Below are 57,671 nucleotides of genomic sequence, written 5' to 3' on the forward strand. Positions count from 1 at the left end.
CCGCCCCGCACAGGGGCGACGCGTGAAGCGAGCTAACGCATCGCGGATGCCAGCGAAAACGCAAAAACACCGAAGGGCGTAGCCCGCGCCACGAAGGCACAACCCGGCTGCCAGCGCAAAATCCGAAACACCAAACGGCATACCCCGCGCCACGAAGGCCAAAACCGCTAAAAGCCAGAGAACGAAAAAGACCACCAGCAATGAAACCCACCTCAATCCTCCGGGCACTGCTAGCGCTAGCAGCAACACTTCTAACATCAGCCTGCACCCCGACCATCATCCACCACACCACGTACTACACAGACACGTCGCGCACAGCGCAATTCCAGGACACCCGCATCCGTTTCCTCGTGATGCACTACACCGAGATCGACGAAAAGCAATCGCTAGACGTCCTGACCCACGAACAGGTCAGCGCGCACTACGTAATCCCCGATCATCCACAAGAAAAAAACGGTGAACCCATCATCTGGCAACTGGTGCCGGAATCACAACGCGCCTGGCACGCAGGCCTCAGTTCCTGGCAAGGCACCACAGAACTGAACGCCGCCTCGATCGGCATCGAAAACGTCAACCTCGGACCCGTCGACACCCCGCAGGGCCGCACCTGGCAACCCTATCCGCCGGAACAGGTGAACGCGATGATCCGCCTGGCAAAAGACATCGTCACGCGATACAACATTCCGCCGACGCGCATCGTCGGCCACAGCGACATCGCGCCCCAACGCAAGATCGATCCAGGCCCGCTGTTCCCGTGGAAGCAACTCTACGATGCAGGCGTCGGCGCATGGCCCGACGATGCCACCGTCGCAAAAGAACTCGCAGGCCGCGATCCGCATGCGCCCACGGACGTCCGCGCGCTCCAGCAAAAGCTCGCACGCTATGGCTATGAAGTCGCGACGGACGGCGTGCTCGACGACCGGACGCGCCGCGTGTTCGCCGCGTTCCAGATGCATTTCCGTCCCGCCGATTACTCCGGGAACCCCGATGCTCAAACCGATGCGATCGCGCAGGCACTACTCGACAAGTACACGCAGACCGCCGCCCCAGAACCGGCGCGGCCCGCGCCATGAAAGTACGGCTCAGGTGCACGCATCCAGATGCGCAATAAATCCGGCTGCGCGCCGCGACTCCGGTAAACTTGCAGTTTTCCGCCTGCCCTGGCATTTCCCATCATGACTCAAGACGAACTCAAGCAACTGGTCGGCCAAGCCGCCGCCGACTACGTGATCGCAAACGTGCCCGAAGGCGCCATCATCGGCGTCGGCACCGGCTCGACGGCGAACTGCTTCATCGACGCGCTCGCCGCGCACAAGTCGCGCTATCGCGGCGCGGTGTCCAGCTCGGTCGCGACGACGGCGCGCCTGCAATCGCACGGCATCCAGGTGTTCGATCTGAACGACATCGAATCGCTGCCCGTCTACGTCGACGGCGCCGATGAAATCGATCACAGCGGCGCGATGATCAAGGGCGGCGGCGGCGCGCTCACGCGCGAGAAAATCGTCGCGTCGGTGTCGGAGAAGTTCGTCTGCATCGCGGACGCGAGCAAGGTCGTCGACGTGCTCGGCCAGTTTCCGCTCCCCATCGAAGTCGTGCCGATGGCGCGCACGGCGATCGGCCGCCGCGTGACGGCGATGGGCGGCGTGCCCGTCGTGCGCGTGACGAAGGACGGCTCGCCGTACATCACCGACAACGGCAACGAAATCCTCGACGTCAAGGGCCTGCGCATCAGCGATCCGCGCACGGTCGAAGCGCATATCAACGCATGGCCGGGTGTCGTGACCGTGGGCCTGTTCGCCACGCGCGGCGCGGATCTCTGCCTGCTCGGCACGGCCAACGGCGTCGAGACGATCGACTACCCGAATCGCTGACACCGGCAGCCCTCGCGTCGTGCCGTCGTGCTGACGGCGCGGCGCGACGCCAGGACGGCCCGCAGGGCTGCTCCGTACTCTCCCTTCCAATGCAAGCGGTCCACGCCCGACAGCTGGGCCGCGTCCATCCCGTCACGCTTGCGTCGCACTGAATCGGCAGCGGTATTCCAGACGCGCGGCGAGGTGAGCGACGACAGCATGGCGCGAAACGTATCTCGCCACATTCCCCATCCGGGTATACGCGCGCATGCTTCGACGTGCGTCGGATCTCGCGCAAGTCGTTAAGATTGCCAATCGAAAGCGTCGCGGACGCGTCGGCCAAAGAGCGCGCGCGTTCCTGGGTGCATCGCGAATGGATCGTAGTGAGCCTGAACGCAAGCATATGTACGCTCGCGCACACTGCGTGCGTGCGCCCCGGCTGACTGACGATCAATAGACGTGGCTTGCGCCTTCGCGCGGCGCTCTGCGAGTGCTTTTCGAACACGGCGAAGCACCGCAGCCGCGTGAACTGTCTGGCAAAACGGCGACGTCGGACACACCACTCGCGCTCGCCGCGTGTCTCGTCGAATCGCAGAGTCGCAGAACATTTTTCTCGATCTCGACAATCACCCCGCAGCGATTTCAACCCTTCACACACGCGTTGCGTGCGCTCTCGCACGCAACGCGCAATGTTGTTGCCGCATCCAATCGGGTTGCAGAAGGCGCATCCGACGATCGCGAATCGTTGGTGGGATTGCGCACGGAATCACTTTTTCCATCCCCGTACCTTATCGATGTGATTTACGCATTGCCTGCCTGCTTCGACGGCGGACGGCGATATCACAGGGGACCGCGCAAAGTGGGCGGCACGCGAAAGCAAAAGCGGGTACGTGCGGCGGCAAACGGGCATAGCAAGGTTGCTGCCGGATACGACGGCTTTCGCAGTGCGAGCGACGACTGGGCGAACAGCGGCGGCTAAACATCAACCATTGAACACGCGACGCAGTGGGGTAGGAATATGTCCGAGCTGGTGCATCGTGCGATCGATATCGCGCTAATCGTGCTGGGCGCTTTCGGCGCACTGCACTTGAACCTGAACTTCAACGTGGCGGCAGTGGGTCCTGCACATCAGCTCGACCCCACGCTCGTCGCGTTCGTCGCGGCACTCGCGTTATCGGTGTTTCCAGCGTGTGGAACCTATCCGCCGCGAGGGCGGCATCCCGTCGCGAGCGTCGCCGGCCGCACGGCATTTGCATGGCTCGCCGTGCAACTCTGCGGGCTTGCCTTGCTCTACGCCATTCATCGCGACAACCTGATTTCCATGCCGTGGTTCATCTACTGGACGCTCACCACGGGCATTTCGCTGCTCGCCTCGCATACGCTCTTCTTTGCGGAATTCAGCGTGGCCCGTCAGGCCACCGCATGGCTCAGGCGCGAGGACGCCGACCACGATCCCGTCGAAACCGAGCCGCATAAGGGCTCGGTCAGGCATGCCGTCAAGCGGGTCTTCGACGTCACGGTCGGCCTGACGATGATCCTGGCGCTGCTGCCCTTGCTCGTGCTGATTGCGCTGGTCGTGAAGCTGGACGGCGGCCCGTCGATATACGGCCATACCCGCGTGGGCCGCAACGGCGAAAAGTTTCGCTGCCTCAAGTTCCGCTCGATGGTGGTCAATTCGCAGCAGGTGCTCGAAGAGCTGCTCGCGAACGATCCCGTGGCGCGCGCCGAGTGGGAGCGCGAGTTCAAGCTGAAGAACGACGTGCGCGTGACGCGCATCGGCCACTTCCTGCGCCGCTCCAGCCTCGACGAACTGCCGCAGCTATGGAACGTCGTGCGCGGCGAAATGAGCCTGGTCGGCCCGCGTCCGATCGTTGCCCAGGAACTGGAGCGCTACGGCGCCAACAGCAAGTACTACCTGATGGCGACGCCGGGCATCACGGGTCTCTGGCAGGTGAGCGGGCGCTGCGAAACCGACTACGCCACGCGCGTGTCGCTCGACGTCACCTACGTGAAGAACTGGTCGCTGCATAGCGACATCGGCATTCTCTTCAAGACGATCCTGGTCGTCATCAAGGGGAATGGCGCTTACTGACTTTGCAGTCTGAACGCCGCCCGCGGCAACACGGGCAGGGCATGTGCGAGAGGGCATCGCCAAGGCATCGTGGAACGAGTAGCACCGGGCCCGTATCTGCTGCGCACGGTACGCAGCGGGACAGCCAACACGCAACAGGGGGTTAGACCATGCAACTCAAGCGAGTTTGCGAAAACTGGAAGACACAGGCGCGCACCGCGCGCCTGTGCTCGTGGTGGCGAACGGTTCGCGCGCGTGCGAGGCTCGACCTTGCACGCGCAATCCGTCTGGTCGCATCCGGATGGGCAGCGCCCGCAGCCGCGGCTGTGCTGCTGTCGGGATGCGCGCTGTCGCCGGGGATGACATTCAGAGGTATGCCTTCGGGCAACGCCGTTGGGGCGGCGGGTGCCGCGCAGGCCGCGGCAGGCCGCGCAGGTTCGCAGGATGCGACGGGCAGTGATGGCGCACCCGCGGGCTCGCTCGTCGAAATCACCGATGACCTGGTCGCGAAGCAGCAAGAGGAACGGCCAACAGGCGTGTCGGCCGATGTGCGTAACCTGTTCGCAAAGGCGGAGCCTTATGTGATCGGGCCGGGCGACGTCCTCAGCATCGTCGTGTGGGACCACCCGGAACTCAGCATGCCGGCGGCAACGACGGGAGGCGGACCGAGCACGTCGGGCGCCCCTGCCGTCGCGCCGGGCTATACGGTCGATACGAATGGCTTCATCCAGTATGCCTATATCGGGCCCATCAAGGTGCAGGGGCTCTCGGAAATGGGTGTGAGGGACATGCTCACCGCCAGGCTGGCCCGCTACGTCAGGCAGCCGCAGATGACGGTGCGCGTCGAGACTTACCGTAGCAAGCGTGTCTATCTCGACGGCGAAGTGAAAACGCCGGGCGTGCAGGTGCTCAACGACGTGGCGATGACGCTTCCCGAAGCGATCAACCGGGCAGGCGGTTTTACCGACAAGTCGGATCGATCGAAAGTGTCGCTGACGCGCGGCGACGAGACGGTGCTCGTCGATATGCCGGACATGATCCGCAACAACGTGAACCCGGACCGGATCATCCTGCGCGATGGCGACCTGGTCCGTGTTTACGCGCAGAACGACAGCAAGGTCTTTGTGATTGGTGAAGTCCAGCGTCCCGGCGGGCTGCCGTTCAACAACGGGCGCATGACGTTGAACCAGGCGCTGGGCGACGCGGGCGGCATCAGCCAGACTTCCGGCGACGCGTCGCAGGTATACGTCGTGCGTGGCCGCGAGGTGAGCAAGCGCGTGGTCTACCACCTCGACGCGACCTCGGCATCCGCGATGGCAACGGCCGATTCGTTTGAACTCAAGCCGAACGATGTCGTGTTCGTCGACGCTTCCTCGCTCGTGAAGTGGAGCCGCGTCATTGGTCTGATCCTGCCGGCCACCCAGGCGGCGTCGGCGACCCGGGCACTCGGCTACTGATAGTTGTATATCCATGCACGTGCCCGGCGCGCTCGCGGGCACCGACGGAGAGATAGATTGAAACAACGTGAATATCTGCTAGAGGGGTCGGTCGACGACGGCGTACTGCCGCCGGAGGGCGGGTATGTCGGCAAGCTTCTCGACACCCTGTATGAAGGCCGCAAGACCATTGTCATCATCGCGTCGCTCTTTACGCTCGTGGGCCTCGTCTACGCGATGCTCGCGCGCCCTGTCTATCAGGCCGACATGCTCATCCACGTGGAGGATAGCGATGGCGCCGCGAAAAACGCACTAGCCGATGTGTCGTCGATGTTCGCGGTGAAGACCGCGGCCTCGGCGGAGATCGAAGTGCTGCGCTCGCGGATGGTCGTCTCGCGTGCTGTCGAAGCCACGCAGCTTTATATCAACGCGTCGCCGCGCTATTTCCCGGTGGTGGGCCGATGGATCGCGACGCATCTGAACGTGTCGAGCTGGTCGGGCCGTGGCGGCTACGCTTGGGGCGACGAGGCGATCACCGTGGCGCGCTTCGACGTGCCCGACCGGATGCACGGGGCGAAATTCATCGTCACGCTGAAAGGCAACGGCGAGTACGCGCTTGTGCACAATGGCATGGACCTGCCAGGCCGGGTCGGCGAGACGCTGCACGTCGAGGTGCCGGGCGGCGCGATCGACCTGCTGGTGAGCGCAATCGACGGACGCCCCGGCGTCACCTTCGAGCTGTCACGCTCGTCCTCGCTTGCAGCGACCCTCGGTCTGCAAAGCAGGCTGATGATCTCCGAGAAGGGCAAGGAGTCGTCGGTGATCGGCGCGGCACTGGAAGGCGACGACCCGGTGAAGACGAGCGTGATCCTGAATGCGATCGGCAACGAGTACATGCGGCAGAAAGTGCAGCGCACGCAGGAAGAAGCCGAGAAGTCGATCGCGTTCCTCAACCAGCAATTGCCGGAGTTGAAGGCGAAGCTGGAGCAGGCCGAAGAAGAATACAACCAGTTCCGTTCGGAGCACGGTGCGGTCGATCTGGGCGCGGAAGCCTCTGCCTTGCTGCAGAGCTCGGCGCAGGCGCAAAACCGCATCGCCGAGTTGCGGCAGCAGCGCGCCCAGCTCGACGCGCGCTACATGCCCGACAACCCCGCACTGATTGCGACGAACGGGCAACTGGAGGAGGCCGAGAAGGCGCTGGCCGAGCTGGCCGCGCAGACCAAGCGGCTGCCGCCCCTCGAGCAGAGCGTGCTGCGGCTGCAACGCGAAGTCCAGGTCGACACGAACATCTACACGAACCTGTTGAACACCAAGGAGCAGTTGCGTCTGGCCAAGGCGGGCAAAATCTCGAATGCACGTCTGATCGACAGTGCTGCCGTGCCGGAGGGCCCGATCCGGCCCAAGCGCGCGCTGATCGTGGTGGCGGGTTCGCTCACGGGTCTGTTCGTCGGCGCGGGGCTCGTGCTGTTCAAGCGCAGGATGAATAGCGGCATCGCAATGGTCGACGAAATCGAGGCAGGCGCAGGTCTGCACGTCTATGCTTCCGTGCCGCGCAGCCGCGTGCAGCAAACGCTCACGCGCCGCCTGCCGGAGGGCGTGCCGGGCACATGCAGCGTGCTGGCGTGCACGGCGTCGTTCGACGCCGCCGTCGAGAGCCTGCGCAGCTTCCGCGGCGCGCTGGAGTTCGCGTTGCGCGATGCGCCCAATCATGTCGTCCTGCTCGCCGGTCCGACGCCGATGGTCGGCAAGTCGTTCGTGTCGGTCAATCTGGCGGCGCTGCTGGGCGCGTCGGGCCAGCGTGTGCTGCTGATCGACACGGATCTGCGGCGCGGCACGCTGAACGCGAGTGTAGGCGTGCGTTCGAGCCCGGGCATCACGGACATCATGCAGGGCATGCACTACGAGAGCGCGGTGCATCGGCAGATCATGCCCGGCGTCGACTTCGTCGCGAACGGCGGCTACGTGGCCAATGCGAGCGAGCTGCTTCGGCATAGCCGCTTCAGGCGCTTTGTCGAATGGGCGGACAGGGAGTACGACGTCGTGCTGATGGACGCGCCGCCCATCCTGCCCGTCGCCGATTCAGGCATCGTCGCGAATCTCGCGGGCATGGTGTTCCTGGTCGCGCGCCAGGGGGTGACAAGCGTGTCGGAACTGCGCGAATCGGTGCGCCGCTTCGAACAGATCGGCGTGCCCGTGCGCGGTGTCGTCTTTAACGACATGACCTCGCGGCCCGGCAAGTACGGCAGCGAATATGCCGCCTATGGCTACGCGAGCTACAGCAATGCGGGTGGCGACGCGGGTAACGCGAGCAACGCTAGCTGAACGCATGACGGCCGTCACGGCTGTCATGCGCGATTACGACGATGATCGATGCCTGCGCGTTCGTGAAGGCATCGACTCGATAACGATCGACGACAGATCGATATAGCCCGCACGTCAGATCATCACGAGCTTGCGCGAGCGCATCGCGCGGGTGTCAAAGAAGAACCTCGAAGCACTTCCGTTTGCAACCAGTCCTGGCCTGTGCCCGTGCGAAACAGCGCACCGGCTGCTTCGTCGGCTGTTTCGTCGGCTGTTTCGTCATTTCCGCGACGTGCGCACGGCGGCCATCGGGTTCTCGCTGACTCGATCGAATCACTCTGCAGCGTCGCATTCCGCACGCCTCGCATTGACTTCACTCGACCAGGGAACGGGCGCTAACGACGTTGCCTTGCATGCTTCGCGCTCCGACGCGCTATCTGAAGATTCTCTCGACGCGCTTCTTCGAAAAGCCGCGGCGTCAATTTTCTCAACCCGCTTCGACAGTCGCAGGAACACCACGCTGGATTGTGCGCAACGATCGGATAGCGCGGGTTTTACGGCTTAGCGCGCGTCGCGGTTGACTGGCACGTTGCGCGCGGGGACGTCGTCGGCGGCGATGAGTTCGTGGTTCAGGCCCGCCAGTCTGGAGCCGCGCAACCGTACCGCCGGCACGGATTGCAGCAGCCGGCGCGCGCTTCTGTGCAGCGGCCTGTCGACGAACCAGTAGAGCGCGGCGCCTACGGCTGTCGCCATGACGATGATGATGACCACGCCGACGGGCGAAGTGGCGTCGAGACCGTCGGTCCCCAGCAGTTTGCGCAAGGCTTCGACACAGTAGGGATGGCTCAGATAGATGGCATAACTGGCATCGCCTACGAATAGCGCCCCTTTCGTCAACGGGCCTGAACCTATCTTCGATTCGAGACTCAGGCTACTGGCGACCAGCAGGAAAGCCGGAATGCCGAAATAAAGCAGGTGCGCACGCGACAGTTCGTGCCAGTTCACGTACGCCATCCATACATAGGCGGTGATCGCGATGCCGCCGGCAAGCGCAGGCTTGATCCGCACGCCGCGCTTCCACAGCTTGTAGACCACGAAGCCGAGCGGGAACTCGAAGATGCGCTGATAGGAATAGAACTCGGCAAACGCGTCGCGGGAACCCGATGCAGTCGCAGCGCAAAAAATCACGAAGATCAACGCTGACGTGAACAGCAGCCGGTGGCGACGCATCAGGATCAGCGAGATGGCGGCGACCACGTAGAACATCATTTCGTAGTTCAGCGTCCAGCCGACGAACAACATCGGGAAGATCAGGCCGCTTTCCTTGCGATACGGAACGAAAAACAGCGACATCAGCAGGTTGCCGAAGTCGGCTGTCGTCGAGTTGAATAGCCAGGGCGCGATGAGGGTGCCCGCCAGTACCACGAACGTCAGCACCCAGTAGAGCGGTACGATCCGCGCAATGCGATCCGCGAGGAAGCGCTGCGCGGTGAGGTGAGGGCTGTCCAGCACGAGCGCGATGACGAAGCCGCTCAGCACGAAGAAAATGTCGACGCCGAATTCGCCGAGCGTGTGTCCGGTCGGCGCCATGATGTGATAGAAGATGACCGTGATGGCCGCAACGCCGCGCAGCACGGTTAGAGACTGGAGCTTGTTCATGTCTGGGGCGCGATCTGCGCGTTCGCCAATGCGGGCCGGAGCGAATGCTCCGCGTTGCCGCGGTTATTCTGACATTACAAAGCTGCAAGCGAGTGCGCAGTTTTGTGTGTGACCGTACGCAACCCATCAATTGGCACAGCGGATTCGCACACTGACGCCACCCGGTCTATCTGATCCCGACATTCCTGCTCGCGCGCCCGAAACCTTGGCGTGTCCGAACTCCCGGTCGTCGGCTAGCGCTCGGCTTCTCTCCCAGAACTCCACTCGCTTCATGCAGTGTTTCCCGGTAACGCATCAATGCGGGCTCAATAGGCGGGGATGTTAGTCAACGCACGTTTTGCCGACAGGCGGGGTAGTAGCCTGAATGCGTCGTCGCTGCGTGCAATGAGAGCGCATGCATGCATCGAGGAAATTGCCGTCACGCTCACCTGGAAATCTCATGAAGAAAGTGCTGAAAGCCATTCTGATGCATAGCTTCATCGGCGCCTGGCTCGGAAAAATTCCGGGCTTGCCCCGGCTGTACGCGAGGACCATCTGGTGCCAGCAGATGAATAATTTCCTCGGCCTTTACGGCAGCTTCGAGGATGCCGAGCGCGCTGCGACGGATTTCAACAAGGTTGGCTGGAACGACGAAGGCATCGCGAAAATTCTCGTCAACGAGAAGCCGGAAGAAGCCGCACCGCAAGTTTTTCAGACATCGCAGTTTGCCGTATTGCTCTGGTTGACCAAGCTGCTGAAGTCAGGCAATGCGATCCTCGACGTCGGCGGCGCCGGCGGGGTCTTCTATGAAATCTGCATGCGCTACGGCCTTCTGTCTTCGCCCATGCGCTGGCACGTCGTCGACGTCCCGGCGATGGTGAAGCGCGGCATCGCCCGCCATCAACAGCTGAAATCGCCGATGATCAGTTTCGGCACGGAGCTCGTGGAAGCGCCGTCGTCCAACATCATGCTGATGCTGGGCGTCATGCAATACCTGCCCGATCCGCTCGGCGAGAAAGGGCCAGGCATTCTCGAAAACGTGAAGACTCTGCCGTCCCACATCCTCATCAACAAAGTGCCGCTGATGGACGACGGCGAAGTCTGGACGATACAGAATCACGTGACGAGTGCGATGCCGTATCGGCTCTTCAGCCGCCGGAAGTTCATGGACTATTTCGAAGCGCATGGATATCGTCTGCGCGACAGATGGACGGTGCCGGAACTGAGCGTGGATATCCCGTTTCATCCGGAACGAGCCGTGCCGTTTCTCGAAGGCGTCCACTTCGAGCGTTATCCCGTATCGGCAACAGCATAGAAGAGAACAATGGGGAAGAGCGACTGGCGCTCGAACGGACGGCGGCGGTTAGCACAGGCTGCGCGGTGGGAAAGCCAGTATCCCTGTTGTTGTCTCATAGAAGTGCATTCGCATTGTTTCTCTAACCTGTGAAGGTGTTCCATGTCTGTGCCGAGCGATGCCACTGTGTTGACTGAAACAGCACACCAGTTGCCCTTCGACGACAAGATTCTTCAGGTGTCCAGGAGCGAATTCAAAAGCAATTTCAATCTGCATTCGTTCAAATTCGAACATACGTTGCATCAAAGCGGTTTGTTCGAAATTCCTAGAATCGTTGAGCTCGCCAGGCGGGTTATCGACCGCCATTCGAACCGCGATTTCAGTGCCCTCAACTTCAAGCGTGCCTCGATCGATGCAAAGTTCACTGCCATGCCGCAGAGCGAGCGGCTGGCCGAGACGGTTTCCCGTCTGGGTGAAATGGGCACATGGATCAAGCTGAGCCGCGCGCAGGATTACGACCCCGCGTATGCCGAAGTGCTGGACAGCATTACGTCCGAACTTGAGGACTTGTCCGGCTTGCCGCTGCGCCGCGACATCACCTGGGCAACGATGACGCTGTTCCTCGCCTCGCCGAATATATCGACACCGTTCCATATCGATCACGAAACCAACTTCCTCTTCCAGGTGCAGGGCTCGAAGGACGTGTGCCTCTTCCCGGCGAGCGATCGCGAGCTGGTGCCGGATCGCGAGGTCGAACGCTTCTACAACGGTAATGCCGAAGCTGCGCTCTATCGTCAGGAAATGCAGGATCGCGGGACGGTCTACAGGCTCGAGCCGGGACATGTGGTGCATCACCCGCCATTGGCGCCGCACTGGGTCAAGAACGACGACAACATTTCGGTGAGTGTGAGCATCGGCTACTGCATGAAGTCTCTCGAGGAACGCGCCAGGGTTTATCAGGCGAACTACATTCTGCGCAAGATGGGTCTGACGCCGTTGCCGCCCGGGCTTTCATCCTTGCGCGACAGTGTCAAGAGAACGCTCATCGCGACGCTGGAGCACCGCGATCCAAAGACCTATTCGGAAGTCGTCTTCGAGCCGATGAACCGGTTGAAAACACCGCTGAATGCGGTGCGGCGGCTGGTCAAGCGCTGAAGAGGCTTGCAGACTTCGAATCACGAGGACGGCAGGTCCGCCGCACGCAGGTCCGTCATGAGCTGCAAATCGTGGGCACAGCAGGCGAGCCAATGCGCGCGCTGCTCGTGCCCACATTCGCGTTGCTGCCGCGCAAGTCTCCCTAAGGGAAACAGATGCCACGCACGCTCACGTTCCCGGGGTATCCGCGAGCGTGACTTCGAGCAGGATGACGTGGTCGGGTACATCAACGGGGAGTTGGCGCAGGTCGCGCTGGCTTGCGATCGGCTCCGCCGAAACGAGCGGATCGTACACGTCGACACGGCGAGCTGTCGCACCGAAATCGACGTTGACGCGAACTGGCGGCATGATGACGGGTGTTCCCTTCGCGCGGTCCCAGATCTGCGATTCGTTCCATAGCACGAGCACGAAGCGGCCGTCCTTTTTCTGCAGCAGCAGACTGTTTGCCGATGGAGGCATGTCAGACAGCGTGTACGGGAGCGTGCTGCGCGCCGCGTCTTTTGCACGGGGCGTCGTGCTGGCTTTGAGGATCGTCGTGAGATTGCGAACCGCGTGGGCCACCGGCTTGGGGCTGTTATCGAAGCGGAACATCCCGAAGTGCATTTCGCCGCTCTTGTTCTGCGGATCGGACTTTTCGTCGAGCAGTTCGTAGACATAGATCCGCTTTACGCCCGCTGCCGCCGAGTCCATATAGCCGTTGAGAATGGCTTTGGCCTGGGTCGCCTCGTCGACGCCGATCATGTACCAGCCCGATTGAGGCATCGAGAAGTAGCCGAATTCGGTGATGACGATCGGCAGATTGAATTTCTTGACGCTGTAAATGGCCGCCGGTATCCAGCTGCCGCCGGGCGAGTTATAGGTGGGCTGATTGCCGTTCTGCGGGTACGCGTGCTGATTCGCGTAATCGGCGGAACCGGCACGCGTCTCGACTGTTCTGGTGTCGAAGCCGGTGAGATCGTAGACGGGGACGCCCGCGAGTTCCTTCGTGCCGCGTACGCGCGCATAAATCTCGCGCTGCGCGGCGAGTCCGGCCGCCGCGCCCGTCAGGCCGCGGTAGGGGATGGGAAAGTTGTCGATCTCGTTGAAGCCTTCAATGGCCGCGATACTGCCTGGCACTTCGGTATTCAGCTTCGCGGCCAGCTCGATCGACTCCGCAATGTTCGAGCGCACCAGGAAATTGAACCTGACGCCGTGTTGCGCGAGATAGGCATAGGCCCCGAACGGTGCGCTTGGGCCGGGCGTATAGTCGCGCACGTGACGGATGCCGAGCCAAGTCATGTTGTCGGCCACGTTGCGCACATTCGCATACGCGCCATCGGTGTAGTTGACGTGGGTGACGACACCGAGCGTGTCGATGAAGGCGTCGACAGGCATGGCCCGCACGGGATCGGCGGCATACACGGCCGATGCCCATGCAAGCACGCAGAGACTCGTAGCGAGGCTCTCGACGGCGCGCGCGCCGAATCGCCGGTGCGGTTTCGCCCGGCTTGCGCGGCGCGAACCGTGAGAGGCCGACTGGCTGGCAGGCAGGGTAGGGAGGCTTGCTACGGGATGCTTCACGGCGTATTCCTCGCGTGCGACGGTCGCGTGCTCCGGGCGTTTCGCCCCATGCCGGTATCGTCGATGGGCTTGCCTCGGTAGGAGGCGCGTGCAGCGATCATTCTGATGCGTTGCGGCATCCCTGGTGTGTGCGACGGCGAACGGATACCTGTTCGGCGCGACATCGGATTTCGCTTGCATTGCAAAGGGCGCCGTCCGTAGATAAATACGGCACTCGCATTGCGCGCGAATTGGCGTGCCATGAGCGACGGCGAACATTCGCGGCAGGGGACATCGGACACACTTCAAGCCATATAACTAGTAAGGCGTGGCTTGTCGAATCCGGTCGTGTGTCGCGGTGATTTCGCGCACGGATGACGACCGGTCATGAGCGACACCTCGGACCCTGTCGATGACACACGTGCATACCCCCAACCTGTTGATCAATGGCCGCTTCCTTGGCCGACGTGCGACGGGTGTCGATCGTTTTGCATTCGAGACCATCCGGGCGCTCGATCAACTGATCGAGCTGCGCGATCCGCTTGTCGCCGGATTGCAGGTCGAGATCATCGTGCCCGAAGCACTGACCGCCTTGCCGAATCCGTTTCTGCACGTCGGGCTGCGAGCCAGTGGGAAAGGCGGCGGTGTGCGTTGGGAGCAACTCGCGCTACCGCAGGCTGCGCGCGGTCGCCTGCTGCTCAACCTGTGCAACTCGGGACCGCTGATGTACCGCCGTCAGGTGACGGTCCTGCACGACGCGGCGCCCACGCGCGTGCCCGACAGCTACAGCCGGTCGTTTGTCGCCTGGTATCGCCTGATGGCGCCGCGCCTTGGCCGGGTATCGAAACGTGTCATTACCGTTTCGGAATTCTCGCGGCGCGAACTGTGTGACGCTTACCGGATTCCGGTTGGCAAGATCGGCGTGGTGTCGGAGAGCGGCGAGCACATGTTGCGCGTGCAAGAGGACGAAGGGACCGTGGCACCCACGCTGAATGGGCGTCCGTTCGTGCTTGCCGTCGGCAGCCTCAACCGGCACAAGAACTTTCAGCTCGTGGCCGAGGCTGCGCGCCTTATCGACGATGCGCAGTTCGACATCGTGGTGGTGGGCGGCGGCGATCCGCGCGTCTACGGGGCGGGCAAGGACGCGTTGCCCGCCTTTGTGAAGCACCTCGGCTACGTGAGCGATGGCGAACTGGCCGCGCTTTACCGGCGGGCCGCGTGCTTTGTCTATCCATCGCGCTACGAGGGCTTCGGGCTGCCGCCCGTCGAAGCGCTGGCACTGGGCTGTCCCGTCATCGCGTCGAGATTGCCCGCCGTACAGGAAGCCTGCGGCGATGCCGTGCTCTACACGTCGCCTGACGATCCCGCAGAACTGGCGCGCCTGCTCGAACGGATCACCGCCGACGCCGCGTTGCGTGCAAGCCTGCGCGAGCGAGGCCGCACACGGACGGAAGAACTGACCTGGCGCGCGACGGCTGCCAGGTTGATCGAGGAGATTTCGCCGTGGCTAATGTAACGCTTGCCCCAACCCCTGCTAACGACATACGTCGCTTTGGCCGCGTAGCGCTCGTGCATGACTGGCTCGCTGCGTATGCGGGCTCGGAAAAGGTGGTCGAGCAGATTCTTCAACTGTTCCCACACGCCGATCTTTACAGCGTCGTCGATTTTTTTCCTGAGGCGCAGCGCGACGTGCTGGGCGGCAAACGCGCGCATACCTCGTTCATCCAGCATCTGCCGCGCGCGCGCAAATCGTTTCGCCACTATCTGCCGCTGATGCCGCTGGCTATCGAGCAGTTCGACCTGTCCGGCTACGATCTGGTGATTTCGTCGAATCATGCGGTGGCCAAGGGCGTGCTGACGGGCCCGCATCAGGTCCACGTGAGCTACGTGCACTCGCCGATTCGCTACGCGTGGGATCTGCAGCATCAATATCTGGCCGAGGCGGGCATGCAGCGCGGCATGAAGAGCTGGATCGTGCGTCTGCTGCTTCATTACATGCGTATCTGGGATCACCGCACCGCGCATGGCGTGGATGCCTTTGTCGCCAATTCGGCCTTCGTGGGCCGGCGCATTCGCAAGGCCTACGGCAGCGACGCCACGGTGGTCTATCCGCCCGTCGATGTCGAACGCTTCGAACTCAGTACGGAGCGCGAAGACTTTTATCTGATTGCCTCGCGCATGGTCCCGTACAAACGCATCCCGCTGATCATCGAGGCCTTCGCGGCGATGCCTTCGCGGCGCCTCGTGGTGATCGGCGACGGCACGGATTTCGCGCGCGCCAAGGCATGCGCGACGCCCAATGTGACGCTGCTCGGCTATCAGCCCGATGCGGCACTGGTGGACTACATGCAGCGTGCGCGCGCATTCGTCTTTGCCGCGGAAGAAGACTTCGGAATTTCGGTCGTGGAAGCACAGGCCTGCGGTACGCCCGTGATTGCGTTGGGCCGTGGCGGTGTGCGGGAAATCGTCATCGAATCACAGGATCCCGAACGGGCGACGGGGCTCTTTTTCAATGAACAGAGCGTGGCGTCCATCGTCGACGCGGTGGAGCGCTTCGAACAGTCGCCGCCGTTCCACGCGGAAGTGTGCCGCCGCAATGCGCTGCGCTTTACGAAGGAACGGTTCAAGCGCGAGTTCCTGGGTGTGGTGGAGCGCGCCGTCGAAGCCAGCAGAGTCCCCGCCGATCCGGCGCCGGAGATTCGCCGCTGGCGCTCTGCCTGAGCCGCGCAATACAGCAGTCCGCTCGCGTATGCGTGCGTGAATGGAGGGGGGAAGCAGTGCCGTCAATATACGGAGTCCTGGTCATCGTCATTGGGCTGCTGGTGCTCTATTCGTCATTTCGCGGTGCCATTTACGCGATGGCGGCATTTTCGCTGTTCGCCATGACGCTTGCGCTGAATTTGGGCGGCATCGGCATCATGCCGGCGCAGCTCTTTCTCATTTTCTTCGCGCTGAGGGCGTTCAATCTTGTCGGCGGAAAGGGGATCGGCGACGCGCTCTCGATGGAAAAGCCGGGTTTCTGGCTACTCTGTACCTGCGTGTGGGGTGTCGCAGGCGCCGTGATGCTGCCGCGTCTGCTGCAGGGCTCGACGCTCGTGTTCCCGGTCGACCGCAGTCTCACGGGTGCTGCGGTAGTGCAGCCGCTCGGCCCCGTTTCCGGCAATCTGTCGCAGGCGATCTACCTGATTGGCGATCTCGTGGTGTATGCCTGCATGTATGCGTTCCTCAAATATCGCGGTGCATACCGGGCGCTCGCGAACGGCATTTTCCTGCTCACAATTCTCGATGTGTCCGCGGGCGTGATCGATTTCGTCACCCATGCTGTCGGGCTGGATGTGATGTCGGTCATCAAGACGGCTCAATATGCCGATTTGAGCGGGGAAGAGTTGGGCGGCCTGGTGCGTATCACCGGCACGTTCGCAGAGACGTCTGCGTTTTCGAGTTTCACGCTGCCGCTGTTCGTCTTTTGCCTCAATCTCTGGCTGCTCGGCTATCGTCCGAAACTGGCGGGGGCGCTCGCGATTGCGACGGGAACACTGCTGCTGATGTCCACTTCGGGCACGGCCTATGTCGGGCTGGCAGCGTATATGTGCATACAGGTCATCAGTCGGCCCGGTCGCGTCGCGCCCGGCGCCGTCGAGCGCCAGCAGCGCATGTGGATCATCGCCGCCTGCGCGGGCGTGCTTGGCACCCTCTACGTCATCCTCTTCATGCCGAGCGTGGCGAAAGCGCTTGCCGACTTCGTCGACACCACCGTCATGAGCAAGGCGGATAGCTCATCCGGCATCGAGCGGATGAGCTGGAACACGCAGGGCGTGACCAACTTCCTCGAAACATACGGGATAGGCGTGGGTCTGGGCAGCATTCGCGCATCGAGCTTCCTCGTGGTGGTGCTGGCAAACCTGGGCGCCGTGGGCGTGATCTGCTACGGGATGTTCCTTGGCAAAACGCTGCTGTCGCCCGTGTCGACGCATTACCCGCTGACGGAACGGGCCGTCTGCCACGCGGCACGGCATGGCATGTTCGCGACCTTGATCGTTGCTTCTCTGGCGGCTGGGGTGTTCGAACTGGGCGCGACCTTCTACCTGTTTGCGGCCGCAGCGAGCGCGCTCTCGCAGCGTGCGCCCAGACGTGTCCCCAGGCGCGTGCCCAGGCGTCAGGGGTGGGCCGCGCGGCGCATTCAGGAATGAATGCCGGGTGTTGTTTCTTGCAGCCATGAGCCGTAGCGCAGGCAGTAGCGCAGGCTGCACGCGCTTCGGGGTTCAGGATGCGTGCATTTGCGTGGGGTAGGCAGCAGTGCTGCGTTTGCGGCATCGATAGCATGGTCCCCGAGATGCTCGCTGGCATGGCTTGCTCCGTTGGCACGGTTGGGGCGATTGAATCCCGCGCAAGACGGACTGCCGTTTTCCGGCTTCCAGAAAAGCATGCATTGGCCGACGAGGTGAATGTTGAATCCGACTGTCTGTCCGCAAGTAGCCCCGTCCGGGGAAATGAACCTGCCATCGTCAGCAAGGCAGGCAAAGGTCTGTCTGATCTTCGCCACACGCGGGCGCGCTGAAGTGCTTGAGCGTGTCGTCGCCCTCGCCGATTCGCAAACGGTGCAACCGGATCTGATCATCGTCTCCTGTGTATCGGACGAGGATGCCGGCAAGCTCGCAAGCCGGCCCGGATTGCTCGTGATCAAGGGCCAGCCCGGCCTTACCGTGCAACGCAATCATGCGTTGAAGCACGTGCCGGACGACTTCGATGTCGTGGTCCTGCTGGACGATGATTTCCTGATGCACAGCCGATGGATAGCGGAAGTGCTCAAGACCTTGGATAGCGATCCTGCTATTGCCGGCGTCACGGGAACGGTGCTCGCCGATGGCATTCACGGCCCGGGCTATTCCATTGAAGAAGGACAAGCGATCCTGGCACGGGCGACAGACATTCCGGATAGCTTGAGCGTCGTTTCGACGGGCGGCCCTTACGGATGCAACATGGCGTTTCGAGCCAGCAGCATTGCCGGACTCCGGTTCGATGAGCGTCTGGTTCTCTATGGCTGGCAGGAGGATCGCGACTTTGGCGGTCAGATCTGGAATCGCGGCGGTCGTGTCGTGCGCATCAACACTGCACTCGGCGTGCACCTGGGGGTCAAGCGTGGCAGGGTGTCCGGCCGCAAGCTCGGCTATTCGCAGGTGATCAATCCGCTCTATCTGGCAAGAAAGAAGACCATGCCCTTGCGCGCGGCGCTCGATCATGTTCTGCGCAATGTCGCGAGCAATATCGTGCGTAGCTTTGCGCCCGAGCCCTGGGTCGACCGCCGGGGGCGGCTGGGCGGCAATCTGATCGGCCTGTGGGACTTTGTGCGAGGCAGGCTCACGCCTGAGCGGGCGGCAAAACTTTGAACACAGCGAGGCGAAACTGCGTGTCCAGGACAATCGCGTTTAACGGCAAGTTCTTTGGCGCACCGCCAAGCGGTGTGCACAGGGTCGCCGAGCAACTCATTGCAGCAACGGATGACCTGATTGCAGAGCAGTCTGGCCATGCCGCAGACTACGCGCTTGTCGTCAGAAATCGCGTCAAGGTCCCGTCTTACCGAAAGATCATATGCGTTCAGGAGAGCCCGCTGGTTCGCCGGATACACCGGATAGTGTGGGAGCAATGCTATCTTCCCCTGGCTCGCAGAAAGGACTTCATTCTCAATCTCTGCAATCTCGGGCCGTTGTGTCATCGCGATTGCGCGACGCTGATACACGATGCCCAGGTCTATTCGGCGCCGGAGTCTTATTCGCTGGGTTTTCGGCTGTGGTACAAGTTGCTGTTCTTTTTTATCGGCAGACGCCACAAGCTCATCGTCACCGTGTCGGAGTTCTCGCGGAACGAGCTCGTGCGCTATGGCGTTGCCAGTGCCGACAAGATCGTGGTCGTACACAATGGCTGCGATCATGTTCTGCAGGTGCCACCCGACGAGGGGCAGCTCGCGACATTGAAACTCACACCAAGGCGCTTTGTCCTGGCGCTCGCCAACACGCAGAAGCACAAGAACATCGCCATTCTTCTCAAGGCTTTCGCGCAGCCTGAACTGAAGGACGTCACGCTCGTGCTGTTCGGCGGCGCGACGAAAGCCGAGTTCGAGAACCTCGGGCATGTCGTGCCGCCCAATGTGCGATTTGCCGGACGGATCACCGATTCGGAACTGGTGGGGTTGATGGCCAACGCCGGCGCGCTTGCGTTCCCGTCCCTGACGGAAGGGTTTGGTTTGCCGCCCCTGGAGGCGATGGCGCTTGGCTGTCCGGTGGTGGCCGCGCCGTCCGGCGCGCTTCCGGAAGTCTGCGGCAAGGCCGCGCTTTATGCGGACCCTTTAGATCCCAGCGCGTGGAGCCAAACGATTCGAACAGTGCTCGACGATGAAGCGGTGCGTCAATCTCTGGTATCGGCTGGGCGTCAGCAGGCCGACATCTTCACCTGGAAACAGGCGGCGCGAAACCTGTTCGAGGCCGTCAAAACCGTGGCGCCCGCTTGACGAGTCACAAGGCTGTTCCGAGGTGCGAGTGTGTGGTGGTTCGCTTCGCGCGCATAGACGGTGTGTGGCTTTTCGAACGGTCTCCCACACGGCGAGCCCGGTACATTGCGACAGGTGCATAAGTGGTGCGTCCTTTGCTATTTCGACGTCATGCGCGCTTCGCGATGGTGACGGGAATCGAAAGCCGCCCAGTCGAAGCATGGCGAAGCGCATAAAAGAATAGCTTTGTCAGATGTCCACGCCGGCGCGCTGGTTCGCGAACCGGTTTTGGAGGGCAGTGCAATGAAGAGATTGGACTCGGTGCAGGTGCTTCGCGCGGTCGCGGCCTTGCTGGTGGTGTTTTGCCACGCGGCGGCCGAGGTGGGCCACCATAGCCCACCCGCATCGCAACTGTGGCCGCTCATCAATATAAAGGGGTTGTTCGGCGTCGATATCTTCTTCGTCGTCAGCGGCTTCGTGATGATGTATATCATCTCGGGGCAACGCTCCGGAAGCACGACGGCCAGATGGTTCCTCGGCGATCGCATCGTGCGCGTGGTGCCGCTCTACTGGGCGGCAACGTTGATCTCGGTCGGCATCGGTCTCGCGCTACCCGCACTCAAGAACAAGAACTGCTACGAGGTAGCGTACGTCCTGCGCTCGCTATTCTTCGTGCCGTCCACGAACCCCATGACGGGTGCGCCAGAACCGGTGCTGGGGCTTGGCTGGACGCTGAACTTCGAAATGTTCTTCTATGCCGTCATTTCGCTGGTCCTGTTGCTCGGCATCCGGCGCGTTTATCTTGCCGTGGTGGGGATATTCGTGACGCTCGTCACGCTCGGTCTCTTGATGAAGCCCGAGTACCTCATCCTGAGAGGCTGGACTCATACGATCATTCTCGAGTTCGTGTTCGGCGTGATGTTCGCACAGTTGCGTCTGTCGGGATTCCGGATTGGCGCTCTTGCGCAGATCGCGCTGATCGCAGCGGGTGTGACAGGCTGGCTGCTTACGGGGCCATCCGCAGACGGTACATTCGACATGCGCGGCCTCATGTGGGGACCGCCTGCCGCGGCGATATTCGCGGGCGTCGTCATGGGCCGTCGCGATATCCAGTATCCGAAGCTGCTTCTGCTGATCGGCGATGCGTCGTATAGCCTGTATCTGACGCATCTCTTCATCATGCGCGCTTCGTCGCTGCTGGTCAGCCATGTGCCTGTGGGCCCTCTGCCGCGCGTCGTGCTGTTTTTCGCCATCTTCGTACCCTGCGCGGTGGGCTTTGCGATCCTGTCCTACCGCAAGTTCGAAATACCGACCATGCGTGTTGGCCGCCGGTTGCTGCGGGCGCGGCCCGACAAGGGAAGTGCTGCCGAGGGCGTTTCGGCAGGAACCCGGCAGGCGAGAACCTGAGAGAGGTCGGCGCACGAGGGGCGCAATGTTGGCGGGTGTGTTGAGCGGTACGAATGCGCGCGGTTCACCGACCCGCCGACCCGATAGAGCGTCCCTGAACAACCTGGAGAATCGCGCAGTTACGAACGGGGCCGCCAAGGCAGATTCTTCCGAATCGGCCTTTCCGCAATCGCCTGAATTCATTGACGATATCTATGGGACGCCATACCAGACTCTACGGGCTGCAACATCTGCGCTTCCTGGCCGCCTTTGCGGTATTGGCACACCATATCCTCGAAGAGGCTTCGGGAAGTCCGCTGGCGCTCGTTTCTCCTTCTGCGCAGCGCGTGGGAGCATGCGGTGTCGACATCTTTTTCGTCATCAGTGGACTGGTGATGTGGCATACGACGGGGGGCTTCTCCTCTCAAACGTCGGCCAAGGGATTCTTCACCCGTCGCCTCACGCGAATCATGCCGTCGTATTGGGGGTGTCTTGCCGTTGTGGTCGCGCTGTCTTGCAGCGGGATCGCTTACCGGCATGTGCAGTTCGACGCCATTGGCCTCATCGAGTCGGTGCTATTGCTTCCACCCACGACATCGACTGGTCAGGTCATGGGCGTTGCGTGGACGCTCGTCTATGAACTTTACTTTTATCTCATCTGTACCGCCGCACTTTGTCTCCCGTGGCAGCGGTATCGCGCAGCGTTGATTGTTGCGCTGCTCGCTGGTGTGCCTGTCGCGCTCAATATGGTCGGCGCCACTACGCAAGCCCAGTACTACGGGAACCCACTCGTCATCGAATTCGTGTGCGGCATCTTTCTTGGCGCCATCAGCACGCGGCTGCCTGAATTAAGCCCCCGTATCAGGTGGGGGGTGTTGATGACATGTGTTGCGCTTTTCTGGTGGGCTTCTGCGGCCTCGCCCGATGAAACGACATCGGGCCTGTCGCCCTCGTTCAGATGGTGGGCGTGGGGGATTCCCGCGACGCTTCTGGTGGCCGCGTTCGTGCACACGGAGGACACTGGCAGCCGCATCGGGCGTGCCCTGACGGTGCTTGGCAACGCGTCCTATGTGCTTTATCTGACGCATGGATACTGGATGAACGTATTCGCGAAGGCCGTCAAAGCCGGGACGTTTCATAGTCCGTTCAGCCTTTATCTGGCGGCATTCTGTGTAGCCTGCCTCGCGATTGTATTTGCAGCCGGTGTTCACTTGTACCTGGAGAAGCCGTTGCTCGCACGACTCGAGAGCAAGAGATCGCGGATTCGCCAAACGGCACTGACCTGATGAGGCTGCGTTAAGGGAACGGTTACGTGCGTCGGGATTCAGAATCTCCCTGCGGTTGTGAATGTCGTGAAAGAGCAGGGTAGGGTGCTGGCGAAGTTCATCATAAGCAGCTCGCAACGGGAACAGGTGACATCTGCGCGCGCGTCGTCGATCGCAGATACCGACGCGCGCATGCAAGTGTTGCCGGCTGTGTAGTCCGCCACCGAACGGCGGCGTAACCGCGAGCAAGTAATCAGGTAGCGGTGTTGCCCGCTCGATTTCAAGCTGTTACCGAAGGGAAGTGCGATTACCCCCTCACACAAAGGCAGATGGTCATCCAGCCTTCTGATCCGCCGTCATTGTGTTGGGTGTCACCACAGGCGACACGGGCCGCCGTACGAGTCGCTTCGTCAGGAAGGCGCGGATCGGCTCCTCGACATACCTCGTCAATACGATCGCGCTTACCAGCGTCACTGCGCATGCGACGACGATCGGAACTGTCGCCGGCTCGTTCGGCTTGCCGATCAGCATGAACACGGCCCGGCCAATCGGAAAATGCAGGAGATAAACCGGGTACGAAAGCCAACCGAGAAATTGCGCGGTTTTCGCTTCGAAGGTCGAAGCACACGACAGGTTCGCGCCTACCATCACAAGGCACGGTGCAACGCAGAAAATGACGAACGCCGGGTACACGCCGCGAAGCGACATCGGGAACAGAAACATCGCGAGCGCGACGATATACAGACCGTATGAGTTGCGAAGCACCTGTTTCAGGGCTTCCATGATGCGGAGATCGACGCCAGAGCTCTTTAAGTTGTAGAGCAACACGCCGACCACGAAGCCGAATGAAACACGGTAGAACCCGCCATCCATTCTGCTGCCGGACCAGCCTTGCGAGAAATCGACGATTGAGTGCCCATGGCTCTCGAAACTCGTCAGCGCTCCCGTTATCAGAAACATGACGCCGCTGATGGCAATGATCTTGAACATCGTGGACCGGCTCAGCCGGACGATGATCACGAACGCGATGCTTGCCACCATTTCAAAGAATAGCGACCACGCGGGCGGATTCGCGGGGAATATCTCGCCGATCGTGAAATCGGCAGCTGCAACGGCGCCAGCAGTCGCCATGTTCGCATTGCCGAGATGGCCTATATACGGAGTAAAAAACAGATTGTGGATGGTTGCCGAGACGATGCTCGGCATCGGATAGGTCGACAGGCCGAGGACGCTTGCCCCGATCAGCACCGGCAGGCCGATCAGCAGAGAAATAAACAGCATCGGATACAGCCGGATAACGCGCCGTTTTATATATTCGATCGCCGTCATTCCGCCAAGGAGCCGTGTTCCATAAGAGTGGGCAATGACAAAGCCGCTCAGCATGAAAAACAGATCGACGGCCACGTAGGCATTCTTGAATGCCTCTTGCGTGAAATGCGACATCATCACGGCGACGGCCGCGACGCCTCTCAAGCCGTCGAGCGCATCGTATCTACTGTTTTTCGTAGCCATCGCACCCCCACATTTTCTGTCCCGCAACGGCGAGGTCGTCGCCCCGCACTTTGGCCATTGCTGCCAGTGAGTCTAGCGGCCCGGCTGGGACGGCTGTGTGCGTTGGACAACGCAGTGCCGGGGTTGCCGGGCGTGCCCCGCCCGCGTCGCGGCCAGGCCTTTCCCCAGAAATTGTTGGGCAGACCACGGAACGATTCCGGGAAAGAACTTACGCTGGGTCATAGCGTACGCACACCGTGTGCTGAGACGACCACCGGTGCCGACATCCGCGCGCGACGCAACATTTCTAATTTGGGGCCGTAGAGAATATGAAGATCTTCGTCATCAATCTCGACAAGTCTACTGATCGCCTGGGCCACATGACTGCTCAGATTGACAGGCTGGGCTACGCCTGGGAAAGATTCCCTGCCTTAGGGCCGGCACACGTAGAAGCAATGAGTCGAACGCTGGATTTGCCGCTGTTTCGTGGTACGTGTAGTGCGGGCGAAAAGGGGGCTGCGCTCAGTCATTACTCGATCTGGAAAAAAGTGGTAGAGGAAGGAATAGATGACGCGCTCGTGCTCGAGGACGATGTGCATTTTTGCCGGGATGCGAGGAGTCTGATCGATTCGCTAAACGAGAAAATTTCACGGGGATTCCGCTATGACATTATCAAAATGGAAACTTCCCTGGCTGGCATCATCATTGATCGAAAAGGCCTGAACCTGTCGGCTCGCACGGGACTGCACCGGTTACGGAGCAATCACACGGGTGCTGGCGCCTATATGATTTCGAGAGATGGATGCCGCAAGATGATCGAGCGCTTTACATCCTCTGATCGCGCGGTAGATCTTGTCATGTTTAGTGGCGATCTCGAAGAGACGCACATCTATCAATTGCACCCCGCGCCGTGCATCCAGGATGTTTGGCTAAAGAGTGGAAAGAAGGGGATTGCATCCGTGATAGGAGAGGAGAGAGCTGAGTGGAGGCCTGGATCGGTCTGGGTTCAAAGAGCAAAGGTACCTTTCCGTGGCGTGTATGATTTCATTCAAACGCTGCGTGTCTGGAATAGAGGTCTGGTAAAAATCAGATCCAGCTACAAGGACGGAATTTGAGTCGCGGGGTAATTGAACTGCAGAGATCCGTCGGGCGAGATTCTCCCGGATGAGTCGCGCCCGCCATGCATAACCAGTAAAAACCTTCCCCAGCACGCGTGCCTGCGCCATACCTGTGACATCGCAGTAAAAGGCAAAGGGGCGACCGCCGTCACATTCGCAAGTACGCCATTGGCGCCGCTTCGAGCGAATGAACACCTTCAAGTCGAGTACTGGGACAGCAAGACTGTCCCAACTTACGTTCATCAAACATCATCGTACGTCACCCTTTTTCTCCCGGACGCAGGACGAGAACGGGGCTCCCGATCGCAAATATCTCGCTGATCAACCCGGACCGGACCAGAGAGATAAGCAGCGTCGTCAGCAGCGTCAGTTCTCCCAGCAAACGCGAGGCCACCATGCCCATTGCTCCCCAATGGCTGGCGAGCGGAATGGCGGCGACGATACTGACGATCGCGGTCGCCACGCCGGCGCGGGCGAGCAGGCCATCGCGATGCCGGGGAATCAGGAAATAGAGGCCGATTACCTGGTTGACGATACTCAACGGCAAGACCAGCACGAAAAATTTCAGCACGGGGATGGAGGACTGAAAACCTTTGCCGAACACGAGCGGCACCAGCCAGTCGGCGAGGAGCATCGTGCAGGCGACCCCGCCGAGTGCGCCCGTAAGGAAGAACGCCAGTATGCCCCATGCGAGCCGGTTGGCCTTCGCCGGGTCTACGCCCACGAGATACGTGACCTTCGGGATGAGAATCTGGGAGGCGGGGACCGTCAGGCTGAGCGCGACGGCGATCAGGCGCTCCGCCACGCCGAACGCGCTGACCTCGGTGGCGGGCGCGAGCACGGACAGGAGATAGGTCGAGGCGGTGATCAGCAGAACGGACGTGCCCGTGTAGATGAAAATGATCTTCGAGCGGTGGATCAGGTCGATGCCGGCCCGGATCGACGAAAACCAGCCGGAAAACTCCCGTCTGATCGCGCCAAAGCCGAGCAATGTTTGCAAGATGCACGAAGCCAGCAGCAGAAAGAAAACCCGTGAGAGGTCGGAGGGTTCATGGATGAACAGAAAAATGAGGGCGAGCGATGTGACGAAGCCGACGACCTCGATCAGGATGCTTGTCAAGGCGCGCCCCGTGCTCGTGTAATACCAGCCCGGGTTGAACGCCGCGAGCAGGCCGAGCAGTACCGTCGTGCAGCCGAGCATCGGGTGTGCCGACAGCACGGGCGAGAACGCCACGGCTCCGAGCCCGAAAATCGCGGTCGGGATGCATAGCAGCAGCCGGCCCGTCATGTGGCTCGACAGGATGGCCGCGCGTTCGGCATGGTCTTTGGCGTAGACCGTATCGCGGCCGCCGACGGTCGGGAATCCGAAGTTCACGAATCGCCAGAGCGTATTCGACAGCGACATGCCCGCCAGCACGATGCCGTAGCCAGCCGGCCCGAGCGTTCTGCCGTAGAAGGGCAGCAGCAGGAGCGGGTAGACGTAACGGACGACGTACGCGATGTACGTCGCGGCGAGCTCCGTGCGGGTTTTGGAGGGCTTCACCTGATCCATGAACGTACCGTGTAGCCGAGTCTGATCGTTTTCTGCACCAGCCGATGCGAGTGCGGAAAGGCGCGTACCACGGCGCCGCTTGGCCAAAGCGACTGCTTCGCGACGAACAGCCGCGTCCATGCGCTGGCTTGCCTGAGGTTAGGGCCGGTCACCTTGACAGTGTCGTCGCGCCCGTAATCGAGCGACCGGTCCCGTTCGGCGAGCCGGTTGACCAGTTCCGGGTCCGGAAACATGATCACGCGCTCGAGGGTTTTGGCCGCCAGTTCGAATTCGGCAAGTGACGTGTCCGCTGCGGGCCGCTTCGCACTTTGGGCAACATAGTCGGCAATTTCCTCGAATTTCGGGTCCGGCATGCTCACGAGTTTCTGTTGCCAGCCTTCCGATTCAAGGTTCGAGACGAGACTGCCGTCGGCGCGTCTGTCGAAGCGGCGCACGCTTTCGAGATCGGGCTCGACGAGGCTTTCGATCAGATGCCAGAACGCGAGCACTGACGAGATGGAGTCGCCGGGCTTGTAGCCGTTGCGCTCCGTCAACAGTCCGGTTACGGACGGAAAGTGCTCCCGCCCGAGATGCTTGTAGTCGCTGCGGGCGAGCTGGACGCAGTGGCCCCGGTCTATGAGTTTGCTCTGCATGAGCATCTTGAAGGTGGAGCCATAGAGACCGGTATCGCACAACACGATGCCCTGCATGCCGGCCGTGATGGTTTGCCACACTTCGCGGAACCGCCCGGCCTGCTCGACGATCTGTTCGTGCAGGTGAGGTTCGCGTCCGCTGCGCAGCCCTTCGACGAACTCGCGCACGGTTGCGTAGTTGCCGTTGGGCGCCATATCCGCGCCAGTGAGCGCGCGTGCGAGCGCCGAGACATTGCGCACTTCGAAGGAATAGTCGAGTTCGTCGACGACGCCTTCTCCGCCGTACACGAACGCGTCTCTTGCCGCGACGAGCCGCGAAATCATCAGAGGCTGGATGCTGATATCGCCGCGCGCGGGAAACTGCGCGGTATAGCGTTCATAGAGCCTCTCGAGCCCCAGTCCGCCGCGCGCGCAGAATAGCGCGACTATGGGTCCTTCGATGGCCGCCGTCTGTTCGAGGTAGACGTGCAGCCTGCGGCAATATTCTGCGAACACCGGGCCCAGCACGTCGGGGACGAGCGTGTCGCCCGCCGTGCGTGAGCCGCCGCCCTTCGCGCGCTTCTGGGCCTCGCGGTGCCGCCAGCGATGCCATTGCGACTGGCCGCGCGCGAGTACGGCGTTGGCGCGCAGCATGGCGACGTGCAGGCGGGAGCGTGGGCGCAGGATTGCCGTCATCCCGCAACGGCGCGGCATGGTGCAGTCCGCGACGAGGTCGTCGCCGAGGTGCGCCATCTTCGAAAGCGGAACACCGGCTACGTCCGACACAGCGGCGAAGATCGTCCCATCGCGTTTCGTGAGTTGCAGGTCGGCGCTCGTATGGACGGCGTCCCATCGAAGCCCGGGCGGACAGACGGCCGTGATCAGTTGCCGCAGCGCGTCGCCCGACAAGCTCGTATCGCTCACTACGCGCAGCGAAACACCGCTTGCGTGGAGCCGTTCGAGCACGCGTATCAATGGCAGATTCGGCACGAGGCATTCGCGCTCCACCGCGAGTTCGCACGCGATCCATTCAGGCACGTAAGCGGTGTCGATATGGACGAGTTCCAGCAAGCTCGATGCGATGCTTTCGAGGCGCACTTCACCACGTCCGGCGACGTTGCGCGCGCGATAAGCGATTTGCTCGACCTGGCGCCGGCGCCGGGCGAGAGCATAAGGAGCAAGTTCGGACGGACGCAGCGCGAGACGTTCGCAGAACAGCTTCGCCACTTTCAACAGGCGTTGCTCCAGCGACACGGGTTTGCGAAGCAGCAGCGTATCGAATGCATCGACGCAAAGCAGGGCGCTTTGCGCTTCTTGCAGCAAACGTGGGAGAGACTTCACGAAGGGCCATCCTCTCAGCAATCACGCTGTGTTTGATTCACCGGCTCCATGTGCGGCCTGTGTGTCGCGGCGCGGAGCTCTGTATGTCGGTCCAGTCGATGCGCGGCGAGGACGCGCCTGCATTGACTCTGCGGCCCATTGTGAACAATGAAGGATGGCGTGTTTGTGCGTGGGCGTACGCAGGGCGGGGTATTTGCCGGGCTTTGACAGGCGTGGGACCGGACCGCTTTCGGCCAGCTTTCGCGTCACCTGGTCAGGACACGCCGGGTCAGTTCTCCGCGGCAGAGGTCGATCGTTCCGAGGCGGATCGTTGGCTCGCCTTGAAGCTCGGGCGCAGAAAGTCGATCACCTCGGCATCCGTGATCGGTTTCAGATGCAATCCGAATGCGGTGTTGAGCGAAACGACGAGATGCTGCGCCCAAAGGGCATTCCAGACCACGCCCGCATGACCGTCGGATGTAGCGGCGTTGTGCGGATCGTCGCCGGATGTATTGGTGATGGCCCAGCCGGGCGAAAGACGCACGGTCTTGTAAAGCGGACGGCCGTGGTCGTCCCGCGCGCCCCACAGGCTCGCGAACCAGGCGCGATCGCCAAGAAAGGCGACATGGCGATCCGCCGCGGCCAGCTTCTGCAAGCCGTCGTCGAAGCGCTTCAGCCCGGCATCGATATTGGCAATCGCCTTGGCTGATTGCCAGTTGTCGAACTCGCCCGACCAGTCGGCGTTGCTGAGGATGCCGATGAGCAGGACGTGGGTATCCGGGTGGTGCTTGCGGATCAGGGCGACGGCCTTGCCGATTTCCCCAATCGCGGCGTTGATCCTCTCCGTGGGAAACGGGCCATTCGGATCCCGCGCCATGGCGTCGAGGACCTCGTGCGAACCGACATCGTTGATACCGATCCGGATCAGCACGACGCCGCCTTTCCAGGCTTGCGGCTCCGTGTCCATCAGCGCGACGAGACGGATCGCCTGACGCATCGGGTGTCCCATCAACTGGTTGGACCAGGCGCCGCTGATGGCAAAGTTGTAGCGGTAGTCTTCTTTGGCAGGCGCCCGCGCGAGCGCGCCGAACGCTTCGTCGAAGTACGCGCGATACTTGTTGGTGCCCCAGGCGCCCCATTGGCCCTGATCGATCTGGTCGCCGCGCAGCTGGGCGAGGACCTCGGTCCACTGCCAGGTGGTCGTGCGCCAGGGTCCGCCGCGCGCGTTCGGATCTCGAAACATCCGCGGGTCGTGATAGGACTGGCTGTCGGAATCTCCGAGCACGGCAAGCCGTATCCCGTTAGACGGCACCGTCTGACCGCCAGCGACGGCGGCAGCCGGCCGGCGGGACAGGTCGGCCCCGGCCAGCCTGACGTAAATCAGACCGGCACCGGTCAGCACACCGCAAAACACGAGCAGCAACACTCTACGCAAACGAGACATAGCGCAACCACCTCATTCAATCGGCCCGCAAGGTACGGCGTGCATAGCTTATCTCGCGCCGAATCTAGGCTTCGGCATGGCTGAGGACTGCTGCCGGCGCATCGGGTTCGCCCGGGGCTTCAATGGTGCTGGCCTCGATGCCGGCGAGACGCTCACGCAACTGCTTGCCGATGACAGCCGCACCCGCCGGGCGGAAGATCTGGTCGTGCATGCCCGGCACCTCGGTGACGACCAGGTTGTCCGGTTTGCCCGTGACGACTGCCTCCCATCCCAGATCGTGCGCGAACAGGCGTCCATTGAGCACCTGGCCACTGCGGAAGATCTGCACGTCGCCGTCATAGGGGGCAGGACGATACCGCGCCTGCTGCGCGAGCAGATATTCGATGTACCAGCGATTCTCCGAAACCATATGCTCTGAGGCATTGCCCTGAATCAGGCCGAGCTTGAGCGCAAGGTTGGCAATGCCGAGCCAGCGGACGATCCGGTACTGGTTGAGGAACGAGACCATCGAGGTCTCGCCCCGCAGCGCCTTGCGGAAGTCGCGCGGAATGTTGTCGGCGCGCACCTGCATCTTGCGCAGTTGCCGGTCGTACCAGGGCATCGATTCGCGATAACCCGGGCACCAGGAATCGTTGAGAATGACGAGCTCCACCGTTTCGCCTTCGCGCCTGAGCTGATGGGCCGCTTCCAGCGACAGCGCGCCGAGCACGCAGTGTCCCATCAGAATATACGGGCCGTGTGGCCGGGCCAGCCGGATCAGCCGCACGGCGTCCGCGGCGACGTCCTGGAACGCGCGCTGCGGGAACTCGCGCGGGGCGCCTTCCGGGATCATCGGAATATCGATGATGGGACGTTCGTCGCCGATCTGCCGGGCCAGTTCATAGAACACGGCCGTGTTGTTGAGCGCGATGATGGGCGTGCCCGGCGCATTCTCGTTGAAGCGCACGATATTGCGCGCTTTCGCTTCCAGTTCGGCCTGACTCATGAAACCGCTGTTGCCGACGCCCGCCACGAAGGTCGCCGTTGCTTTCGCGGCAGCGGGCGCCACCGGCAGCTTCGCGTTGATCTCGACGGTTTCCAGCATCTCGCGCCACTTCGCCAGATGTCCGTCTATCGTCCCGATGTCATAGAGGTCGGTGTCGCCTTCACAGGAGATGCGCCAGCCATCCGGGCGCCGCACCATGAAGAAGTTCAGGTCGTAGAGCGCGCCGGCGTTGAAGGAGGGCGAGGTCGTCGCAGCGAAAACGCCCCGGCGAACTTCGTCGCCGCCGCCTACGAAGCTTTGCTGCAGGGCGAAATTGACCGAGCACAGCGGCGGGCGATCCCCATCGGCTACCTCGCCCGCCATCTCCATCATCTCTTCGAACGGCAAGTGCAGATGTTCGATGGCGTCGCTGAGCTTGGCGCCGCACTGCGCCGTGACGGCGGCCACGCTACTGCCTTGAGGCACGTCGAGGCGCAGTATCACCGTGTTGATCAGCGGCCCGACCACGCCTTCGAGTTCCTGCTGATCCCGCACCGACATCTGGGTGCCCATGGCGACCTTCGTCTGGCCTGCCGCCTTCTGTAAGGCCATCGCGAGGCTCGCGGCGGCAACGCTGAACAGCGTGACGCCTTGCGCCTTGGCAGCCGCGATCAGCCGGTCGCTGAGCCCGCCGGGCAGGAGAATCGAGCGGATGATGCCCTGGAAGCGTCGCGCCTGCGGCCGCGCACGATCGCCGGGAACATCGAAGCGGCTGAAATCCTGCAGCTCCTGGCGCCAGTGGGCGCGCGCGCGATCGAGCGCACCGCTGGCAAGGAACTCTTCCTTCCACAGCGCGTAGTCGCCGTGGTGAAGATCGACATCGGGATAGGCGGGCTCGAGGCCGGCATGCACGGCCGCCAGGCCTTCGACGAGTTCGCGCACAAGGATCGCGAACGACCAGCCGTCCATCACGAGCGAATGGAAGGTCAGCTGCAGTTCACCCTGTGTGGCCGACCTGGGCAACCACACGGCCCGGAAGAAGGAGGGCGACGTCAGGGCGAACGGCGTGCGGGCCTGCTGACCGCCGACGCGCTCGGCCTCCGCAAGGCCCTCCTTTTCGTCGAAACCGCTGAGGTCGACCACGTCGAGCTGGAAGGGCGCGCGGCTCCAGACCTGTTGACGCAGCCCTGCACCCGTCATCAGGAAGCCGGTACGCAATACCTCGTGCCGCGCAACCAGTTCGCGGAGCACCTGTTCGATGCTCGCGGCGTCCAGCGGTCCCGACAACTGCAGCCGGAACGCGATGTTGAGCGCGGAGGCCTTCGGCGACGCCTTTTGCTCATGCCAGAACCTGACCTGGCAGGCCGTCGCCGGGAACACGGCGTAGCTGGCTTCGACTTCGTCAGCTGGGGCGATCTTAAAGGCTAGTCCGTTCATCGCTCAGACTCCTTCGGCGACTCTGCGCTTGAAATTGAGGATCGACGGACGGGCGACCACAGGCGCCGCCATCAGTTCGTCAGCCGGCGGGCCGTCGAGGCTTGCCGCCAGTTCGGCGATCGTCAGGTTCTTCATGAGCTGACGCGCATCGACACCCAGTCCGCGCTCGTTCATTCGCGCGACGATGCGGAACAGCTGGAGGCTGTCTGCGCCGAGGCTGAAGAACTGCTGGTCGAGGCCGACCTGCTGGAGGCCGAGCACGTCTGCCCAGATCGCTGCGATGGTCGACTGCGTCTGCGTCATGGCGGCGGGTTCTGCCGTCACGGGCTCGATCACGATGGCCTCGGCGGCCACGGGTTCGATCGGCATCGGAGCGGGCGGCACCACCTTGAGCGCCGCGTGCGCAGGACGCACGGGCGTGGCCACCATGTCCGCGGTCGGCACGGGCAGGGCCTTGCGATCGAGCTTGCCGTTGCTGGTCTGCGGCAGGGCGTCGAGCGTCATCCACAGGGTCGGCACCATGTACGCCGGCAATTGCCCGGCCACGTGCGCGGCGACGGCTGCGTGGTCGGTCTTCTCTGAGGCCGTCCCGACGAGGTAACCCACCAGACGCGGACTGTCGCCGACGGTATGCAGCGCGACGGCAGCGGCGGCGACGCCGGGCGCCTTGCGCAACGCAGCCTCGATATCCTCGATCTCGATGCGGAAGCCGCGCAGCTTGATCTGCTGGTCGCGACGGCCGAGGTGCTGCAGCGAGCCATCGGCGAGGCGTTTGGCCAGGTCACCCGTGCGGTAGAGGCGGCACGGCGCTGCGCCTTCGATGGCCACCAGCCTGAACGCGGCATCGGTGAGATCGGGGCGGTTGAAATAGCCCTTTGCGAGGCCATCGCCGCCAATCCACAGTTCGCCGCTCACGCCTTGCGGCGCCAGATGCAGGTCGTCGGTGAGCACATGCAGCTGCGTATTCGCGAGGGGCGCGCCGATCACCACTGCGCCGTTCGCCACGACACGCGAGGCGGACGACCAGATCGTCGTTTCCGTCGGACCGTAGAGGTTCCACACTTCCGCGCCCGTCGCCAGCAGCGCGTCGGCGAGATCGCGCGGCAGCGGCTCGCCGCCACACAGGATCTTGAAGCCTTGCGGGACCTTGAAGCCGGCTTCCAGAAGCATGCGCCAGAGCGACGGCGTCGCCTGGAGCACGGTGGCAGCCTGCTCGTTCAGCCGCGTCACCAGCTCGTAGCCGGTGCGTACCTCGGCATGGCCTGCGATGAAGGTTTGCCCGCCCGCGATCAGCGGCAGGAACAGCTCGAGACCCGAAATATCGAACGAGAACGTCGTGACGGCGACGATCCGGTCGCTGGCCGTGAAGCCCGGCGCTTGCGCCATCGACAGCAGGAAGTTGCTCAGCGCGCGATGCCCGATCTCCACGCCCTTGGGCTGGCCCGTCGAGCCCGACGTGAAGATCACGTAGGCCGAGTCCGCATCCGATACGTCAGGCAACGTCACGGCTGCGTCGTCGTGTTGCGCAAGCAGCGTCTCCAGGTCCAGCACGCGGTGCGCGCCGGGTTCCAGCACGGCCCGGCTTGCGCCATCCGTGAGGACGGCGGCGATGTCGGCACCGTCGAGGATCTGGCGCAGGCGCGCAGGGGGCATCGTCATGTCGAGCGGCACGTAGGCGCAACCGGCGCGCCACACGCCGATCATGGCGGCTACCGTCATCACGCTCCGGTCCATTGCAATGGCGACGCGTCCGCGCGGCGCGATACCTGCCGCCACGAGACTGCGGGCGATCCGGCTGGCGCTTGCATCGAGCTCGCCGTAGCTCAGGCGCAGGACCTCGTCCGAGACGGCCGGCGCATTGGGCGTCTGACGAGCCTGCGCGGCGATCATCGCGGGAGTCGTCTGCGAGAGATCGTAGGCACGCTGCGAGTCGTTCAGTTCATCGCGCAGATAGTGGATCTCGGCATCGTTGAGCAGCGGCAGTGCGGCGATCGTGGTGCCGGCATCGCGGGCAATCGCGCCCAGCAGGTTTTCGTAGTAGCCGAGCCAGCGCTGGATGGTCGCTTCGTCATAGACGTCGGTGTTGAAGTCGCAATCCAGACGCAGACCCTTTGCCGATTCGATGACGTTCAGGAACAGATCGAAGTTGCTATACGCCTTCGCGTTCGGCGTGAAGCGCGTCGTCACGCCCGCCATGTCGAGTTCGCCGTCGACCTTCTCCAGGTTGAACTGCAGATCGGTCAGCGGCAGCCGGTTGAGATCGCGCTTGAGGCCGAGGTCGCGCACCAGCGCGCCATAGGTGTAGTTCTGCCGGTCGCCGGCGTCGTACAGATGATCGCGCACCGCCTTCATGTGCATGGCGAAAGGCTGGTTGCGGTCGAACCTGACCCGCAGCGGCAGGAAGTTGACGCAGTGCCCGACCAGCAGCGCTTCGCCCGCTTGCGACTGGCCAGCCATCGGCGCGGCGATCACGACATCGTCGTTGTTCGACAGCCGGCCGAACAGCACCTGGGCCGCGCCGAACAGCGTGGCGAACAGCGAGCAGCCTTGCTTCGACGAAGCGGTCTTCACCTGCTTCAGAAGGTCGGCTCCCAGATGGCGTGTGGTCGACGCGCCGCTGAAGCTCTTGAGTTCCGGGCGCGGACGATCGCCGGGCAAATCGGGCTGCGGCGCGGGCTCGCGATGGAGGTTCATCCAGAACTCGCGCGTGTCCGCGTCGACGCCGGCTTCATCCTGCGCCTTGGCGAAGGCGAGAAAACTTTGCACCTCGTCGAGTTCCGCCTCGACGCCCGACACTTCCGCCGCGTAGAGAGCGGACAGATCGCGCAGGATGATGTTGATCGACCAGCCGTCGCAGATGATGTGATGGGCGGTAAACACGAAGGCCCACTTCTGGCTTTCCAGCCGCACGAGCCCGGCACGGGCGAGCGGCGCGCGGGTGAGATCGAACGCCTCGCGGGCTTCCGCATCGATGATCGACGCGAGTTGCCCGGCGGGATCGGCGTGGCCGGACAGGTCGATCTTTTCCAGCGGAACGGCCGTCGCCGGGTCCGCGAACATCGTGTCGCCGACGCGCGAGAAGTGCACACGCAGCGCATCGTGGCGGGCCACCGTGGCCGCGAAGGCGCGTTCGAACGCGGCCTCGTTCAGGTTGCCGTTCAGTTCGAGCGTGAACGACTCGTTGAACGCGAGCGAGGCTTCGTTGCCCAGCTGAGCCGACAGCCAGATTTCTTTTTGCGGTTCGGTGAGGGGCGCCTGCGTGAGTTGCAGCGGTTCGGCCTGCGGCACGGCAGCCGGGGCCTCCTGCGCGCTGCCGAGAATGCCGACGCGCTGCAGCGCGGCGATACTTTCGATGAACGCGTCGCCGATCTTGCGGATGTCCTCGTCCGAATGGCTGGTTGTCAGGAAGCAGGGGAAGCCTTCCATGATGTGCACGCCGAGGTAGCGCATATACGGATAGAACAGGCTGCCCAGACGGTCTTCGCCCGCGAAGCTGACGTAGAACCAGCTCGAGAAGGATTCGGCGCGTGCCGCGATGCCGACTTTCTCCAGATGGCCATTGATGCGTTGCACGAGCCCGTCCATGCGGGCGGCGAGCGTTTCCTGCAGCGCCGGGCCGGCTTCCTTCAGATGCAGCAGCACGGCTTTCATCGCTGCCAGCACCACGGGGTGGCGCACGAACGTACCGGCGAAGAAGGTCGGCGGGACTTCGGGAACCGATGCGTCGCCGAATTGCCACTGGCCGCCGTCGAGCGCATCCATGAACTGGGCGCTGCCGGCCAGCACGCCGACGGGCAGGCCGCCGCCGACCACCTTGCCGTAGGTCGCCATGTCGCCCTTGATGCCCCAGTAGCCTTGCATGCCGGCGGGGTGGACGCGGAAGCCCGTCACGACCTCGTCGAAGATCAGCGCGGAGTCATTGGCCGCCGTAATGTCGCGCAGCTGCTGCACGAATTCCTTCGGCCGCAGATTGGGGTGACGCGACTGCACGGGCTCGAACAGCACACCGGCGATATCGTCGATGTTGGCCTTGATCCATTCGAGGCTTTCGGACCTGGCGTAGGGCAGCACGACCATGTTGCCCACCGAGTTCTGCGGGATGCCGGGGGCGAGCGGGAAGGCACGCGGGACGCCCGCCTCGCTGCCCGGCTTGACGAGGACTTCGTCGAACTGGCCGTGATAGTCGCCGTCGAAGCAGACGATCTTGTCCTTGCCCGTCACCGTGCGCGCGAGGCGCATCGCCGCCATCACGGCTTCGGAGCCGGTGTTGCAGAAGGTGACGCGCTGATGCCCCGTCATGTCGGCGAACATCTGCGCGACTTCGCCCGCCAGCGGGGACTGCGGTCCGATCGCGAAGCCTTCCGCCATCTGCGCGTTGACGGCGTCCACCACGAAATCGGGCGTATGGCCGAACGCGGTCTGGCCGTAGCCATTGACTATGTCGATGTATTCATTGCCGTCGACGTCCCAGATCTTCGACCCCTTGGAGCGCTGGGCAACGATCGGATAGACCAGCTCTTTCCATTCCTCGCGGAAGCCGCTCGCCGTACGCGGATCGGCGAGCACGGCACGGTAGGACTGCGTACGCGCTTTGGAGGTCGGTGTTTTCGCCGAGTAGCGCGCCGTCAGATCCGCGATGAACGCGGTCTGCGCATCCGTCATCTGGGCGGAGTTCGTCGCGCCTGGCTTGTAGGCGGTGAAGCGCGTCGGGCGGTTTTCCTCGAACTTAATTTCGGGGCCGGCGGACGGCTTAAGCGCGGCGGCTGCCGCGACGGGCACGGGCGCCTTGGCTTGCACGGGTGCTGCTGCTGCCTGCACGGCGGCGGCAGGCTGCTGGACGGCCAGCGGTGCGCCTTGCAGCACGTCGAGCTGACGCGCCATCAACGACTGCATCGCGGCGATCTGGTCGCGGATCACCGACTGGATATCGCCCGAGGCCGGGGCTGCCGCCATCGCCGGAGCGGCGAAGCCAGGCACGGCCACGATGGGCGCGGCCGCGACGGGCGCCGTAAGGGCAACGGGTGCGGCAACGGGCGCGGCAACGGCAACGGGCGCTGCGGCCGGCTGTTCGGGATCGGGCGGCATGGCGCCGTCGAGGAACTCGGCCAATGCAGGCAGCGTCGGATAGTCGCTCATGATCTGCCGGAAGCTGACCGTGACGTCGTAGCGACGGCGAAGCTGCCGGGAGACCTGTCCCATCAACAGCGAGTCGTAACCGAGGTCCCAGAAGGTCATGTTCGGGTCGGACGTATCGGGCGCCTCACCGGAAATCTCGGCGAGAAGAGCGGCCAGTTCGGCAATCAGGCGCGGTTTGCGGTCGATTTGGACGGTTTGGGTCATGGCGGTCTGAGAGAGGGTGGTGATGGCATCGGACGAGGCTGGAGCGGCAATCGCCGCGGCTTGCGTCGTGAGGTTGCGTGAAGAGGCAGTTGCAGGGGCGTCGATCCAGTGCCGTTCCTGTTCGAACGGATAGGTCGGCAGCGAAATGCGGCGGGCGGCTTTCTGCTGGACGGTTTTCCAGTTCGGCGTGAGCCCGTTCAACCACAGCCGCCCGGTCGCTTCGGCGAGAACGGCAAGCTCGCGGTCGCGCATCGCGAAATCGGGCAGTGAGGCCATCGCGCCCAGATACCGGTCCTTGGGCAATCCCTGCATCGCAAAGGTGGTCAACGTCCGGCCGGGGCCGATTTCGAGCAGCAGCGGCTTGCCTTCCGCCGTCACCGTGGCGAGCGCGTCGCTGAAGCGCACCACGTCGCGGCAATGTCCGGCCCAGTAACGTCCCGGCACGGGCTGATCCATTGAAGCCCATTGCCCCGTCGCCGACGACACATACGGAATCTTCGGGCGTGCGAACGAAAGGGTATCGGCGAGCTTTGCCAGATCTTCGACGACGCCGGACATCATGCGCGAGTGGAAGGCGTGAGACGTGTGCAGGCGCCGATGCTCGATATCGCCGGCTTTCAGCGTGGCCTCGAACGCTTCGATGGCGGCGAACGGGCCCGCCACCACGCTCAGCGTCGGCGCATTGATCGCGGCCAGATCGACATCGGCGGGCAGCATGGGCCTGAGATCGGCCTCGGACAAACGCACCACCAGCATCGCGCCCGGTTCGGCCGACTGCATGAGCGCGCCACGCTTCGCGATGAGGTACAGCGCGTCTTCGAAGGCGATTGCCTCGGCCACGCAGGCGGCGACCAGTTCGCCGACGCTATGGCCGATCATCGCCGCCGGCTTGATGCCGCGCGATATCCACAACTGCGCCACTGCGTATTCGACGAGGAACAGCGCCGGCTGCGCGTAGATCGTCGAACGGATGGGATGCGGGGTATCGTCGCCTTCCGGGGTATCGCTGAACATCAGCGTGCGGATATCCAGCCCGACGTGCGCAGCCAGCGCTTCGGCGCCCTTGTCGATCCATTCGCGATAGACAGGCTCGGTGCGATAGAGCGCTTCACCCATGCCCGGATATTGCGAGCCCTGCCCGGGGAACATGAAGACGACGGGCGGCGCGGTCTGCGGGGCCTGTGCTTCGATCGCGCCCTTCTGCAGCTTCGCCTGGGCCTGATCGGCGCTCTCGGCGATCACCACGGCGCGATGCGTGAAGGCGCGGCGGCCCGTTTGCAGCGTCGCTGCCACGTCGGCGAGCGAGACGCCGGGATTGGCCGCGAGATGGCTGGCAAGATTGGCCTTCGCGCGTTCGAGCGCTGCTGCGCTCCTTGCCGAAAGCGGCAGTATCTGCAGCCCGTCTTGCTGCTCGGATGCGTCGATGCGATGCGGCGCTTCTTCCAGCACCACGTGGACGTTCGTTCCGCCGACGCCGAACGAACTCACGCCCGCGCGGCGCGGCGTCGGGCCATCCGCCCAGGGACGCGCTGCCTCGTTGAAGAAGAACGGGCTGTTCGTCACGTCGATGCCCGGGTTCGGCGCATGGAAATGCGTGAGGGGAGGCAACGTACGATCGCGCAGCGCGAGCGCCGCCGCCATGAAACCCGTTACGCCGGCTGCCGCGTCGAGGTGTCCGACGTTGGCCTTCGCCGAGCCGAGCGCACAGAACTGGCCGCCTTCGACGCCCCCCAGGCGGAATGCCTGCACGAGGCCCGCGAATTCAATCGGATCGCCGAGCGGCGTCGCCGTCCCGTGGGCTTCGATATAGCCGACAGTGGCGGGGTCGATGCCCGCCTCGGCGTGCGCGATGGCGATCGCGCGGGCTTGTGCGTCGACGCTCGGCGCAGTGAAGCCGACCTTGTCGGAGCCGTCGTTGTTCATGCCGACACCACGGATCACGGCATAGATGGGGTCCTCGTCGGCGATGGCATCGTCGAGACGTTTCAGCAGGACCACGCCCGCGCCGCTGCCGAACACCGTGCCGCGGGCGCTGGCATCGAACGGGCGGCAAACGCCGTCGGGCGCGCCCATTCCGCCTTCTTCGTAGAAGTAGCCGCGCTTCTGCGGGAAGGTGATCGATACGCCGCCCGCCAGCGCCATGTCGCAGCGCCCGGCGCGAAGGTTCTCGACCGCGAGGCCGATCGCCGTCAGCGATGTGGAGCATGCCGTCTGGACCGAAATGGCAGGCCCTCTGAGGCCGAGCTTGTAGGCGGTGCGGGTGGCGACGAAATCGCCCGCGCCGACCAGCTTTTGATACTCGCCAATCTGGAACTGGCTCGTGAACTCGTCGATCACGCCACGATCGGTCAGGACGTGCTTGAGGAAGTAGGTGTTCATCGAGGTGCCGGCGAACACGCCGACGGCACCGGCGATCGTCGCCGGATCGTAGCCGGCATCCTCGAACGCCTCCCAGGCGATCTCCAGGAACAGGCGCTGTTGCGGATCGGTCAGCGCGGCCTCGCGTGCCAGCACTCCGAAGAAGCCGGCATCGAAGCGGTCGACGTCCTGGAGTATCGGCCGTGCCTTCACATAACGCTCCTCGCGGCGTGAGCCGTCGTCGAAGCTGTCTTCCAGTTCCGCCACGTCGAAATGCGTGATGCAGTCGCGCCCCGCGAGGACGTTCGCCCAGAATTCGCGGACATTGCGCGCGCCGGGAAACCGTCCGGACATGCCGACGACGGCGATAGCCCCGTCTTGCACGTCCCGGCGCCGCCGGATGGCGCCTTGCTGCGCCAGGCCGAGCGCGTCGCGCAGATGCGTGGCCAGCGCCTCGACGTTGGGATGCCGGAACAGGTCCACCAGCGCGACCTTGGCCGACACGTCGCGCGCGATGATGGCATGTGCCCGCATCAGATCGAGCGAGCGCAGTCCGAGATCGAAGAAGTTCGAGCGGCGATCGACGGGGTTGCCGAGCAGCCCCTCGAACACGGCCGCCAGCTTTCCGGCGATGTCGTCGTCGACCGGCCCGGCTTCGGCGGCCGCTGCGGCGGGCGTATCGAGTCCCGCGAGCAGGGCTTTGCGGTCGATCTTTCCATTCGGCGTCAACGGAAAGTCCGGCAGGACACGCAGTTCCGCCGGGACCATGTAATCGGGAATGGCAGCCTTCAGATGCGCGCGTAACGCGTCGAGGAAGCGTGCGGCATCGGCTGCATCGGCCTTCACGAAGCCCGCGATCGACTTGCCTCTGCGGCCTTCGAATGCCGCCACGGCCGCATCGGCGACGCCGGGCGCAACGCGCAGTGCATGCTCGATTTCATCGAGCTCGATGCGCTTGCCCGCGATCTTGATCTGCCGGTCGTTGCGGCCCAGGAAATCGATGGCGCCGTCCGGGCGGCGGCGCACGAGGTCGCCCGTGCGGTAGAGCTTGCCGCTCCGCGTGAAGATGTCGTCGATGAATTTTTCCGCCGTCAGTTCGGGGCGATTGAGGTAGCCGAGCGCCACGCCGTCGCCGCCCGTGACGAGCTCGCCGACTTCGCCGTCGCTGACGGGAACCAGTTTGTCGTCGACGATGTAGACGCGCGTGCCCGCGATCGCGTCACCGATGGGAATCGCCTCGCCCTGTGCCGATGCCTCGCTGTCGCGCGGAATGCGGTAGCAGCAGGTGAAAGTCGTGTTTTCGGTCGGCCCGTAGCCGTTGATGATCTGCAGCCCGGGGTGGGCCTCCATGACCTTGCGGATATGCACGGGCGACAGCACGTCGCCGCCCGTCAGCACTTCCTTGAGCGGCAGAAAGGCCTCCAGCCGATAGTCGGCGAGCGCATTGAAGAGGCCCGCCGTGAACCACGCACTCGTGACGCCGAGCCGCGCCATGTCGGCGGCGATCGTGTCGAGCGAAGGTTGGACTTCGTTGATGATCGCGGCGCTGCCGCCGTTCAGCAGCGGACCCCAGATCTCCAGCGTGCTTGCATCGAAGGCAAGCGGCGCGAGGTTGAGGAAGCGCGTCTGCGGCGACAGGGCAGTGAAGGTCTGATCGCGCACGAGGCGCAGAATCGCGCGATGCGGGACGATCACGCCCTTGGGCTTGCCCGTCGAGCCGGACGTATACATGATGTAGGCAGGGTCGTCGGGACCCGTCGCATGCAGCGGAGCGGGATCGACAACTGCCGACGATGCCACGATTTCGGCCAGATCGATCATCACGCCATTCAGGTCGCCCACGCTGGCAAGCGCCGCCCCTTCCGCGATGATGAGCCTGGGCGCGCAATCGGCAACGATGAAATCGAGCTGGGCTTTGGGATAGGCAGGGTCCAGCGGCACATAGACGGCGCCAAGACGCAGGATGGCCAGCATCAACGCCAGCGTGTCCCGGCTGCGCGGAACCATGATGGCGCAACGATCGCCTCGCTCCAGGCCCATGCTGGTCAGGACGCTTGCGAGGCGGGCCGAACGCTCGCCGAGGGCGGCATACTGCTCTTCACCCGTCTGGTCGATCACCGCGACATGATCGCCAAACTCGCCACATACGGCATCGAAGCGCGCCGCTACGCCAGGTGCATGACCTGCGCCGCCCGGCAAGTCGCTCAAATATCCATCTCTATGTGACATCTGCCGGTCTCCAGAAGTGTGATGAAGGAATTGAACTGAGCCTCGCGTGGCGCTTGGCGCTCATGTTGCGGGGCCGGTTACGGGAAGCGCAGGCAGCACGTGGCTGTCCACGCGTGTCCCACGCCTCAAACGCGAAATTTGCGGTAAGTGAAAGTTAAACTCCTGCGGGATGCCTATCCGTACGCCGTCGCACACACGGGCGTCGCAACAACACATTGCGCAGAGGAGTTCGTACGGAATGGCGCCAAGCCGCGCCTCATGCCGCAAACAGGTGCATCGTGTGATGCTCCTGACCTGCATCCCGTCGCGGGAATGGGTGTGCCAGCAGCCGCAACGTCGGCAGAGTGACGGTCGCTTCGACGCGATGGTCAACGGTTGATGGTCGGGTTGCGCGTGGCGAAACTGCGTCACGGCATGACGGAAAACGAAAATGGATGCTTGCCCGGCAGGCCCGTGCTTCAGCATGCTCGTGCGTGCGGACGCGCTCTGGCTATACTCGCCAGTCAATAGGACAGTCGTACCTTTCGTTGGAATATTTAGTTGGTACTGCGATGTATGCGAACGGCGAGGTTGCAGGGCGCTACAGGTGGAGCAATGTCCGCGCTGCGTGCCTGCAGATGCCGTCCGTCAGTTCATTTTGACGATCGACCAGTTCGTGCGTCGTGCTGCCACCGCTCCCGCGCAGCCGGGACGCGATGACAGGGCACAAATGTGCCAATGCGTCGCTTCCTCCGCTTCGCCGCCGACCAGGCGCGGTGTCGTGTCGCCGTGAATGGAAAGATCGAACTCGAAGTGGGTCGGTGGCAGGATGAAGCCCGTGCCGAGCGCCTTCAGGCAGGCCTCCTTGCGCGCCCAGCTTTCGAAGAAGACGTCCTGCCGTTCCGCGTCCGGTAAGGCGGTGAATTGCGCGCGCTCCCGCGCGGAGAATACTTCGAGCGGCAAGCTCTCTTCGATCGTCCGGAATTGTTCGACGTCGATGCCGACCTCGAAACCGTTCGAGACGGCGAGCGCCGCTGCATTTTCGCTGTGGCTGAGATTGAAGCAGATCCGCCACTCAGCGGGCTGGCTCGCGCAGAACGGTTTGCCATCCGAACCATAGCCAAGCGTGATCGCCGATGGCGCTAACCCGACATAGCGGCCAAGAAGCTGCCTGAGTTCGCCCCGGCCTGCCACATAGCGACGGCGATGCCGTTCGAAGCGGAACCGGTTGGCGCGCTCGCGCTCTTCCTCCGATAGCGTTTCCCAGTGCCGTTCAAAATCGTCGGCGCGAGCATCGAGGTCCCACTCCCAGACATGCACTTCTTGCGTAGAGGGGCGCGTAAGGAGAGAAGAGGGCATGGAAAGTCTGGACTCGACGGGCGTAGGGCTGGTCGATTCTACAGGATCGACATCAGCGGGCTGACATGCCTCATCGGCGATCAGCCACGACATGGTCTGCGCTCCGTTCGTCCGAATTCATCCGCGACCCGCCAGTTTCGATCCATTAAGTAAATATGGATTGCTAATAGATTGGCGAGGTTAGATGGCCTCGACTGCGGCGAACGCAAGGCGGTCCGAGATTGAATCAAAATTGCAACCCGATGTTCTTCGCCGCACTTCACAGTCGGGTACATCCGCTTGACGCGATGCCGCCCGGTTGATACGCAGGCGCGCAATGTCACGAGGTCGAACAGGATCGCGTGCGATCGCCAGGCCAGTGCTGACGCCGCACGCTACCTCTTCACGGAACCGTTCAAAGCTGTCGATTGCAAACCCGCGCGCCGCGACCTGCAATCGAGTCCGTCCACACCATCGCGCAGCTGCACACTTCAACCTACCGTTTCGGCTTCACGCAGGCGCGGCAACAGACGGTCGAACTCGCGCTTCACGAGGCCGTAGCATTCGCAGGCGCGCGCTTCGAGACCCTTGCGATCGAGCACGCGGATGTGGCCGCGGCTGTGATGGATCAGGCCGTCGTTGTGCAGCTTGCCGGCCGCTTCCGTGATGCCTTCGCGGCGTACGCCGAGCATGTCGGCGATCAGCTGTTGCGTGACGGACAGATCGTCCGATGCGACACGGTCGACTTCGATCAGCAGCCACCGGCAAAGTTGCTTGTTCAACGAGTGATGCCGGTTGCAGGCTGCCGTTTGCGCGACCTGGGTGAGCAGGGCGTGCATGTAGAGCAGCATCAGGCGACGCAGGAAATCCGAGCGTGCGAACTGCTGGCGCAGCGCTTGCGCCGTCATCCGGTACGCGAAGCCCGAGCACTGCACCTGCACGCGGTTCGGCATGGTCTCGCCGCCCGTCAGCACGGGCACGCCCGTCATGCCTTCGCGGCCCACTGCGGCGATTTCGACGGAACCGCCGTCTTCCATCGTCGACAGCATCGAGATGATGGCCGTGGTCGGGAAGTAGACGTGATGGATACGTTGTCCCGAGTCGCACAGCAGTTGCTCCGTGCGCAGATGAACGAGTTCGAGATGAGGGGCAATGGCCTGCCACTCATGGGACGGCAATGCGCCGAGCAAATGATTGCCGTGCAGATCGGATTGAAGCGTCAACATGATCGGTCCTCGCATGAAGCCGTGCCCTGCACGACCCCTTGTTTTTTAACCCGGCGCTGCACGCTTCCCGATGTCTTGCCGCCTGGCTTGCGGCGAGATACGTACAGACCAGCCCCGTCAACCATCCGTCGATGCCGTTGTTGTGAATGTCTGCATCGACGTTGGCAAATTCACTGCGCCCACCATCTAGCGAGGACTGTGCCAAACGACTGGAAAATGAGCGCTGGTGCGGCGCAGCGTGACGAGCAACTTCGTCGAATCGCCTAAAACGTATCGTTTTGTTTCAAAACTGCACAATGGCATTTGTCGGCGGATTCGAGAATTCATCTTAAGTTATACAAGGTAACTCACTGATTTTGCATGGGTTGAAAATAGCCTGCCAATGACCTGTTGAGCCCGATCAGGCGTGAAACACGGGCGAAACGCCCACCGAAGAGTGATTCCGCGCTGAACGCGATTTGATTCAGATGTGTTCCATCAATTTAGTGTGCTGCCGCACCGAAAACCGATTTTTGGAGGAGAGCGGGATTTTTGCAGCGCGATTGTGTCGTACGAATCCCAACGGCTCGAGCGCGAGTGTTGGCGCGCTCCGTCATTCTTCAGTTGGATGGGCGGCAGCAAGCCGTAGGGATGCGCAAACGTTTTGCGGCAGCACATCGCGCCTGTTGCGCTGAGTACCCGTACTTTGTCTTCTCGGTACTGTGCGCCCGCGATATGGGCGAAGCGCGTGAAGCGCTGCGGTCATGCAAATGAACGCGTTGTGATGCAACGCGCTACCCGTAGCGTCACTGGCGAGCGCGTGCCTCAACTCAAATGGGCAACGTTGACGGTATCTTCACGTGACCGGGCTATTTCAACCTGCACGGTCCGCGTCCGGTTTGTCTCATTGATGAGAATCGCCGGGACCGATCAGTCCTGCAACGGCAGCAAACACGCCCGCTAGCGTATGCCGTCGCGGTCAGCGCGGCGGCTACAACGCGTCGGGCGAGAACGTTCCCACCGAGGCCGCCTGAATGAGCGGCGCGTTCAGGCTACCGCCGCCTCGCGCGCCCTGCAATTCGGTCACGGCCGCAGCCAGTGACTCGATGCTCGAAAACACGTCGCGCGTGAGCATGCGGTTCGGGATCTCGATGTCGAATTCGTCTTCGATCGATAGCATCAGCTGCACGGTGCCGATTGCCGAGAGGCCGGCTGCATAAAGGTCTGCGTCGTCGGCGAGCATGTCGGGCGGCACGTCGAGCCGTGCCCATTCGGAAAGAATGCGTCGCAGTACCGTTTTCATGAGCGCAGCCCTCAATGGGTGTAGGCCAGCCGCTAGTGGCTCAGGTCCGGCGTATAGGCTTGCGGTTGCCAGAGCCCGTCGATGATCCAGGATGGTCGATCGCGACGGGTGCGCCGGTTGAATCTATTTAACGGATTGCGACGCGCCGGCGTCAGTGCGTTGCCACACGGAAACGCGAGAGTGCAGGCGCGCGGCCGTACAGCAGACAGATTCCCGATGTCGACAAGCAGAAGGGATGGCGCTGCGCCGTGTCCGGCACACGGGTTACATTGATCTCAAAGCGCGAAGAAAGTGTGTGTACACGTACAGAGAGGGACGCTGAAGATCGGTTCCAATGGCGCTCAGATGTGTTGCATCGAAGCATTGACGCGTGATGGACGTCATGGGTGATTCGGGTGAGCGCGATGCATCATTGCACGGGATGACGAGTCGCTATAGAGAGGAGGATACAGAAGCGCAAATCGGAAAGAAGCTTTGCCATACGCTCGATAAGCGGGCCGGAAGAATCGAATGGACGGAAACGGTGAGAGACGATACGCCCGGACGATTTGCATGCGGACTGCTAATTGATTCGATCGGTAACAAACGTAACGAATGTAACCGCAAGGGATTATCCGACGTATGAGTACAGTACTTTCAATGCAATTTTTCCCCATTCGCGCAGGCTGGCTGCGATGTACTGCTGACTTCGCTTCACGACGCGTTACACGAAAGAAACAATTGATCGGAGGGAATACCCTGTCGAGTAATTTCCCGACTGGCGTATTCAGATAAAGCGAAGCAACGTAATGTTCGCAAAATAACAAATGACACGAGGGCACGTGATCAACATTCATCGCAGGCGAGAAACGCCGCATCGGGGAGAAGGATGATGGAACAAACCAATAAAGAACGTTCCTTGGTCAGCAAGGTTATGGATGGTCTTGTGACCGGGATCGTCGAAGAGAAGTACGGTGCGGTGTTGCCGCCGCAAGACGTATTGTCGAAGGAATTCGACGTCAGCCGCACGGTGATGCGCGAGGCGCTGTCGATGCTGCTCGCCCGTCACATGCTCGACGTGCGGCCCAAGATCGGCACGCGTATCAGGCCGATGCACGACTGGCGCATGATCGACGAGGACGTCGTGAACTGGCGCTTTCGTGCGAAGCCCGATCCCACGTTCTTGCGCGACGTGATCGAGTTCCGCGTGCTGATCGAACCGCGCGCCGCTGCGCAGGCGGCCACGCGCGGCAACGCCTCGGACATCGCCGCGATCCGCGATGCGTTCGAGGCTTTCCGCAACAGCCCGCCCGGCGAGCCCGGGCATCAGACTGCGGATGAAGCACTGCATACGCGTATCGTGATTGCGAGCGGCAACCAGTTCTTCCAGCAGATGGCGGCCATCATTCGCGGCGCGCTGTCCGCGTTGAAGCCGCTCGTCGATCTGCCGCAGAGCGCATGGGAAGAGACGGTGCGGCTGCATTCGCGGGTGGTCGACGCGATCGAGCGGCACGATGCGAAGGAAGCGGAAACGGCGGCGATCGCGCTGATCGATTTCTCGATGAGCCGCCTGAGCAGTGCCATGCCGGACGCGGCGGCCTGAGGCCGGGCAGGAGAAAGACAGTACCAGCGTGACCAGGCAGCACGCGAGGCCGTGCGAAGGCGAGTCCGACGAAGTGATACGCGACATCGGCGACAATGTCGGCTGTCACTCACTGGACGGACACCTTTTTGCGACCGATGAATAACGCAGCAACCCACCACCATTCCGGGCATCCCGCGACAGTACGCTGGGGCATCGTTGGCACAGGCCGCATCGCCCATCGTTTCGCGCAAAGCCTCGCGCATGTCCCTGACACGCGACTGACGTCAGTCTGGTCGCGGCGCCGCGCTCCCGCTGAAACGTTTGCGCAGCAACATGGCGCACAGGCGTTCGACAGCTTCGACACACTCCTTCAAAGCGGCATCGACGCGCTCTATATCGCGACGATGCAGGACAGCCACGCGCACTACGCGACGGCCGCGCTCGAGGCCGGTATTCATGTGCTGTGCGAAAAGCCCGCGACGGTCAACGCGGCGCAGCTCGATCGCGTGATCGCCAGCGCGCGCGCGTCGCAACGGCTCTTCATGGAAGCGATGAAGCCGCCGTTCTATCCGCTCTACAGAAAGCTGCGCGCCCATCTGGCGGCCGATCCCATCGGTGCGATCGGCCTTGTGCGGGCCGGCTGCTCGGTGCCGGGCGTGCCGGACGATCATCCGTCGCTGTCGTTCGACCAGGCGGGCGGCGCGCTGCTCGATATCGGCATCTACGAGATGTTTCTCGCCGTCGACTGGCTCGGCGCGCCGCTCGACGTGCAGACGCTCGGACGGCTCGGGCGGACGGGCGTCGACACGTTCGCGAGCCTCAACAGCCGCCACGAGAACGGCATCGCGCAGCTCTTTTGCGGACTGGACCTGTTCGGCAAGGGCGATGCGTTCATCGCGGGCACGCTGGGTCACGTCACGATTCACGAGAACTGGTGGAACCCGGCGCGCGCGACGGTCCGCTACGTGGATGGACGTGTCGTCGAGCTCGATGCGCCGTTCGAAGGCGGCGGCCTGAACTACGAGACCGCGCACTTCTGCGAACTGGTTCGCCGGGGCGAACTCGAAAGTCCCATCATGACGCACGCGAAGTCGCGGCAGATGATCGAGATGGCCGATGCGGCGCGCGCGGCACTGGGTCTCAGGTTTCCATGCGAGTGACGCTGCGGGACGAGTGCGCGCAATGATACGATCGTCACGGCCGGTGCGGGTGTGGGTGCAGGCGGGCGCCGGTGCGTTCGGCCCGGTTCGCGCCTGACCACCAGGCCGGCCGGTTTCGTTTTCCTTCCGTAGACATGCTGTTTCGAGGAGCGCGATGATGCGCATGCTGGCCCGGCTGTGGCGCGAGTACAAGAGTCTCGTCGCATTTATCGTTCTGATGGTGCTGTTTCGCAGCGCAATCGCCGACTGGAACGTCGTGCCGAGCGGTTCGATGCTGCCGACCATCCGCGAGGGCGACCGCATTCTCGTCGACAAGATGGCCTACGATCTGCGCGTGCCGCTCACGCACATTGCCATCGCGCATCTGCATGAGCCGCAGCGCGGCGACATCGTGACGATCGATTCATCCGCCGCGCACGAACTGATCGTGAAGCGCCTGATCGGCCTGCCTGGCGACATCGTTGCGATGCGCGACAACGTGCTGTACGTGAACGGCGTGCGGGCGAGCTATCAGCCGCTGGCGCTCGCGCCGCTGCCCGGCGACGCCGCTTCGCCCGGCGACTATCTGACCGAGCGTTTCGCGGGCGTCGCGCATGTCGTGCGGCTCTCGGAAGTCGCGCCGAGCCCGCGCCGCTCGTTCGACCCCGTGACGGTGCCCGCGGGCGAGTATCTGATGCTCGGCGACAATCGCGATGACAGCGCGGATTCGCGCTATTTTGGTTTCTTTCCGCGTGAAGAGCTGATGGGCCGCACGCGCCGCGTCGCGTTTTCGCTCGACCCGGATCACTTCTACGAACCGCGCTTCGACCGGTTCGGCGCACGGCTCGATGCGGTGGCGGCGCGCTAGCGTTGCTCTACCGATGCACCGCTAGCCGTCTGTCCGCGCGCCGCCGGTTCGTGGCTCAGCCCCGGCGACCGGCAAGCGCTTGCGCGCACTCGGCGACGAGGGCGGGGCCGCGATAGATGAAGCCCGTGTAGAGCTGCACGAGGGAGGCGCCCGCATCGAGCTTGGCCTGCGCGTCCGCGCCCGAGAAAATCCCGCCCACGCCGATGATGGGCACCTCGCTGCCGACTTCGACGCGCAGCTTGCGGATCACTTCATTCGATGCATCGAACACAGGACGCCCCGACAGGCCGCCCGCTTCGTCGGCGTGCGGCAGGCCTTGCACGGCGGTGCGCGAGAGCGTCGTGTTGGTCGCGATCACGCCTTCGAACCGGTGACGCAACAGCGTATCGGCGATCGATTTGATCTGCTCGTCGTCGAGATCCGGCGCGATCTTCAGCGCGAGCGGCACGAGCTTGCCGTGCAGGTCGGCCAGACGCTGCTGCTTGTCCTTCAGCGCGGCGAGCAGCGCGTCGAGTTCGTCCGCGCCTTGCAACTGGCGCAGGTTCTTCGTGTTCGGCGACGAGATGTTGACGGTCACGTAGCTCGCGAACGGATAGACGCGCTCGAGGCAATACAGGTAGTCGTCGGCGGCGCGCTCGATCGGCGTGTCGGCGTTCTTGCCGATGTTCAGCCCGAGCGTGCCGCGATAGCGCGCGGCCTGCACGTTCTTCACGAACTGGTCGACGCCCGCGTTGTTGAAACCCATCCGGTTGATCACGGCATTCGCCTGCGGCAGACGGAACATGCGCGGGCGCGGATTGCCCGGCTGCGCGCGCGGCGTCACGGTGCCGACTTCGATGAAACCGAAGCCGAGCGCCGCGAGACCGTCGATGCACGCGCCGTCCTTGTCGAGACCCGCCGCGAGGCCGACCGGGTTCCTGAAGGTCAGTCCCATCACGGTGCGCGGCGAATCGGGCACATGCGGCGCGAGCGCGCCCGCGATGCCGGTGCGTCCGGCCGCGCCAAGCACGCGCAGGGTGAGATGGTGGGCGTCTTCCGCGTCCATGCGGAAGAGTTGGGCGCGTACGAGCGGATAAAGGGAACTGAACACGGCGGGGCGCCTGGCGGCTGAAAATGAGAACCCGCTATTTTAACGGTTCGGCGCGCCGGCTATCGACGTTTCGGTGTTGAAGCCCGTCTGGACAGGCCGCCAGCAGCGAAATCGCGACGCCGCGCGCCATCAGCTGCGTTCGCCGCGCGTGCCGCGCGCGCCCGCTTTCGCGGCTTCGACGGGTGAGAGTTCCAGCGCGGTGGGATCGAGCACCTTCCACGTTCCGTCGAACAGCCCTTCGAGGGGCGTGAAATTGGCCTTGTAAGCCATCTTCGGGCTTTCGCGGATCCAGTAGCCGAGATACACGTGCGGCAGCTTCAGACTGCGCGCCTGCTCGATTTGCCAGAGGATGTTGTAGGTGCCGAAACTCGTGTGCGGCAGGTCGGGGTCGAAGAACGTGTACACCGACGACAGCCCGTCGCCGAGGATATCGATCATGCTGACCATGCGCAGCGTGCCGGGCATGTCGGGATGGCCCGCGTAACCGGGATTGGCCGGCTCGCGGAATTCGACGAGGCGGGAATTGATCCGGCTTTGCAACAGGAACTGCTCGTACTGGTCGCGGCTGTCGCGGTCCATGCCGCCGCCCGCGTGGCGCGCCGACTGATAGCGCATGTAGAGCGCGTAGTGCTCTTCGTCGTAGTGCAGCGGTGCGACGGTCGCGATCAGGCTGCCGTGCCGTTTCCACACCCGCCGCTGCGTGCGGTTCGGCGTGAAGCGTTCGACGGGCACGCGCACGGGCACGCACGCGCGGCAGCCGTCGCAGTACGGCCGGTACGTGAACACGCCCGAGCGGCGGAAGCCCGCGCGCACGAGTTCGGTATAGACGTCGGAGTTGATCAGATGGCTGGGCGTCGCAACCTGCGAGCGCGCGACGCGCCCTTCCAGATAACTGCAAGGGTAAGGCGCTGTTGCATAGAATTGCAGCGCCGAAAGCGGTGAAAGCGGCAGCTCATTCGGGTGAGTCACGTTAGCAGCTCTCGAAGCGTTTCTGGATTTGCCCAATCCGGCTTGCTGCTCAACGGTAGCTTGCAGCGTGCCCGGCGGACGCGTCCATGGCGATTGTCATCTTTCACGCGGCGTCGGCCCTCGACGACGCTGCGCATCACGCCGCCGGCGCAAAAAGATCGCGCACGACGGTCTTGTCGAACGACCAGGGGATCGGCGCTGCGTCGACGCTTGCGCGCACATGCGCGACGAAGGCCTTGCGCGCGATCTCGCGGCCGCCCAGCGACGCCAGATGCGACGTGTTCTGCTGGCAGTCTATCATTTCTATTTCGTGACGTCGCAAGTGGAAGACGAGCGCGGAGAGCGCGATTTTCGATGCATCGGTGACGTCCGCGAACATCGATTCGCCGAAGAACATTTTGCCGAACGACACGCCGTACAACCCGCCGACGCGCTTTCCCTCGTGCCACGTTTCGATGCTGTGCGCCTCGCCCCGGCGGTGCAATGCCGTGTAGGCGTCGATCACGTCCGACGTGATCCACGTGCCGCGCTGGCCGTGACGCGGCGTGAGCGCGCAGGCGCGCATCACGGCGGGGAAGTCGGCGTCGACGCGGATTTCCCAGGCGTCGTCGCGCAACACGCGCTTGAGCGTCTTTTTCAGCGAAGGCGAAATCTTGAATTCGCGCGGGCGCAGGACCATGCGCGGGTCGGGCGTCCACCAGAGCACGGGCTGACCGTCGGAGTACCACGGAAAAATGCCGCGCCGGTACGCGTCGATGAGTCTCGACGGCAGCAGGTCCGCGCTTGCCGCGAGCAGGCCCGGCGCGCCGCTCGCCGCGGATAGCGCGCGTTCGACGGGCGGAAACGGGTCGTCGGGGCCTAGCCAGGGAACCATGCGACAGCTGTCGTTGTGGTCAGCCGTCGCGCAGCGAGCGGAAGATGTCGCCCGTGTGCAGACCGTAGTTGCCCGACGCGCGGTCGGTGAAGAAGAAGCGCAGGGTTTGCGCGACGGTTGGGAACGCGATGTCGTCCCATGGAATTTCATGCTCTTCGAAGAGGCGCACCTCGAGGCTCTCTTCGCCGGCTTCCACGTCGAGATCGAGCAGCCGCGCGAGATAGAACAGATGCACCTGATGCACATGCGGCACGTTCAGCAACGTGTACAGGTTCTGCACTTCGACGCGCGCACCGGCTTCTTCCAGTGTTTCGCGCGACGCCGCCTCCGATGTGGTCTCGCCCATTTCCATGAAGCCTGCGGGCAGGGTCCAGTAGCCGTAGCGCGGTTCGATCGCGCGCCGGCACAGCAGCACCTTGTCGTCCCAGACGGGGACGGTGCCGACCACGTTGCGCGGATTCTGATAGTGCACGGTGCCGCAGCTCGCGCAGACGAAGCGCTCACGGTTGTCGCCGGGCGGAATGCTCAGGCTCACTGCGTGGCCGCAGACGGAACAGAATTTCATAGGAAGGGGATGGGAAACGGTGATGGGAGTGTATCACCGGGGCGGGGGTTCTCGATGACGCCTGCGGCCCCCGCGCGAGCGCGTAGCGACCATGACGATTTCATCCTGAAGCGAGAACAGGCCCGCAAAACAAAAAACCCGCCATTGGCGGGTTTGATGGTGCGACGGTACTTGATGACACATGGAACATATAACCAGTGACTACTGGTTGCGGGGGTAGGATTTGAACCTACGACCTTCGGGTTATGAGCCCGACGAGCTGCCAGACTGCTCCACCCCGCGTCCGTCGAAGAAAAGATTATAGGGCAACCGCATGCTCAATGCAATCAGTTTTTAAGAATCGACATGAAAGTGTGGAAAGCGACGGTGATCTGGCTTGCCGCGACAAACGTGTCGAACGTGCCTCGAATGCGCGCTGCGACTGTGAGAGCATGGTCATGTAGCGCGCGACACGTGCGCTAGAATCCCCGTTCTTCGGCGCCGTGCGAGACTTGATATCGCGTGCGGCGTCGCATTCATCAATGCTCACTCGACACGCCATGGACATCGCCCACGATTTGCAGTCGATCGCTGCGCAGGAAAATACGCTTGTCTTCCCTCATTTCGATGCCGACACCGCGTGGCAACTCGGTGCGTATCTGCACGAGGTCGCGAAAGCGCGCGGCCTCGCACTCGCCATCGAGATCCGCACGTTTGGCCAGCCCATGTTCTTCTCGTTGCTGGAAGGCGCGACGCCGGACAACGTCAACTGGGCGCGCCGCAAGGGCAACACGGTGGCGCATTTTCGCCGCAGCTCGTATGCCGTCGGTCTGACGCTGCAACAGTCGAACGGGACGCTCGCCGACAAACACAGTCTTCCCGTCGCCGACTATGCATCGCATGGCGGCGCGTTTCCGCTGACCGTGAAGGGCGTGGGCGTCATCGGTTCGGTGACGGTATCGGGGCTGCCGCAACGCGCGGATCACGAGCTCGTCGTCGAGGCGCTGTGCGCGCACCTCGGCCACGACTACAGCAAGCTCGCGCTTGCAAAGGCCTGACGCATGCGCGTGCCGCCCTATGCATTGCTCGGCATCGCGATCGTCGCCGAAGTGATCGCGACCTCGGCGCTGCGCGCCTCGGAAGGTTTCACGCGGCTCGTACCTGCGCTCGTCGTACTGCTCGGCTACGGCATTTCGTTTTACTGCCTGTCGCTCACGCTCAAGAGCTTGCCCGTCGGCATCGTGTATGCGATCTGGTCCGGCGTCGGGATCGTGCTGATCACGCTGGTCGCGATCCTGATGTATCGACAGGTGCCGGATCTTGCGGCCGTCGCGGGCTTGAGCCTGATCGTCGCGGGCGTCGTCGTGCTCAACCTGTTTTCGAAGATGCAGGCGCACTGACGCCGCGCGACGTGTGCGCGCGGCGAATCACTTGCAGCGAATCACCATCGAACGGTTCTTCACGCTCGCCGACACCACGTTCGTGACGCTGCCGCCTGCCAGGCCGCCGTCGTCGTTGTCCTTCGACACGATGTCGTAACCTGTCGCGCCGCACGCCTTGCCTGCCAGCACGTAGCACGATGCCCAGCTCGAACTCGCGTCTGCGCCGCTGCAGCTGACGGCGAAGCCGGTTTCGCCGTTAGGCAGGTTGATCAGCTTGGTTTCGTTCGACGACGCGCATGCGCCAAGGCTCGCAATCGCGAGGACGGCAAGCGGCAGCGCCGCAGCACGGATCGCGTGGGAGACAAGAGGGTGGCGCGCGCGCCGTTCAATCGACTTCATTGTGTTTCCTTCCAGAAATAAGCTGTGACGCGAGCGCTGCGCATGCGAGCCGCCAGCGTCGTGCGCCCATTGCGGGCGACGCGCCGTCGCTGGCGGCTGCATGGCGCGCAGAATGCGGGTCCTTGTGGCTCGGCGGGAGGCCCCAGGCCCCAGGCCTCAGACTTGCGGCCGGAGGCTCAGGCGCCCCGTTTCGGACAGTTCGATGCGGATGCCCGCCTGCCCGACGAGGCGCCGGCTTTCGACGCCTTCTTCCGTCGCCGCGTCCTGCCAGATGTTGATCGCCCGAGGAATGTCGATGCCGTGACTTTCCGCGTAGGCGAACCACGCGTTGGCCGCGTCCGGTTCGGCGATCTCGCGCTCTCGAAGCAAATATTTTCCCATATCGTCGGTTCTCGTCCGGAAATTGCAGGCGGCGCGCCCGTGCATGCGTGTTGCGCAGGCCGCGCAGAACTTATCGCGCGGCGGGCAGACTTACCGTGTATCGCACGTGGCGTGCCGCGTGCTGTCGATTCCATTGCAGCAACTTCGAACGAGAGGCGAACATGGCAGAGCGGGTGAGCGGCCCATATCGTGGCTATTACATCAGCGCATCGGCGCGGCTCGTGCCGCCGCATGAACAGGCGCGGCGCGCGGGCGAGAGGGAAGGGCTGTATGTCGGAGCGGTCAGTCTGTCGGAGCGCGGGCCCGACGATCCGCACCGCATCGAAACGTTGATCGAAATCGGCGACGAGCATCGCTTCGTGTCGGAAGACGAAGCGCTGGTGTTCGTCGAGAAGGCGGGCCGCGCGTATGTCGACCGGCTGCTCGACGGTGAGTGATGCGTGGCCCGACGCGCGCCGATCGGACGCATGCATGAGAACGGACGACCGCGCCGCCGAAGTGGGCCCGGCAAAACCGCGGCCTGCCCCACGCTGGACCGTCGTATGCCGCTACGAGTAACATTAAGCCCGCTGATTGGGCCAGTCGTCGCCTGCCGGTTCTCGCGCACCTGGGCGGCCACTCGCCTGGAACGCCGGATTTTCCCGATGAGGTCACCATGGAGATTCGTTTTCCCGCGGACGCGCCCGCTTACCGCGACTTCAATCTGACGCTGGTGTTTCCGGCGCTGGTCGACGGTGAGAGGGTGCCGTGCGCCATTTCTGTCGAAGCGCTCGAAGATCATTTCGGCGCCGACGCGAACGACACCGACGCCTGGCGCCGCGCCTTCGACGCGGGCCGCGAGCGTATCGAAGCCGTCGCGCGCGAACATCTGCTGATCAGCAATGGCACGCCCGTTTTGCTCAAGAGCGGCCACTTTCCGCCGGGCAATCTCGCCAGTACCTGAGCAGCGCAAGCCATGACGCGTTTGCGAGGCGGTGTGCGTCACGCCGCCTGCACGCCAGCGTTCTGTTGCAGCGCACGCTGCGCAGCCGCCAGCGACTGCGCAATGCCCGCTTCATACGATGTCTTCCCGACGGAACCCATCAGCTTCGTCAGCGCCGAGTCGTCGAGCACGACGGGGTCTGTCTGCAGGTAATGCATTTCGACCATTTCGCGTAGCAGCGGGTTGAACAGACCCATGATGCGCAGCATCGTCTTGTTCGCCACCATCAGTTTAGGTTCGCGCTGCGCGAGCGCGTAGGCGCGTTGCGCGATTTCGCGCTGCGTGATGGTGCCCGCGCCCGCCAGATGCAGCACGCGGCCGAACGCTGCGGGCGTGCGCGAAAGGCGTTCGACGACCGGCCCCACATCGGGCATGAACACGAATTCATGCGGCACGTCGATCGGGCCGATCATCTGCGCGCGCTTGCCTTGCGCCGCGCCTTCGAATACGCCATGCAGCAAACTGCGTTCGACCCCGGGACCGTAGAAATCCGGCAGGCGCAGCACGAGCGTTTCCAGTCCGCCGTGGCCATGCGCGTCGATCACGAGATTTTCCTGCGCGAGGCGCATCTTGCCTTTGAACGTATGCGGCTCGCGCGGATGCGACTCGGTGACGGGCGTAGTGCGGGCGCGCCCGTACGGATACACGGTGCCTATCAGGATCAGCCGCTGCACGCCCGCCGCGCGCAGTCCGTCGAGCGTCTTTTGCATCAGCACGGGATGCTGTTCGAACTGGTGATACGGCACACCGACGAGATACACGGCCGTCTGCAAGCCTGCCGCTGCGGCGGCGATCGTGGCGGGATCGTCGGGATTCCACGCGACGATTTCCGCCAGAGGATCGTGTCCGAACGACGCCTGCAGCGCCTGCCGCCCGCGTCCGATCACCCGATAGCGCCGGCCCGCCGCGCTGAGCGCGTGGGCGATGCTGCGTCCGGCGGCGCCCGCCGCGCCGAACAGTCCAATCTGTGCTGCGTCTTCCATGACATCTCCTTTCAAGGCGAAACTGACCAAAAGAAATTTACTGAACAGTGTTCACTGAACGATGTTCAGTTTAAATTGACTTTTCAGTTTGTCAACCGGAAAATTGGCGTCATGGGAATCGCCGAACGAAAGACACGCCAGAAACTGGAACTGCGCACGCGCATCCTCGACGCCGCGCGGCGCATCGTCATGCGCGAGGGCTTTGCCGCGCTGTCGATGCGCAAGATCGCCGATGCGATCGAATACTCGCCGGCCACGCTGTATCTGCACTTCGAAAGCCGCGATGCGATCGCGCGTGCGCTGTGCGCGGAGGGTTATGCGCAGCTGCTCGCCAGTTTCGAGCCGTTGACGGCCATCGCCGATCCCGCCGAGCGGCTCAAGGCGATCG

General features: G+C 63.1%; 40 protein-coding genes, 1 tRNA gene and 1 pseudogene (1 of these 42 running past the window's edge). 23 read left to right on the forward strand and 19 right to left on the reverse strand.

Going from position 1 to position 57,671, the window contains the following annotated elements; translation table 11 throughout:
- Positions 1-200: 200 nt before the first annotated feature.
- The 5 genes from KFO72_RS07150 to KFO72_RS07170 all read left to right on the forward strand — a co-directional run bounded on the left by KFO72_RS07150 (position 201) and on the right by KFO72_RS07170 (position 7,679).
- Complete coding sequence (locus KFO72_RS07150; RefSeq protein WP_225031741.1) at positions 201-1,073, forward strand: N-acetylmuramoyl-L-alanine amidase; 873 nt, start codon at positions 201-203, stop codon at positions 1,071-1,073.
- A gap of 102 nt (positions 1,074-1,175) precedes the next feature.
- Positions 1,176-1,871, forward strand: a complete 696-nt coding sequence (rpiA, locus tag KFO72_RS07155; RefSeq protein ID WP_176052688.1) for a ribose-5-phosphate isomerase RpiA — start codon at positions 1,176-1,178, stop codon at positions 1,869-1,871.
- Positions 1,872-2,868: 997 nt separating this feature from the next.
- Positions 2,869-3,942 carry a sugar transferase gene (locus tag KFO72_RS07160; RefSeq protein ID WP_054930308.1) on the forward strand — a complete coding sequence of 358 codons (1,074 nt, stop codon included), beginning with the start codon at positions 2,869-2,871 and terminating at the stop codon, positions 3,940-3,942.
- 149 nt (positions 3,943-4,091) lie between these two features.
- Positions 4,092-5,378: a polysaccharide biosynthesis/export family protein gene (locus KFO72_RS07165; RefSeq protein WP_054930309.1), complete on the forward strand. Its 1,287-nt coding sequence runs from the start codon at positions 4,092-4,094 to the stop codon at positions 5,376-5,378.
- Positions 5,379-5,435: 57 nt separating this feature from the next.
- Positions 5,436-7,679 (forward strand): GNVR domain-containing protein, encoded by a 2,244-nt coding sequence (locus tag KFO72_RS07170; RefSeq protein ID WP_054930310.1) that lies wholly within the window; start codon positions 5,436-5,438, stop codon positions 7,677-7,679.
- Positions 7,680-8,219: 540 nt separating this feature from the next.
- Here KFO72_RS07170 and KFO72_RS07175 read toward each other — a convergent pair.
- Positions 8,220-9,317, reverse strand: a complete 1,098-nt coding sequence (locus KFO72_RS07175) for an acyltransferase family protein (protein ID WP_054930311.1) — start codon at positions 9,315-9,317, stop codon at positions 8,220-8,222.
- Positions 9,318-9,756: 439 nt separating this feature from the next.
- Here KFO72_RS07175 and KFO72_RS07180 point away from each other — a divergent pair, with 439 nt between their 5' ends.
- Entirely contained in the window at positions 9,757-10,611 is an 855-nt protein-coding gene (locus KFO72_RS07180) for a methyltransferase, TIGR04325 family (protein ID WP_054930312.1), read from the forward strand.
- A gap of 141 nt (positions 10,612-10,752) precedes the next feature.
- The gene (locus KFO72_RS07185) at positions 10,753-11,745 is read left to right on the forward strand and encodes a cupin-like domain-containing protein (protein ID WP_054930313.1); all 993 of its coding nucleotides are present in this window, start codon (positions 10,753-10,755) and stop codon (positions 11,743-11,745) included.
- Between the two features lie 168 nt (positions 11,746-11,913).
- On the opposite strand, the gene KFO72_RS07190 is transcribed toward KFO72_RS07185, so the two are convergent.
- Positions 11,914-13,305 carry a calcium-binding protein gene (locus KFO72_RS07190; protein WP_225031742.1) on the reverse strand — a complete coding sequence of 464 codons (1,392 nt, stop codon included), beginning with the start codon at positions 13,303-13,305 and terminating at the stop codon, positions 11,914-11,916.
- A gap of 391 nt (positions 13,306-13,696) precedes the next feature.
- On the opposite strand from KFO72_RS07190, the gene KFO72_RS07195 reads away from it, so the two are divergent.
- The 7 genes from KFO72_RS07195 (at position 13,697) to KFO72_RS07225 (ending at position 22,440) form a co-directional block, all read left to right on the forward strand.
- Positions 13,697-14,800: a glycosyltransferase family 4 protein gene (locus KFO72_RS07195; RefSeq protein WP_054930314.1), complete on the forward strand. Its 1,104-nt coding sequence runs from the start codon at positions 13,697-13,699 to the stop codon at positions 14,798-14,800.
- On the forward strand, positions 14,788-16,005 hold the full coding sequence (locus tag KFO72_RS07200) for a glycosyltransferase family 4 protein (protein ID WP_062915438.1): 1,218 nt from the start codon (positions 14,788-14,790) through the stop codon (positions 16,003-16,005). Before KFO72_RS07195 ends, KFO72_RS07200 begins: the two co-directional genes overlap by 13 nt.
- Before the next feature lie 56 nt (positions 16,006-16,061).
- Positions 16,062-17,474 (forward strand): hypothetical protein, encoded by a 1,413-nt coding sequence (locus KFO72_RS07205; RefSeq protein ID WP_224099573.1) that lies wholly within the window; start codon positions 16,062-16,064, stop codon positions 17,472-17,474.
- A gap of 255 nt (positions 17,475-17,729) precedes the next feature.
- Positions 17,730-18,671 (forward strand): glycosyltransferase family 2 protein, encoded by a 942-nt coding sequence (locus KFO72_RS07210; RefSeq protein ID WP_224099574.1) that lies wholly within the window; start codon positions 17,730-17,732, stop codon positions 18,669-18,671.
- A 20-nt stretch (positions 18,672-18,691) separates the two neighbouring features.
- Positions 18,692-19,789: a glycosyltransferase family 4 protein gene (locus tag KFO72_RS07215; protein ID WP_225031743.1), complete on the forward strand. Its 1,098-nt coding sequence runs from the start codon at positions 18,692-18,694 to the stop codon at positions 19,787-19,789.
- A 282-nt stretch (positions 19,790-20,071) separates the two neighbouring features.
- Positions 20,072-21,175 carry an acyltransferase family protein gene (locus KFO72_RS07220; RefSeq protein ID WP_054930319.1) on the forward strand — a complete coding sequence of 368 codons (1,104 nt, stop codon included), beginning with the start codon at positions 20,072-20,074 and terminating at the stop codon, positions 21,173-21,175.
- A gap of 194 nt (positions 21,176-21,369) precedes the next feature.
- Positions 21,370-22,440, forward strand: a complete 1,071-nt coding sequence (locus KFO72_RS07225) for an acyltransferase family protein (RefSeq protein ID WP_054930320.1) — start codon at positions 21,370-21,372, stop codon at positions 22,438-22,440.
- Positions 22,441-22,752: 312 nt separating this feature from the next.
- Here KFO72_RS07225 and KFO72_RS07230 read toward each other — a convergent pair whose 3' ends face one another.
- A complete protein-coding gene (locus KFO72_RS07230; RefSeq protein ID WP_225031744.1) occupies positions 22,753-23,931 on the reverse strand; it encodes an acyltransferase family protein in 1,179 nt (392 codons plus the stop codon).
- A 308-nt stretch (positions 23,932-24,239) separates the two neighbouring features.
- Between KFO72_RS07230 and KFO72_RS07235 the strand changes: the two genes are divergently transcribed.
- Positions 24,240-25,025: a glycosyltransferase family 25 protein gene (locus KFO72_RS07235; protein ID WP_054930322.1), complete on the forward strand. Its 786-nt coding sequence runs from the start codon at positions 24,240-24,242 to the stop codon at positions 25,023-25,025.
- 262 nt (positions 25,026-25,287) lie between these two features.
- Here KFO72_RS07235 and KFO72_RS07240 read toward each other — a convergent pair whose 3' ends face one another.
- The 8 genes and pseudogenes from KFO72_RS07240 to KFO72_RS07275 form a co-directional block, all read right to left on the reverse strand.
- Positions 25,288-26,580, reverse strand: coding sequence for an oligosaccharide flippase family protein (locus KFO72_RS07240; protein WP_225031745.1), 1,293 nt, complete (start codon positions 26,578-26,580; stop codon positions 25,288-25,290).
- Positions 26,568-28,532: an HAD family hydrolase gene (locus tag KFO72_RS07245; RefSeq protein ID WP_225031746.1), complete on the reverse strand. Its 1,965-nt coding sequence runs from the start codon at positions 28,530-28,532 to the stop codon at positions 26,568-26,570. Before KFO72_RS07245 ends, KFO72_RS07240 begins: the two co-directional genes overlap by 13 nt.
- Positions 28,533-28,800: 268 nt before the next feature.
- Positions 28,801-29,937 (reverse strand): SGNH/GDSL hydrolase family protein, encoded by a 1,137-nt coding sequence (locus KFO72_RS07250; protein ID WP_224099579.1) that lies wholly within the window; start codon positions 29,935-29,937, stop codon positions 28,801-28,803.
- Positions 29,938-30,019: 82 nt separating this feature from the next.
- Positions 30,020-32,299, reverse strand: a complete 2,280-nt coding sequence (locus KFO72_RS07255; protein ID WP_225031747.1) for a condensation domain-containing protein — start codon at positions 32,297-32,299, stop codon at positions 30,020-30,022.
- 60 nt (positions 32,300-32,359) lie between these two features.
- On the reverse strand, positions 32,360-42,283 hold the full coding sequence (locus KFO72_RS07260) for a non-ribosomal peptide synthetase/type I polyketide synthase (RefSeq protein WP_225031748.1): 9,924 nt from the start codon (positions 42,281-42,283) through the stop codon (positions 32,360-32,362).
- 627 nt (positions 42,284-42,910) lie between these two features.
- Positions 42,911-43,714, reverse strand: a complete 804-nt coding sequence (locus KFO72_RS07265; RefSeq protein WP_225031749.1) for a 4'-phosphopantetheinyl transferase family protein — start codon at positions 43,712-43,714, stop codon at positions 42,911-42,913.
- 377 nt (positions 43,715-44,091) lie between these two features.
- Complete coding sequence (locus KFO72_RS07270) at positions 44,092-44,826, reverse strand: Crp/Fnr family transcriptional regulator (protein WP_036004799.1); 735 nt, start codon at positions 44,824-44,826, stop codon at positions 44,092-44,094.
- A 1,042-nt stretch (positions 44,827-45,868) separates the two neighbouring features.
- Positions 45,869-46,108, reverse strand: a pseudogene (locus KFO72_RS07275) (acyl carrier protein); the annotation flags it as partial.
- 871 nt (positions 46,109-46,979) lie between these two features.
- On the opposite strand from KFO72_RS07275, the gene KFO72_RS07280 reads away from it, so the two are divergent.
- The 3 genes from KFO72_RS07280 to lepB all read left to right on the forward strand — a co-directional run bounded on the left by KFO72_RS07280 (position 46,980) and on the right by lepB (position 49,679).
- On the forward strand, positions 46,980-47,690 hold the full coding sequence (locus tag KFO72_RS07280; protein ID WP_036004805.1) for a FadR/GntR family transcriptional regulator: 711 nt from the start codon (positions 46,980-46,982) through the stop codon (positions 47,688-47,690).
- A gap of 137 nt (positions 47,691-47,827) precedes the next feature.
- Entirely contained in the window at positions 47,828-48,832 is a 1,005-nt protein-coding gene (locus tag KFO72_RS07285) for a Gfo/Idh/MocA family protein (protein ID WP_060600486.1), read from the forward strand.
- A 157-nt stretch (positions 48,833-48,989) separates the two neighbouring features.
- Entirely contained in the window at positions 48,990-49,679 is a 690-nt protein-coding gene (gene lepB, locus KFO72_RS07290) for a signal peptidase I (protein ID WP_054930333.1), read from the forward strand.
- Positions 49,680-49,734: 55 nt separating this feature from the next.
- Here lepB and KFO72_RS07295 read toward each other — a convergent pair whose 3' ends face one another.
- The 5 genes from KFO72_RS07295 to KFO72_RS07315 all read right to left on the reverse strand — a co-directional run bounded on the left by KFO72_RS07295 (position 49,735) and on the right by KFO72_RS07315 (position 53,459).
- Positions 49,735-50,769, reverse strand: coding sequence for a quinone-dependent dihydroorotate dehydrogenase (locus KFO72_RS07295; protein ID WP_060600488.1), 1,035 nt, complete (start codon positions 50,767-50,769; stop codon positions 49,735-49,737).
- A 129-nt stretch (positions 50,770-50,898) separates the two neighbouring features.
- Positions 50,899-51,738, reverse strand: a complete 840-nt coding sequence (locus KFO72_RS07300; RefSeq protein WP_062915427.1) for an arginyltransferase — start codon at positions 51,736-51,738, stop codon at positions 50,899-50,901.
- Between the two features lie 136 nt (positions 51,739-51,874).
- Complete coding sequence (gene aat / locus KFO72_RS07305) at positions 51,875-52,612, reverse strand: leucyl/phenylalanyl-tRNA--protein transferase (protein ID WP_054930335.1); 738 nt, start codon at positions 52,610-52,612, stop codon at positions 51,875-51,877.
- A gap of 19 nt (positions 52,613-52,631) precedes the next feature.
- A complete protein-coding gene (locus tag KFO72_RS07310; RefSeq protein WP_007588050.1) occupies positions 52,632-53,177 on the reverse strand; it encodes an NUDIX hydrolase in 546 nt (181 codons plus the stop codon).
- A 205-nt stretch (positions 53,178-53,382) separates the two neighbouring features.
- Positions 53,383-53,459: transfer RNA gene (locus tag KFO72_RS07315), tRNA-Met, on the reverse strand.
- A gap of 257 nt (positions 53,460-53,716) precedes the next feature.
- Between KFO72_RS07315 and KFO72_RS07320 the strand changes: the two genes are divergently transcribed.
- Complete coding sequence (locus KFO72_RS07320) at positions 53,717-54,214, forward strand: heme-degrading domain-containing protein (protein WP_062915426.1); 498 nt, start codon at positions 53,717-53,719, stop codon at positions 54,212-54,214.
- A gap of 3 nt (positions 54,215-54,217) precedes the next feature.
- Positions 54,218-54,556 (forward strand): DMT family transporter, encoded by a 339-nt coding sequence (locus KFO72_RS07325; protein WP_060600492.1) that lies wholly within the window; start codon positions 54,218-54,220, stop codon positions 54,554-54,556.
- Positions 54,557-54,583: 27 nt separating this feature from the next.
- Here the strand turns inward: KFO72_RS07325 and KFO72_RS07330 are convergent, their stop codons facing one another.
- Positions 54,584-54,937, reverse strand: a complete 354-nt coding sequence (locus KFO72_RS07330; protein ID WP_054930361.1) for a hypothetical protein — start codon at positions 54,935-54,937, stop codon at positions 54,584-54,586.
- A 156-nt stretch (positions 54,938-55,093) separates the two neighbouring features.
- The gene (locus tag KFO72_RS07335) at positions 55,094-55,318 is read right to left on the reverse strand and encodes a hypothetical protein (RefSeq protein WP_060600494.1); all 225 of its coding nucleotides are present in this window, start codon (positions 55,316-55,318) and stop codon (positions 55,094-55,096) included.
- 161 nt (positions 55,319-55,479) lie between these two features.
- Between KFO72_RS07335 and KFO72_RS07340 the strand changes: the two genes are divergently transcribed.
- Together KFO72_RS07340 and KFO72_RS07345 are read left to right on the forward strand one after the other, a co-directional pair.
- Entirely contained in the window at positions 55,480-55,755 is a 276-nt protein-coding gene (locus KFO72_RS07340) for a hypothetical protein (RefSeq protein ID WP_060600496.1), read from the forward strand.
- Between the two features lie 218 nt (positions 55,756-55,973).
- Complete coding sequence (locus tag KFO72_RS07345; RefSeq protein WP_007588040.1) at positions 55,974-56,261, forward strand: DUF1488 domain-containing protein; 288 nt, start codon at positions 55,974-55,976, stop codon at positions 56,259-56,261.
- Between the two features lie 38 nt (positions 56,262-56,299).
- Here KFO72_RS07345 and KFO72_RS07350 read toward each other — a convergent pair whose 3' ends face one another.
- On the reverse strand, positions 56,300-57,283 hold the full coding sequence (locus KFO72_RS07350) for an NAD-dependent epimerase/dehydratase family protein (protein ID WP_225031750.1): 984 nt from the start codon (positions 57,281-57,283) through the stop codon (positions 56,300-56,302).
- 111 nt (positions 57,284-57,394) lie between these two features.
- Between KFO72_RS07350 and KFO72_RS07355 the strand changes: the two genes are divergently transcribed.
- Positions 57,395-57,671 carry the 5' portion of a TetR/AcrR family transcriptional regulator gene (locus KFO72_RS07355; RefSeq protein ID WP_225031751.1) on the forward strand. Its footprint extends 491 nt past the window's final position, so only the first 277 of its 768 coding nucleotides appear in the window; the start codon lies at positions 57,395-57,397; the stop codon falls past the right edge of the window.

It is taken from the genome of Paraburkholderia sp. XV (assembly GCF_020177535.1).
Classification (GTDB): domain Bacteria; phylum Pseudomonadota; class Gammaproteobacteria; order Burkholderiales; family Burkholderiaceae; genus Paraburkholderia; species Paraburkholderia caribensis.

Bases quoted from the DNA above. Each gene is read 5' to 3' on its own strand.
- KFO72_RS07270 (WP_036004799.1), bottom strand. From the start codon at position 44,826: ATGTTGACGCTTCAATCCGATCTGCACGGCAATCATTTGCTCGGCGCA.
- KFO72_RS07165 (WP_054930309.1), top strand. From the start codon at position 4,092: ATGCAACTCAAGCGAGTTTGCGAAAACTGGAAGACACAGGCGCGCACC.
- KFO72_RS07330 (WP_054930361.1), bottom strand. From the start codon at position 54,937: ATGAAGTCGATTGAACGGCGCGCGCGCCACCCTCTTGTCTCCCACGCG.
- KFO72_RS07185 (WP_054930313.1), top strand. From the start codon at position 10,753: ATGTCTGTGCCGAGCGATGCCACTGTGTTGACTGAAACAGCACACCAG.
- KFO72_RS07280 (WP_036004805.1), top strand. From the start codon at position 46,980: ATGGAACAAACCAATAAAGAACGTTCCTTGGTCAGCAAGGTTATGGAT.
- KFO72_RS07175 (WP_054930311.1), bottom strand. From the start codon at position 9,317: ATGAACAAGCTCCAGTCTCTAACCGTGCTGCGCGGCGTTGCGGCCATC.
- KFO72_RS07225 (WP_054930320.1), top strand. From the start codon at position 21,370: ATGGGACGCCATACCAGACTCTACGGGCTGCAACATCTGCGCTTCCTG.
- KFO72_RS07340 (WP_060600496.1), top strand. From the start codon at position 55,480: ATGGCAGAGCGGGTGAGCGGCCCATATCGTGGCTATTACATCAGCGCA.
- KFO72_RS07235 (WP_054930322.1), top strand. From the start codon at position 24,240: ATGAAGATCTTCGTCATCAATCTCGACAAGTCTACTGATCGCCTGGGC.
- KFO72_RS07265 (WP_225031749.1), bottom strand. From the start codon at position 43,714: ATGTCGTGGCTGATCGCCGATGAGGCATGTCAGCCCGCTGATGTCGAT.
- KFO72_RS07230 (WP_225031744.1), bottom strand. From the start codon at position 23,931: ATGGCTACGAAAAACAGTAGATACGATGCGCTCGACGGCTTGAGAGGC.
- lepB (WP_054930333.1), top strand. From the start codon at position 48,990: ATGCGCATGCTGGCCCGGCTGTGGCGCGAGTACAAGAGTCTCGTCGCA.
- KFO72_RS07310 (WP_007588050.1), bottom strand. From the start codon at position 53,177: ATGAAATTCTGTTCCGTCTGCGGCCACGCAGTGAGCCTGAGCATTCCG.
- KFO72_RS07240 (WP_225031745.1), bottom strand. From the start codon at position 26,580: ATGGATCAGGTGAAGCCCTCCAAAACCCGCACGGAGCTCGCCGCGACG.
- KFO72_RS07285 (WP_060600486.1), top strand. From the start codon at position 47,828: ATGAATAACGCAGCAACCCACCACCATTCCGGGCATCCCGCGACAGTA.
- aat (WP_054930335.1), bottom strand. From the start codon at position 52,612: ATGGTTCCCTGGCTAGGCCCCGACGACCCGTTTCCGCCCGTCGAACGC.
- KFO72_RS07210 (WP_224099574.1), top strand. From the start codon at position 17,730: ATGTTGAATCCGACTGTCTGTCCGCAAGTAGCCCCGTCCGGGGAAATG.
- KFO72_RS07195 (WP_054930314.1), top strand. From the start codon at position 13,697: ATGACACACGTGCATACCCCCAACCTGTTGATCAATGGCCGCTTCCTT.
- KFO72_RS07345 (WP_007588040.1), top strand. From the start codon at position 55,974: ATGGAGATTCGTTTTCCCGCGGACGCGCCCGCTTACCGCGACTTCAAT.
- rpiA (WP_176052688.1), top strand. From the start codon at position 1,176: ATGACTCAAGACGAACTCAAGCAACTGGTCGGCCAAGCCGCCGCCGAC.
- KFO72_RS07160 (WP_054930308.1), top strand. From the start codon at position 2,869: ATGTCCGAGCTGGTGCATCGTGCGATCGATATCGCGCTAATCGTGCTG.
- KFO72_RS07260 (WP_225031748.1), bottom strand. From the start codon at position 42,283: ATGTCACATAGAGATGGATATTTGAGCGACTTGCCGGGCGGCGCAGGT.
- KFO72_RS07350 (WP_225031750.1), bottom strand. From the start codon at position 57,283: ATGGAAGACGCAGCACAGATTGGACTGTTCGGCGCGGCGGGCGCCGCC.
- KFO72_RS07150 (WP_225031741.1), top strand. From the start codon at position 201: ATGAAACCCACCTCAATCCTCCGGGCACTGCTAGCGCTAGCAGCAACA.
- KFO72_RS07220 (WP_054930319.1), top strand. From the start codon at position 20,072: ATGAAGAGATTGGACTCGGTGCAGGTGCTTCGCGCGGTCGCGGCCTTG.
- KFO72_RS07335 (WP_060600494.1), bottom strand. From the start codon at position 55,318: ATGGGAAAATATTTGCTTCGAGAGCGCGAGATCGCCGAACCGGACGCG.
- KFO72_RS07180 (WP_054930312.1), top strand. From the start codon at position 9,757: ATGAAGAAAGTGCTGAAAGCCATTCTGATGCATAGCTTCATCGGCGCC.
- KFO72_RS07325 (WP_060600492.1), top strand. From the start codon at position 54,218: ATGCGCGTGCCGCCCTATGCATTGCTCGGCATCGCGATCGTCGCCGAA.
- KFO72_RS07320 (WP_062915426.1), top strand. From the start codon at position 53,717: ATGGACATCGCCCACGATTTGCAGTCGATCGCTGCGCAGGAAAATACG.